Here is a 57,671-nt window from a genome sequence, read left to right as displayed (position 1 = left end):
ATCCGTGTTTCTTTATTTTGAGGCCTGCGTCTTAATATGTTGGAAGGTTTTGACGTCAAACAGTCCGCTGTCCGTCAATTTCAAGTTCGGAATGACGGGTAGGCAAAGGAACGACATCGTCAAATACGGATTGAATGAACGATCCGCTTCTAGTACATCCAGTGCATCGTTTAACTTTTCTAACGTAGCTCCGACTTCCTCGAACGGACGACTCGTCATCAAACCGGCGATCTCAAGTGGCAGTTCTGCCAAGACGTCCTCACCTTTGACCGCGATGACGCCTCCCCCCGCTTTAACGAGACGCTCTGCTGCAAGCTTCATCTCCGCATCTGAAGTACCGACGATGACGAGGTTATGTGAATCATGGGCGACCGTCGCGGCAATCGCTCCACGTTTCATACCAAAGCCTTGGACAATGCCAACTGCTGAGAAGTCTGTTCCGTTATGGCGTTCGATGACAGCAATCTTTAATAAATCTTGCGCTGTATCCTGCACAAACATTCCATCGACGACGGGCACATCCAACACGAGATGGTTCGTAACAATGCTTTTCGGAATAACTCCGATAACATTTGCTTTCGGGTGCGCGAGTGGCAGTTCAAACACTGTGTCCGTGATTTCTTTCGTTTTTAATTCACCGCGCAAATTAGGTGGGACCGTTACTTTTGGAGACGTAATGATTGTTTTACCATCCCGAGCGACCGATTCGCCTTTTACGAACACTTCACGAATCACTACACGATCAGGATCCGTCAAAAGAACGTAATCCGCCCGGCGTCCTGGGACGATTGCCCCGCGATCTTGTAATGCATAGGCATTTGCTGCATGGAGTGATGCCATCGCATATGCCGTTTCCCGTTTAATCCCATGCTCGATCGCATAGCGCACGTTGTAGTCGATCGTTCCCTCACGTAATGTATCATCCAAATGTTTATCGTCTGTACAGAATAAGAAGCGACTCGCATTGCTTTCCGTTACGGCATCAAGTACTTCTTTTAAATTCCGGGCTGCCGATCCTTCACGGACTTCGACATACAGCCCTCTGCGTGCACGTATGAGCGCTTCTTCTTTCGTAACCGCTTCATGATCCGTCCGGATGCCGGCAACCCCGTAGATGTTGACTTCACGTGCACCAAGACCTGCTGCATGACCATCAACGAGCTTCCCTGCTGCTTCAATCTGCTCGATTTTCTGTAGCATGTCCGCATCGGCACGTTCGACCGCCGGGTAATCCATCACTTCCCCCAAGCCATGGACACCTGGATGATTGACGAACGGTGCTAAGTCGGCTGCCTTTAACGACGCCCCTGCGTGTTCGAACGACGTCGCCGGAACACAGCTCGGTAACATCATCCGTACATCAAGACGAAGCTGTTCCGCGTCATCTAACATGAACTGTAGACCGTCCGCTCCCTTGACGTTAGCAATTTCGTGTGGATCGGCGATTACCGTCGTCACTCCGAGCGGTAAGATGGCCTGTTCATATTCACTCGGTGTCACCATCGAAGATTCGATATGGACGTGTCCATCGATGAAACTCGGTGCGATATATTGATCCGTTCCGTCAATGTTCTCTTCACCTTCATAGCCGTCCCCAACGGCTGCGATGTAGCCTGAATCGATTGCGACATCCGCTTGATAGGTCTCACGTGTCATCACATCAATGACCTGAATGCCTTGATAGACAATTGCCGCTTTCTGTTTTTTCGCCGCAATTGCGATAAGTCGTGCCCGAACTGTAGTATCCATCCTATATCCTCCTATAATGACCGGTATTTTTACCATCTTACAATTAGATTGTAAGCAGTTGCAATTTATTTTTCGGGAGTTCAAGATAAAAGAGGTAATTCTTAATCGAAAGTGAGGACAAGCAATCATGAAGTATCGCGTCGGAAACTTAATTCCAAAGGTCGATCCAAGCGTATATATCGCAGACGGTGCAAAAGTCATCGGTGAAGTCGAGATTGGGAAAGATTCAAGTGTCTGGTTCAACACCGTCATCCGCGGGGATGAAGGGCTCATCTCAATCGGAGAGCGGGTTAACATTCAAGATGGTTCGATGATTCATCAATATGAGGAATACTCAACGATTATCGAAGATGATGTCACGATTGGACATATGGCCATGATTCACGGAGGCATCATTCGAAAAGGCGCATTAATCGGCATGTCAGCAACAATTTTAGACGAAGCAGAAATCGGAACAGGTTCGTTCGTCGCTGCCGGTAGCCTCGTTCCACCTAAAATGGTCGTCCCTCCGAATTCGCTCGTCATGGGCGTCCCTGCAAAAGTCATTCGCGAAATCAATGATCACGACCGGTTCATCATGGAGCGGACTGTCAAAAAATATATCAAGCGCGGACAACAGTACGCTGCTGATTGTGTACCTTTACCTGAAGATATGACAGCCTTGTGAAAACACTTACAATATTCACCTGTTTTTAACATTTCCCCTCTCGTTCGTTTACATGTTGCGCGTACACTAAAGGTGTAGCACATGAATCGAGATTGAGGGGGATATGAGATGATTCCATTATTCGCAGAGCGATTGATGTCTGATTTATTTTTGTCGACGAGCAATCCAAGTTATGGTCTTCCTACATTACCTGAACACGAAGCAGATTGGTTGACGATTGAAGTCCAACAGCGTATTGTTAATGATGCCGAGCAAAAATCTTTGAGTTCAGGAACAACTCAACCAAGAGAGGAAGAACGTGTATGATTCAGCAAAACACCGTTCGCGCTTGGCTCGCTAGTCGAATCAAAAAATAATGATCTTATTTTCCAAAACGATATAGCGCGTCAGCGCGCATATAAAGAGCCGAAGCGGATTCCCGCCTCGGCTCTCTTTTTATTATTTTTTAATCATACCTTCTTCAATCAAGAACTCACGTGCGACATCTTCTGGTCGTTCTTTTTCGACGTCAGCCTTAAAGTTCAATTCTTGCATCTTCTCATCCGTGATTTTATCTTTTAACATATTGAGAACTTCTTTTAATTCTGGATGTTCATCCAACGTTTCTTGACGAACGATTGGGACCGCGTAATACGGTGGGAAGAATTCTTTATCATCCTCAAGGACCGTCAAATCAAATTTCTTCAACAATCCATCTGTCGAAAAACTATCGATGACGTTCGTTTTTCCATTCGTCAATGCCGTATAACGAAGCCCACCATCAACAGGCTGGACATCTTTGAATTTCATGTCCGGATATTTCTCTTTCAAGCCAAGGTATCCGTCTTCACGATTCGCGAACTCAATTGTTGAACCAAGAATCAGACGATTACTGACAGCAGCCATATCAGAGACTGTTTTCAAATCATATTTTTCGATGTCTTCTTTTGTCATCGCTAATGCGTACGTGTTATTGAAACCAATCGGATCGAGGACATCGACCTGACTTTTCGCTGGAATCATTTTTTTAACTTTTTCATACACGACTTCTGGATCCGTTTCTACTTCTTGTTTGAGTACATCGATCAGAAGCGTCCCCGTATAGTCTACATACGCGTCAATTTCTCCAGTCTCAAGCGCACCATAGGCAACTTTTGTACCACCGAGGTTTAATTGACGTTCGACTTCTAAATCGGTCTTATCTTCGATCAAATCAGCCAACATGTTCCCTAAAATCAATTGTTCCGTAAAGTTCTTTGAACCGATGACGATTTTATCCGGCTTCAAGAACGAATACGCAACCGTTCCACCAATTAATAAAACGACGATACTCGCGATGGCAATTTTTTTAGCACCAGACATCGCTTGACGACGTTTACGTTTCCGGTTTTTAATACGACCGTCAGCAAGCGGAATGCCGCTTGGTGCAACCGAATACTCAATCCGGCTGACGATGAAGTCGATCGCAAGTGCTAAAATACCTGCTGGAATCGCACCGGCTAAAATTTGATTGTTATCAACGGTTTGAATACCGGAGAAGACAAGATAACCAAGTCCACCGGCACCGATGAAGGCAGAAATCGTCATCAATCCAACCGCTGTCACGGCAGAAATCCGAATCCCGGCCATCATGATTGGTAAGGCAAGTGGGATCTGGACTTTTCCTAGAATCTGACGTTCTGTCAGACCGATTCCTTTAGCCGCTTCAAGCATGTCACCTGGAATGCTTGAGAGACCTGTGTATGTGTTCTTGACGATAGGTAACAAAGAATAAAGTACAACCATGATGATGGCTGGTGTCGAGCCGATCCCGATGAACGGAATCAAGAAACCAAGTAACGCGAGACTCGGAACCGCCTGAACGACACTCGTCAAGGCGAGGACTGGTTTAGCGAACCGTTGATAACGTGTAATTAAAATACCGAGCGGAATCCCTAAGATAACTGCGATGACGACCGCAAATACGGTCAGCTGTAAGTGTTCAAGTAATAAGTTCCAGATTTGATCGGTGTTATTTTTTACATAGTCAAAAAATCCACTCATTGCACTTCCTCCTCCTGAATGAACTGCTCACTCAAGACGGAAAGCAAGCTACTTCGTGTAATCAAGCCGCGTAATTGACCGGCTTTGTTCGTTACAGGTAAATAACCTGTTTCTTCATGGTTCATTACTTCTAATACATCAAGCAGTGAATCCTGTTCATCGACGGCAACAAGTTCACCTTCCATGAGTTCTTCAATTCGTTGACTCTTATCTGAAACCGTTTGGATGTTTTTCAATTTAACGATTCCCTGTAATGTACGATCACGATCTGTAATCAGCAGGCTATCCACTTTTCGTCCACGCATGATTTCTATCCCTTGCAGCAACGTCCGCTTACCACTGATTGAGACGGGATCTTCAATCATGATATCTTCTGCTTTAATGAACGCCGGACTACTCCAAATTTTATTTTTTCCAATGAATGATTCAACATATTCATCTTTTGGATGTCGTAAAATTTCTTCGGGTGTATCAAATTGAACAATTTCCCCATCACGCATGATACATATCCGATCGGCTAGCTTGATCGCTTCATCCATATCATGGGTGACGAATACGATAGTTTTCTTTACTTCTTCTTGGAGATTAAATAATTCTTCTTGGAGGTCGTTGCGGGTAACGGGGTCGAGCGCACTAAACGGTTCGTCCATTAAAATAACATCTGGATCATTCATCAATGCACGGGCAAAACCGACACGTTGTTGTTGCCCACCACTGAGTTCGCTTGGGTAGCGGTCAATGAATTGTTTCGGGTCGAGGCCGACCATTTGGAGAAGTTCTTCTGTCCGTTGATCCATTTGATCGTGATCTTTTCCTTCTAGACCGGCAATCAATTGAATATTTTCACGAACGGTCATGTGTGGGAATAGACCGGTTTGTTGAATGACGTAGCCCATATGGCGTCTCAGTTCAATCGTATCCGTCTTCATGATGTCCTTCCCATTCACTAAAATCGTTCCTGAAGAGGGCTCAATCAAACGGTTGATCATCTTGAGCGATGTTGTTTTTCCACAGCCACTCGGACCGATGAACACAACGAGTTCACCCGCTTTGATTTCTAGCGTTAAGCCTTTTAAGACAACATTGTCCTTAAATTGCTTCCCGACATTTTTAAATTCGATCATCCATATTTCACTCCTTTTACTATTTCCATATATTATGTTTTCCCTATTTTTTTTGAATTCAAACAATATTTTTCGTTTTTTTGTTTAAATCTCGAAATAAACGGGAATTGTTCTGTTTTTTTGTTAAAAAAGGGTAATGATAAGTAAAGCGTTTGCGGAAGTGTCAGCGGACTGAAAAGGAGGAAATCATGATGGGTAAAAAATGGCTTCGGTTACTTGTTGTTTTGTTACTGATGTTCATTCCATTGTCCAGTTATCAGCTACCAGTCGAAGCAGCTAGCTCAACATTCGTCACGAAAGGTTCGACAACGAACAAAGTGGTGGCATTGACGTTCGATGACGGGGCGGATGGTACAAACATCGGTAAAATTCTCAGTATCTTAAAAAGTAACAATGTCAAAGCAACCTTCTTCCTGACCGGTGCCGGTGCCGCGAATCACCCACAGTCGATCAAAAATATCGCGAGTGCAACACCGACGCATCAAATTGGAAATCACTCCTACAGTCACCCCGATTTTACGACTTTGTCTGCAAGTCAGATGACAAGTGAATTGACACGGACGGAAAGTCTGCTTAACTCATTAACGGGACAGACAACAAAACCAATTTTCCGGGCTCCATTTGGTGCAAGCAACAGTGCTGTTTTAGCAGCCGTCGGTAATGCGGGTTACACGAAAACGATTCAATGGAACATCGATACGACGGACTGGAAAGGAATCAGTTCTACCGCAATCTTGAACCGCGTCATTCCGAACATCGTTCCGGGATCGATTGTCTTAATGCATACGGGTGCCGGTGCATCCGGAACCCCAACCGCCCTTCCTTCAATGATTACGCAACTGAAAGCTAAAGGGTATACGTTCGTTACGGTTTCTGAATTACTGCAACTCCCGACTTCAGGTAGTAAAACGTATACCGTCAAGTCTGGCGATACGCTCTATAAAATCGCAAACCTCTATAACATTTCTGTCAGCGCTTTAGCTAAAGCAAATAACATCACCAACTTTAACCTGATTTCTGTCGGACAAGTCTTGACGATTCCCGGTACGTCGACGACACCTCCCCCAACCTCAACGACTTCTTATACCGTCAAAAGCGGGGATACACTCTATTCTATCGCTCGGAAGTACGACGTTTCCGTCAGTGCACTCGCTTCAGCAAACAACATCACTAACCTCAATTTGATCTCCGTTGGTCAAGTGTTAAAAATTCCCGGTACGTCAACAACACCTCCCCCAACAACGACTTCTTATACCGTCAAAAGTGGAGATACGCTTTATGCGATTGCCCGTAAGTACAATGTGACAGTCAGCTCGCTCGCAGCAGCGAATAAGATTACGAATGTCAGCTTGATTTCAATCGGACAAGTATTGGTCATCCCATCCAAATAATTTGACTTGATGTTCCCTCAAAACGTTTCGAAACACCATCTTTCGGCAGATAAACCTGTTTCCTGAAATTTAAAACAGCAAGCCTTCCTCGTTTCGGTCGACGGGGAAGGCTTGCTGTTTATTAAGATCGTACGTTTTCTAGACCGAGATCACACGTAACGAGATCCGCATATGTTTGGCGTCGGACGACTTCCCGCGCTTCCCCTTGATTGACGAAGACGACTGCCGGACGTAAAAATTGATTGTAGTTGCTCGCCATCGAGAAATTATAGGCGCCCGTCCCGAAGACCGCCAGCGTATCCCCGCTAGCCGGATCCGCCAATTGCGCTTTTTCTGCGACTAAATCGCCGGATTCGCAAGCAGCACCAACGACCGTCACTTCGCGCAGCGTTCCTGTCACCCGATTGGCGATGACTGTTTCGTAGACTGCACCGTACAGCGCAGGACGGATATTGTCTGCCATGCCGCCATCAACAGACAGATACGTCCGAACCCCTTGGACTTCTTTAATCGCCCCGACCGTATAGAGTGTCGTCCCGGCATTCGCGACAACCCACCGCCCTGGTTCAATCCCAATCCGTGGACGTTCGATTCCAAGTCGTGTCGACTCTTCCTCGATGATTGCCATGACGTGCTCCATCGTTTGCTCAAAGTTAAGCGGGACATCGTCTTTCGTATATGCAATCCCGAATCCACCGCCGACGTTGACTTCGCTCGCCGTGAATTCCGTTTCTTGACGAATCGTTTCGACAAACCCCATCATCGTCCGCGCCGTCCGCTCGAACAACGAAAGATCTTGGATTTGTGATCCAACGTGACAATGAATACCGAGCAGGACAAGATGTTCCGACGCTAAGATTGCCCGAACGGCTTCAAGATACGAGGCATCATGGGTCGAGAACCCAAATTTCGTATCAACGCCGCCCGTCTGAATTTTAGTATGTGCCCCACCGATGACCTGGGGGACGATTCGAATCAATACGTTCACTGTCTGACAAGCATCTGCAGCGATTTGTTCGAGCTGTGCAATCTCACCGTAATGATCGATGACGATTTTCCCGACGCCCTCTTCAACCGCATACCGCAAGTCCTGCGTCGATTTGTTCGAGCCGTGGAAATAGATCCGTTCTGCCGGTACGCCCGCTTGACGCGCGATGTAAAGCTCGCCCCCCGTCACGACATCGATTCCGAGTCCGTGACGTACGACTTGCTGATAGACGGCACCAATCGTCAACGCTTTTGAAGCAAAGGAAGCATACGTATTCGGGTATTTCGTTAAGAAACCATCTCGTACGGTCGCTAAACGGTCTGTCAGTTCACGCTCTGCCATCACGTAAAGGGGTGTTCCATATTGTGCTGCTAAATCTGTTGCTGCGACACCATCGATTTGAAGCGTGTTGTCTTGTTCCGTCAAATACGAGCTTCCGTACATAAATAGTTCCTCCTTATAGATAACGGTGTGCCAATCGCCATGAGCGTGCACACATCTGTTCCGAATTATTTGCCGTTCCCGTTCGTGTGATGTCGTCGATTTCAATTCCGTCCCCGTACAAGACGACTTCATCCCCGACTTCGACTGTCGAATCAACGGCAACGAACGTATGGCTCATGAATAATTTACTGATGATTGAATACGGTTTCCCGTGAATCAATACAGGTAAAGCGGACCGCCCCCGGACGACACCATCACCATAGCCGACCGGTAAGACGGCGACACGAAGCGGTTGATCCGTCGTGTAAGACGTACCGTATCCGACGTGTTCGTCCGCCCCAACTTCACGGATTTCAACGACTTCTGTCGTCATCCGTAATGTAGGGACTAACCAGTCCATCTTTTCAATCGGTGAATAACCGAACAAAAAGATACCGGGACGAACATAGTTACAAAAGGCGAGGCGTTCGTCATGTTTGACGATCGTCGCACTATTTTCAGCATGCATGTACGTAAATTCATGTTGTGTCCGGACGACGTTCGCAATCGCTAAGAAACGCTCGACTTGTCCATCATGGTCCGCTCCCGGCTCGTCTGCGAGCGGAAAATGTGTATATAGCCCTGTCAAACAGAGCTGTTGCTCCTGCACTACTTCAAGGACTGCTTGCGCTTCTTCAAGTGAACTGACACCAAAACGGTTCATCCCGACATTGACCTTTAAATGGAGTTCGATGTTCGAAAGGTCTGCTTGATACCGCTTCAACCAATCTACCGACGGGATTCCAAGCGCGATGCCATAGTCTCGAGCAGCCTCGAACTGAGTCGCTGGATTCATCGCTAAGACATAACTGTCTGGAAAATTCGTTTTAATTTCAATTGCCTCATAAACTTCAGCGACAGCGAAATGATGCACGCCCGCTTCCATCAATGTCCCAACCATTTCAAGCATACCTAAGTTATAGGCATTATTCTTCACCACGGCGAAAATCTGTTTTTGCGATCGAGCGAAGACCGATGCGACATTTTGTCGCACCGCTTCCCGATCGATTGTTACGCGTGTACGTGTATTCATTCAGCTACCGCTGGTGTGACGTGTGTCAACCAGTCTGCATATTGCGGGAGTTGTCCTGAGACCGTTTGTCGGTAAAGCTCGAGCAATTCATCCGCGACAGCCCGTGTTCCGCCGTTGATTGTAATATGGTCGATTTCCCCAACACTCGTGATTTCTGCCGCTGTCCCTGTTAAGAAAATCTCGTCTGCGACATAAAGCTCGTCACGCCCGATGTGGCGTTCGACGACCGGGTACCCTTGATCTTGCGCGAGGCGCATGATGACTTGACGCGTGATGCCGTCAAGGACAGAACAGTCGAGTGACGGCGTGTAGATTGTCCCGTTTTTCAACATGAACAAGTTCGCGACGCTCGCCTCACTGACATTACCGTTCATATCAAGAGCGATTGCTTCGTCAAATCCATCACGAAGGGCTTCGCCTTTTAAGAGTTGTGAGTTCATATAGTTCGCAGCGGCTTTTGCCTGCATCGGCATCATCGTTGACGATACCCGACGATAAGAAGCGACTTTCGCACGAATGCCGACACCTTTATCGAAGTATTCACCAAGCTCCCAGCACGAGATGCCGACGTGAACCGTCGTATCTTTTGCCATCAAGGCCTGCCACGGTGTACCGAGGAAAACGAATGGACGGATGTAACAAGACTCAAAGCCATTTTTCGCAACGAGATCAATCGTTGCCTGGACAAGTTCTTCCACTGTATATGGAATCGTGACGTGATAGAACGCGCAACTCCGGAAGAGACGTTCGATGTGTTCCGTCAATTGAAAAATTGCCGGACCGTCAGGCGTCGCGTAAGCACGAATCCCTTCGAAAAAACCACTTCCGTAATGAATCGCGTGTGACATGACGCTCGTATTCGCTTCTTTTGGATCATGAAAAATCCCGTCTAACCAAATCGCTTCACCATACTGTGTATCCACTGCCATGTGTTTTCCTCCTCTTCGACGTCAATCAGAGTGAACGTAAATCATCCACTAATTGCGTCTTCTCTGCTGTTTTTTCGTCTTTCTGTTTGATGACGCGTGCTGGTGTTCCAGCAACGACGCTACCTGCAGGGACGTCTTCTGTGACGACACTGCCTGCTGCAACGACTGCATCTTTTCCGACACGAACGCCTTCCAAGATGACAGCGTTCGCTCCGATCAAGACACCATCTTCGATGATGACCGGTGTTTTTGAAGGTGGCTCAAGGACACCTGCGACCACGGCACCTGCGCCGACATGAACGTTTTTCCCAATCGTGCCACGTGCTCCGACGACGGCGTTCATATCAATCATTGTACCATCTCCGATCGATGCACCGATATTGATGATTGCACCCATCATGATGACGGCGTTATCGCCGATGACGACATGATCCCGAATCCACGAACCCGGTTCGATTCGCGCATTCAAGTGACGTGTGTCAAGCATCGGTACAGCACTGTTCCGACGATCGTATTCGACGTGGACGTCCGTGATTCGGTCTGAATACTTTTCTAAGAAAGTCGCAGCAAGTCCTGCATCTGCAAAGAAAATTTTTGATTCATCCGATCCGAAAGCTGTCGCCCCTTCAATCGTCAAGCCCGCTAAATCGCCATTGACGTAAAGTTTGACCGGTGTCTGTTTTTTAGCATCTTTAATGAATTTCGCAATTTCGTAAGCATCAGTTAGTAACATGTGAATCCTCCTGTGAGTAGAGCGTCTCTAACGTGTAGAGTCCCGCCGATTTTTGAATGAGTGCTTCGGCTGCTTTAATCGCACCTGAAGCAAATACTTTTTTTGATAATGCCGTGTGCTTGATTTCAATCAATTCATCGACCCCGGCGAACAACACTTCATGTTCACCGAAAATTGTTCCACCACGCATCGAGTGCATGCCGATCTCAGACGCTTGGCGTTTTTCCCGTGTCGATTCACGTTCATAGACCGGCTGGACGTCACGGAGTTCTTGAATCGTCCGCAATAAGAGTTCTGCCGTCCCGCTTGGTGCATCGACCTTTTGATTGTGGTGCTTTTCTAACAGTTCGATATCGAACGAACTGGCGAGTGGTACGAGCACCTGTAACAATTGCTGCATCATCGCGATCCCGAACGACATGTTGTACGACTGAAAAATTGGAATTTCAGTCGAAGCGTCTTTTATCGTTTGTAACTCCGCTTCCGAAAATCCGGTCGTCGCGATGACGAGCGGTGTTTTCGTTTTGAGGCCATACGCCAGTAAATCCGGCAACAAGCTCGGGTGAGAGAAATCGATGATGGCATCGACTTCTTCTGTTAGCTCGGACACCGTTTGATACGAAGGAATTTTCTCCGCTGACTTCGTCTGATCGATAACGGCGACAACTTCAGCGGGTGCCAATTCCTCGACATAATGCCCTGTCGCACCATATCCATGAATGGCAAGCTTCATCGAACCACTCCTTTATAAGCACGCATCGTCTCGAGTAAGTGTGCATGCCCGGCTTCGGATTGGCGAACGAGCGGCAAGCGTGGTGCACCGACTGCAAACCCGATTTCTTCGAGTGCTGCTTTAACAGGAATCGGGTTGACGTCACTAAAGATGGCTGCGATGACCGGCATTAAATCACTTTGAATGCGTCGTGCCGTCACTAAATCGTTTGCGAGCATGGCTTCAGCAAGCGCTTGTGTTTCTGCCGGGTACGGGTTCGACAGGACCGAGATGACACCTTGTGCTCCCCATGCCATGTACGGAAGGATTTGATCGTCGTTGCCACAGAAGACTGCAAAACCTTCGGGGAGTGCCGTCATCAATTCACCCATGAAACTGACATCCCCGCTCGCTTCTTTGAATGCTTGAATGTTCGGATGCTCCGCGAGTGTTACAGCTGTCTCAACTGCAATCGCGACACCCGTCCGTGAAGGTACGTTGTATAACATGAGGGGTAATTCGACAGCATCCGCGACTGCGGTAAAGTGAGCAATCAAACCGGCTTGTGACGTTTTATTGTAATACGGTGTCACGAGCATCGCTGCATCTGCTCCGAGCTGCTGAGCCGTTTTCGTTTTTTCAATCGTCTGTGCCGTATTGTTCGTTCCCGTACCGGCAATGACCGGAACACGACCTGCCGTGACACGGACTGCTGTCTCAAGTAACGTTTCGAACTCTTCGCTCGAAAGCGTCGATCCTTCACCTGTCGTCCCGGCGACGACGAGCGCTTGGATATTGGCTGCAAGTTGCTGTTCAATCAACTGTTCAAAAACGACTAAGTCGAGTTCACCTGCTGAATTGAACGGTGTCGCGAGTGCTGTTCCTGCTCCTTTGAACATGTTAAATTCCTCCTTAGTATGATTAAGAATGGATGCCGTTTTCTAAAGCATGACGCGCGACCTGGACTGCATTTGACGCCGCGCCTTTTCGAATGTTATCCGCGACACACCACAGATGGAATGTGTTCGCGAGCGTTTGATCTTGACGAATCCGCCCGACGTACACTTCGTCCGTCCCGCTTGCATCAAGCGGCATCGGGTACTGATTTCGCGAAACATCATCAACCAGTACGACGCCTGGCGCGTCAGCAAGTGCTGTGCGAATCGCTTCGACCGTCGTCTCGTTTGAAAACGTCACGTTGATTGCAACTGAATGCGAATTTGTGACGGGAACACGGACACACGTCGCACTGACCGGTAAGTTCGGTTGGCTAAAAATCTTCCGTGTCTCGTCAATCATTTTTTGCTCTTCTTTCGTGTACCCGTCTTCTAAGAAGACATCGATATGCGGCAAGATATTATCATGAATCGGGTGCGGATAGTTGACCGGTTCTTCACCGCGGCTGCCTCGTGCTAAATCCTCGATTCCTTTTTGACCGGAACCGGAGACTGCTTGATACGTCGTATACGTGATTCGTTCAAAACCTAAGTGTTTGAGTGGTGCCAGGGCAACGACGGATTGAATCGTCGAGCAGTTCGGATTAGCGATCAGTCGGTCGGTGCTGCTGACCGCTTCCGGATTGACTTCTGGTACGACGAGCGGAATCGTCTCTTGCATCCGGAAAGCACTTGAATTATCGACGACAAGTGTTCCGTGTTCTGCCAGCAAGGGGGCATACTGTTCACTGATTGCTCCACCGGCTGCGAATAATGCGACGTCGATCCCGTGATGGATGATGTCTTCCGATAAAGCTGTAATCGTTACGTCCGTTCCATTAAACGAAACGACTTTTCCTGCTGATCGTTCTGAAGCATACGCCGACAGTTGACCGACTGGAAAATCGAGTTCCTTCAAGACTTGTAACATCTTTTGTCCGACGGCGCCTGTCGCACCGATGACTGCTACGTGGTACATGTTCATTCCTCCTTACAGGCTAAACGCGTTCGCGATCGCCGCGACCGTTCGTTCGATATCTGCTTGTGCGATTGTATACGAGATACTGATTTCTGATGTCGTGACTTGATAAAACGTGATGTTCTCGGCACGGAACGTCGCAAATAATTTTGATGCGACGCCCGTTGCGTCACGCATTCCGATTCCGACGACCGATAACTTGGCATGCTCGTTATGACGATCGACTTTAACGGTCGGAAAACGATCGATGATATCTTTCAGTGCCTCTTCGAGAAACTCTTCTTCATCGAGTGGACAAGAGAACGAGAGGAACACGTCACTATCAAAGGTCGTTTGACTGATCATGTCGATATTGACATGGCGATTCGATAACAATTCAAAAATGTCGGCGACTGCTGAATTGGTTTGTGGAACGTGTTTGATTGAAACCGTCAAAACATTTTTCGTTACACTGACGCTCGTGACTGCTTTTTGTTCCATCGTTTCTGTTGCCTCCATGATCCAAGTCCCTCTTTCCGATTCAAGTGTTTTCCCAACAAAGATATGCACGCCGTATTTTTTCCCGAGTTCGACGCTGCGCATCTCCATGACCTTCGACCCCAGTGCACTCATTTCCATCATTTCATCATATGAAATTTGTGGAATCGGCTGTGCCGCTTGATGAATCCGCGGATCCGCCGTATAGACACCGTCGACATCCGTATAGATTTCACAGCGCTTATCAAGGACGGCCGCTAAGGCGACAGCCGTTGTGTCTGATCCACCACGACCGAGTGTCGTAACATCCCCGAGCTCGTTGACACCTTGGAATCCGGCGACGATGACGACATCATAGGTTTCGAGTTTCTTTCGTAACAAGTCCCCGTCAATTTGTTTAATCTTACTTTTCGTATGAACCCCCATCGTGCTGATTCCTGCCTGCGCACCTGTTTGTGATAAAGCTTTTACTCCGACGGAATTTAAGGCGATGCTGAGTAACGAAATCGTTTGTTCTTCGCCGATCGCGAGCAATCGATCGAGTTCACGTCGTTCAGGACGATCCGTGATTGCTTGCGCTTGTGCGATGAGCGAGTCTGTCATCTTCCCCATCGCAGAGACGACGACCACTAATTTTTCACCTTGTTCTGTCCGATTTTTTAAATAATTCGCAATTGACTGAATCTGTTCGACAGTCGCGACCGAGCTACCACCAAATTTAAGTACAGTTGTCACAATCCTATCTCCTTTGTCCCGAAACAGAAAAAAACGACGGGCCGGTAGGAGCGTTCCTACGGCCCGTCGTTATCACGATCGGACAAACGAAGACAAAGTCTTTCGTTCTTTTACGTAAGATAGCGCTCCGAAACATCGGTTTCGGCAGTACAACGGATCTTAACCGTTGTACCAGCAAATGAGAAGAAGCATCTTTCTCATTCACTTCGGCGGATTTCCCCTTTCACATCACTCAGCATGCTCGCTTCAATAAATGATGTTACTGATGTCATCCGCGCCTCTATCTGTCGGTTGTTAGTTACAGTTATAGCAAACATTTTTTGTTAAATCCAGTCATTTGCTAAAATTTTTTCATTTTTCCGTTAATCCGCGAGTTTTTTCTTCGCTTGATCGAGTTGTACAGAAACAGCAGCAAAACCTGTCCCGCCGTAACTTCCTCTTCTTGCCACTGCTTGCACCGGGTCGAGGAGCGGATAAACATCTTCCGCGATGACGGAGTGGAACGTTTGATACGTTTCAAGCGTTAAATCTTTTAAGAAGCAATTCGTCTGAACACAATGGAGGACCGCTTTTCCGACGATTTCATGCGCTTCCCGGAAAGGAACACCTTTTGTGACGAGATAATCTGCTAGTTCCGTCGCATTCGAGAAGTCTTGCATTGTCGCCTTCTTGAGCGCTTCTGTCTTAAACGTTGCTGATTCGAGCATTCCCGTAAAGATTTGAACGGATTGTAAAACGGTATCTGCCGTATCGAAGACACCTTCTTTATCTTCTTGCATGTCTTTATTGTAAGCGAGCGGTAATGCTTTCATCGTCGTCAGGAACCCCATCAGGTTTCCATAGACACGCCCTGTTTTTCCGCGAATCAATTCAGCGAAGTCCGGGTTTTTCTTTTGTGGCATCATGCTCGAACCCGTTGAAAATGCATCTGACAATTCGATGAATGAAAATTCTTGCGACGCCCAGATGATGATTTCTTCACAAAAGCGTGAGAGGTGCATCATGACCGTCGAAGCAATCCCGAGGTATTCAATGACGAAGTCACGGTCCGATACAGCATCGAGGCTGTTCGGATAGACGTGCTCAAATCCGAGCAGTTCCGCTGACTTGAAACGGTCAATCGGGAATGTCGTCCCGGCGAGTGCCCCAGCACCGAGCGGCGAAATCCGAATCCGTTTCAAATTATCTGTCAGACGATCTACGTCACGGTCGAACATCCAAAAATACGCGAGTAGATGGTGTGCAAGTGAAATCGGTTGTGCCCGCTGTAAGTGGGTATACCCCGGCATGACGGTTTCGATGTGTACATCCGCCTGTTCCGTAATCACCGTCTGCAAGTTGCGTAGGCTTTCGATTAAATCAACCACATGTTGTTCCATCCATAAATGTAAATCCGTCGCAACCTGGTCATTCCGACTTCTCGCTGTATGCAATTTGCCTGCGACCGGTCCGATTTGTTCCGTCAGCAACCGTTCGAGATTCATGTGGATGTCTTCGTCAGCAAGCGAATAGACATGTGTTCCAATCGAAGCTTGTAACGTCTTGAGACCCGCTTCGATTTTTTTCCATTCCGTCTCTTCTAGGATACCTTGTTGATACAACATATTGGCATGGGCGAGACTTCCTTCTAAATCAACTGCCGCAAGCTTTTGGTCGAATGAAATCGATGCCCCAAACGCTTCAGCCTGAGCGGAAGCCCCTTCTGTAAACCGTCCGCCCCAAAGTTTCGTCATTTTGTCACGCCTTCCTGCCGATGAACACTTGCGTGTGTCGCAATCGCAAGACCGTGCAATTTAATGAATCCTTTCGCTGCTTCATGATCGAACGCATCTTCTTTCGTATACGTCGCAAGCTTCTCGTCATAAAGTGACACCGGTGACTGACGTCCTGTGACCGTCGCATTCCCTTTGTAGAGTTTGACCCGTACTTCGCCCGTGACGTCTTGTTGCGTCGCTTTTAAGAATGCTTTTAGACCTTTCGTTAACGGCGCATGGAACAAACCGTTGTAGATTGTTTCTGCATATTGTTGACTTAAAATCGGTTTGAAGTGAGCGACGTCTTTCGTCAATGTGATGGTCTCGAGTGCGGCATGGGCTTTTAGCAAGACCGTTGCTCCCGGGCATTCATACACTTCCCGCGATTTGATCCCGACGAGACGGTTCTCGACGTGGTCAATCCGTCCGACACCATGTGCCCCAGCGATGATGTTGAGTTCTGTAATCAACTTCGCCAGTGGATAGACTGTTCCGTTGATTGAAGTCGGAACACCCGCTTCAAAACCGATAATGACTTCTTCTGCTTGATCCGGTGCTTCTTCCGGTGCGACCGTCAGTGCATAAGCATCTTGCGGCGGTTCTGTCCAAGGGTTTTCAAGGACACCACATTCGTTACTCCGTCCCCAAAGGTTCATATCGATTGAATATGGGCTGTCGAGATTGATTGGAATCGGGACATTGTTGTCTTTTGCATAAGCGATTTCCTCTTCACGTGACCATTTCCATTCCCGTACAGGGGCGATGACTTCCAGTGAAGGATCGAGTGCTGCGACCGAAACTTCAAACCGGACTTGGTCATTTCCTTTTCCCGTACAACCATGTGCAACGGCCGTTGCGCCATGTTGATGCGCAACTTCGACGAGCTTTTCAGCAATCAGCGGGCGAGACAGTGCCGAAATCAGTGGATACGCGCCTTCGTAGTGGGCACCGTATTGAAGTGCTGGTAAGACGAATTCATTTGCGAATTCTTCTTTGACATCAAGAACAATCGATTCGACGGCTCCGACGAGCAACGCTTTTTCCTTGATGACAGTCAAATCTTTTCCTTCGCCGACGTCCATACATAAAGCGACGACATCATATTCCTTACTCAACCATTTGATTGCCACCGATGTATCAAGTCCCCCAGAATACGCTAAAATTAATTTTTGTTTCGTCATTATTAATTCCTCCCTGATTTCGAATTCATCTGTCTGTATAAAAATTCATTATGAATTATATATATACATAGACTTTCAAAAAAAGAAACCCTTTTTGCAGGATTTCTTTAAAATTTCTCAATTAAATTTTCTTTTCCATCGTTCGGTGTGGGATGCCGGCATCATCAAATTCGTCGGACATGATGTTGTATCCTAAGCCTTGATAAAAAGGAATCGCTTGAACTTGAGCACCAAGCGTCAAGATGCTCCGACCCTCTCGTCTCGCCACACGTTCCATTGCTCGCATCAGCTCACCGCCGTAGCCTTTCCCACGTGTCGCAGCTAGCGTCGCAACACGTTCGACCTTCATCCGTTGATCGTCGTAGGGACGTGTCCGCCCTGTCGCGACAGGGCGATTTTGTTCGTCAAGGACAAGCAAGTGAATCGCTGTTTCGTCATGGGTATCATATTCAAGATTACGAGGAACCCCTTGTTCTTCGACGAAGACCCGTTCGCGAATCATTCGGACTGCTTGGTGCTGCTCTGCTGTTTTTACTTGAATCACTGTCATGTTACTTGTTCCTCCTTCAATCGTTCTATGTAAGCAACTGCATCCTCATGCGTGTTGAACATCGCCTGTGCGACGTGTTCGCTACCACCACCACGTCCATTGAACGTCTTCAAATGGACTTTGGCAAATTTCCCGAGGTGGACCGGACTTGATCCTTGCATCAATAATTTTTTAGCTGATTCGTTCCAAATGAGTCCGAGACGTCCTGCTTCCGCAATCGCTTTGACTAGTTTTTCAGAGAATGGCAATGCCTCTTCAGCATGGTTTACGAAAATCCAATCCTCCGTCGACGCCAGTAGTTTATTGAGTTCCGTGCGGACATGTGCGGCTTGAACTGTTTCAATCATCCGATTCAAGCGAACGACATCTTGTTTTAATTCTTCGACGGCTTGCGGCAGCTGCTCTTTTTTAGCCGATAACAATTGAGCGGCTTCACGCAAGGCACGTCTTTCCTTCGTTAACAACTCAAATGCGCGCCCTTTCGCGACGTACATCAGTCGAATATTCCCCCGAATCCGCTCCTGCCCTGTCAAGACAATCAATTCTAAATCAGCTGTCGATTCGAGGTGTGTTCCTCCACAGGCGCTATAGTCCAGTTCACCGATTTGGACGACACGAATCTTTCCTGTCACTTGGGGTGTTTTACGTAAAGGCAGTGCGAGTGCCGCTGCCTCGTCGTACTCGTTCGCCGTAATCGGTAACGCCGATGTAATGACGTGACGCAATCTTTTTTCAAGACGCGCTTGCAAGGCATCATTCCATTCACCTGCTTCAATATCTAGTGTCGATTCTTCAGAGCCCGTCCGAAAACTTAATGTCTTGATATTGAACTCGTCCTGCAAAATCGCTGAGATTACGTGTTGCGCCGTATGTTGTGCCGCATGATCCGTCCGAACGGCGTCATCGATGACGCCCGTGACAGTACCTTCGATTTTTTGATCAACTTGATGCCACACGATACCGGCTTTAAGTTGAACGTCACGAACCTTCAAATCGTTTAATGTCCCTCGATCCGCCGGCTGTCCGCCACTCTCCGGATAAAAATAACTTTCTTCTAAAGCAACCCAGTATCCGTGTTCTTCTTTAACATTCGTCACGCGTGTCACGAACTTTCGGACCGCAGGATAAATTTGCTCCAGTCGCATGTCTACCCCACCTTTCTCAATCTATTCATTTGCTATTATGCCATATTTCGCCTAGTATCGTTTGTCGACTTGTCCATTTCCTAGTACACTAGATGAAAGACTATCGACCGCGAAGGGACGAAATGCCGTGATTCAGCACATCAATAAAAATTCACCACTCCCCATCTACTATCAAATTGAAGCTGCATTAAAACAACAAATCGAAGGCGGGGTGTTGCAACCCGGCGATTTAATTCCTTCTGAACGCGAATTTGCTGAAGCCCATCAAATTAGCCGGATGACCGTCCGCCAAGCCATCACGAATCTTGTCAACGCCGGCTATTTGATTCGTCAAAAAGGACGCGGCACATTCGTTGCGAATAAAAAAATCGTCATGCAATTATCTGGACTGACAAGCTTTTCGGAAGAAATGGAACATTTAGGGCTCGAACCTGCAAGCGAATTGTTGTCGTATCAGATGATTGCTGCCGAAATGACGATTGCCAATAAACTCGGAATTCGTGAAGGCGCGACCGTGTATGAATTGAAACGACTCCGGATCGCTGATGAACAAGCGCTTGCGCTCGAGACCGTCTATATTCCGGAACAGTTGTTACCTGGATTGAATCAGGATGTTGCGACGGCGTCACTCTATGCTTTTGCTGAAGCAAGCGGACTCAACCTCGGTCGTGCAAGCCAGACGTTCGAATCACGCCTCGCGACAAAAGAAGAAGCGCAACATCTCGGACTGACGACAGCTGCGCCCGTCTTGTCGGTTGAACAATTGACTTTCCTCGCGACGGATCAACCGTTCGAGTATGTCATTTCTGCTTATCGGGGCGATCGCTATACGTTTACTGTTGAAATGGAACGCCGCCGCTAATGTTTAATATCACAAAAAGACCCTGCCGCAAAAGCCGGCAGGGTCTTTCAGCGTGTAGACAAAGTGATATCTGAAAATAAAAGTGTCTTTTTTCGTTGCTTTCCTGGGGCGAGGCGCAAGCCGTTACTCCTTGGTCCTCACGGCCAACGAGCAGGGTCTTGCCTGCCTCTGCAGTGCGTTAAAAACGCACTTTTTCCCGTAGGAGTCAACGAAACATGACGCTTTTTAGGTAATAGCGTGACGAAAAGCCGGGCATGAAGACGGTTTAGAGCGCCACGATTCGTCTCGAATCGCTTAGAACCGCGAAAAGCAATCGGTCGCGACCCTGCAGCTTTGCTGTAGCGGCGCGGAAGATTGCCGCTTTGAAGACGAGGCGAGACAGGGAAGCGCGAACTGTTGCTTCTCGATATCACATTTTTACGTTTCATAAGAGTTTGCCTACAGTCTAAAAGACCCTGCCGCAAAAGCCGGCAGGGTCTTTTAAATCGTGCTCGAGAATCAAACTTACACTTATTGAATCGTCGAATCGGTTTCTGTCGTTTGGTCCGTTTCCGTCGGTAACTCTGTTTCATCTTTAATCGGCGCAACTTCTTGCCCTTGCATGGCTTGCGCTAAATTATTTTTGACGAGTTCTAACTGATTCGGATCCAGATGATACTCCCATTTCCCACTGATTCCGATATAGCCTTCTCCAGCAAGCTGGTACTCCGTCGTATTTTGTAAAGCTGTCGTGAAGTCCGCGAGACGCGTGTAGTCATTTGGACCGAGATTTGTCTCAACATTGTCTCCGACCGCGTTCAAAATATCACGGTATGCACCGAGTGAGCGGAAGCTTGCGGCTTCTTTTGCAACGGCTTGGATGACTTGCATTTGCTTTTGTCCACGACCGATGTCACCGAGTGGATCATCATGTCGGTTACGAACATAAGCGAGTGCTTGTTCTCCCGTCAGGTGCTGCATCCCTTTTTCCACGGTAATCGTATCTGCTTTACGTGCAGAATCTTGTTCTTTAAATGCATAACGGACGTCAAGATCGACACCGTTTAATGCATCGATCAATTGAACGAATCCTTGGAAATTTACTTTGACGACATGATCAATTTGAATCCCAAGAAGATTCTCCGTTGTCTCACGCGCTAACTTAATCCCGTTGTATGAGTTCGATTGATCCATCGAACCAAAATAATGCGCGTGGGTAATCTTATCTTGTTCGACCCCTGTTTTTCCATAAGGTACATCATAGTTCGAGTAGTCGATGTTGACGAGTGAATCACGCGGAATACTCGTTAAAACGAGTTGCTCCGACTCTTTATTCAAGATACCGACAATCATGACGTCAGAACGTGCCGGTTCATTCCGATCTTTACTTGCTTTTGTTTCATCGGTTCCTAAAATCAAGAAGGATTCGGACGGGACATCATCATATTTCGAACTCACTTTTGAGCCGGGGATTGTAATCTGTGTTTTTGCTAAAGTTTCTTGTGTTTTTATAAAAACCGCTCCAGCATAACCAGAACCAATCACTGTTAGAAGTAATAAAAGTGCTGCTATCACTTTTATGAACATCTTACCAGCGCTCGGTTGCCTCTTTCTTGCTGATCTCGTTTGCATGTTCAAGCCCTCATTTTCACGTAAATTTTCTGTAAAGTGCGCTAATCTCCATTATCCCTACATTTACTGAAATGTCAATTTACGATTCGATTAAACTATGACGCTTGCAACACCATGCACTAAAGACATCGTATCTCCTAGCGAAAAAAGAGGTCCGGGAAACCGCATAGCGGAATCACGTACCTCCTGTAGTCAATCATTTTATAAAATTCGTATAGGCTGCGCGTCCAGTACGTTTCGCTTCTTCAGACAATAAGGCGGCAGCTTCCTCGTCCAGGACAATCATCACGTCAGCATGACGTTGGAGAATCGTCGCCGGACAATCGGTCGTCGCCGGACTTTCCATCATATCGCGCACGGCTTCTGCTTTTCTGGCACTAGAGGCTACGAGCAAGATTTTTTTCGCTTCCATGATTGTACCGAGCCCCATCGTGATTGCATGTGACGGAACATCTTCTAACTTTTCGAAGAACCGCTGATTCGCTTCACGCGTCGATTCTGTCAACTTCGTTACGTGGGTCGTCGCGTCAAACGAGGTCCCGGGTTCGTTGAAGGCAATATGTCCGTTCGAACCGATTCCAAGCAATTGAAGATCGACACCAAGCTTACGAACCAGGTGTTCGTAACGTTCACTTTCTGCATGGGCATCTTCCGTGTCTCCGAATGGAAGATATGATGTCTTGAAGGCAACTGCATTAAACAGATGTTCCTTCATGAACGTGTGATAACTTTGCGGATGCGTCGGGCTAAGTCCGACATATTCATCAAGATTGACCGTCGTTACGTGCGAACAGTCTAATGTATCTTGACACCACTCTTCATAAACGCCGACAGGCGAACTCCCTGTCGCCAGCCCAATCGTCAACCCTTCCTCTTGCCGTTGAATTTCATTTTTGAGAAGTTGATACGTGACTTGTGCCAATTCTTCAGCCTTTTCGACAATCATCCATTTCATAAAAATAGACCCCCTTCATTTTTTAAATGTATGGACTGCTCCACGATGAATCGTCCGCTCGACAAATAATGATTCATCTAACACAACGAAATCAGCATCTTTACCAATCTCGAGCACCCCTTTTTTCGTCAGACCAAATTCTTCTGCCTGATTGATTGAAGTCATCCGTACCGCTTCTTCAAGGGAACACCCTGTAAAGGCAATAATATTCCGGAGCGCTTGATCCATCGTCAGGACACTTCCGGCTAAATTTCCGCTCGCTAGTCGCGCTGCTCCATCTTTTACGTCGACCGCTTGGCCACCGAGCTCATACTGACCTTCTGGTAAGCCTTTTGCCCGCATCGCGTCCGTGATGACGGTCAACCGGCTTGCTCCTTTCATCCGGTACGCAAAATCAACCATTTCTTTTGCACTATGAATCCCGTCCGGAATGATTTCCGCACGAACCGCTGGATTGAGTAGACAGTATCCGACTGTTCCCGGCTCGCGATGATGCAGTGCCCGCATCTGATTGTACAAGTGTGTCCCGTGGACGACGTTCCCTTGCTCATTCTGCTCGTATGTTGCGTCGGTATGGCCGGCTGACGGAACTGCCCCCGTCAGACGGACCGCTTCTTCAAATGCCCGCGCTCCCGGTCGTTCGGGTGCATAGGTGACGAGTTTAATCTGACCACCTGCTGCCTGCTGCCACTTTAAAAATTGTTCGACGTCCGGCTCAACGATATAGTCGAGTGGTTGGGCACCCGCATAATCCGGATTAATAAACGGTCCCTCGAGATGAATGCCTTCAATCGTCGTTGTCTCGGTTTCCATCACTTGCCGCGCCGCCTCGAGTGCGCGCGTAATTTGACTCCAGTCTTGAGTGATCGTCGTCGCAAAAAAGGACGTGACACCTTCCGCTAACATCGCTTGACTAAGACGCATTAAGCCTTTTTTATCGGCGTCCATCGTATCGACGTCATATCCCCCATGAATATGAACATCGATCATTCCTGGAATCAATTGCTTCCCTTCTAAATCAAGTACCCCTTCTTCCGCCACTGGTACATACTTCGTCATATCGCCTAGCTCGCTGATCGTCTCTTCAAACCGAATGAATCCCTTCTCTATCACGGTCTGACCCGTATAGATGTTCGCATTGATGATGACAGTCATATCTTCGCTTCCTTTCTTGCTTTGCCTCAAGAGTCGTTTCTCTCTGTTTAGTATAACGCCTCTATTTCTAGTTGTATAGACCTTTATACATTTGTTTAATAAAAAAAGAAGATTCCATACATTCCTTGGAATCTTCCCTGATTGATAAACGCGTAATCCTCACCGTCATGGCAGTAACACGCGGTCTTTCTTTTTAGAAATGAGACGTGTCACTTTTAAAATCGCAATCGTCAACGATTGACGTTTGCGATACGCCAAGTAACGTCCTTCCCACTTTGGATCATATTTTTCTTTGTAGCGTCTTAGGCCTGTAAAGCTATACATGTAACGAATGTTATTGAAGACGTCAGCCGCGACACGTTCTTGCCAAAATGACGTTTCGTCTTCTCCAACGGCAGACAGTGGTGCCATTCCCATATTGAACGTATGATAGCCTGCTTCTTTTGCATACTCAAACAAACGGATGAACATCGCATCCATAATCCCATTCGGTCCATCAGGACGGAAGCGCATCAAATCGATTGATAAGACACCGTCTTGATAAGCAGGCATGAACGTCATGAAGCCAAGCAAGTCGCCTGCCGCGTCACGCATGATTCCTACGGGTGCTTGATTTAAATAGTCTGACTGAAAGTATCCGAGTGAAAATCCTTTTTCTACTTTGTTCCCTAACCAGTCATCTGATACGTCACGTAACGATGTAAGTAAGGCATTTGAAAATGGCGGTTTTTCAACTTCAAACGTCATGCCTTCTCGTTCAAAACGATTTTTAATGGAACGTAGTCCAGCTCGCTTCTTACCAGAAACCGTAAACGTCGTAATATCAACAATTGCTTCTTCACCTAACTTAAAAAAGTTAAAACCAAAATCATGATACAGGGACATGTTTTGCGCCTGAATCTGATAGATGTTCGGAATGTAGCCCAAATCCTCGACGCGGCGTAGAAACGTACCAATCAATTGCGAATGTTCATCCGGGTTCCCACTCGGGTCACCCAACACAATAATCCGATTTCCCGTCTGACTGAATTGAAGAAATGCCCGACCCGATTCTGAGAAGAAAAATCGTTTATCCCCTAAAAAAGCCAAATGACTCAAGTAGTTTCCGCCTTCTTCCGTCAACGTCTGACGGACTTTCGTTTCATCAAAAGCCTCTCCGAGGACCGGATGGTTAAACGTGTTGAACAGGCGAATGAACACTAACAAGTAAACAAGTGCAAAAATCGTTGCACTTGCTGCAAACATCGAAATTTCATGAGACGGATACACTTCCGTTCCGTCTGCAGACCCTAACGTATAAAACGTATACCCGAAGAAAACAAATCCACCGAGGTAAAGTATCCCGGCCAACGATGCACGCATTAACCGCATCGTCGTAATCAGCGTCCGCTCGCGGTGGAAAGATTTTGCCGAAACCGTCAGCAAAATGAGCACAACGAGAACCGCAGAAAGCGAGATTAAGTTGAATCCTCGTAAGGCCATCCCAATCAGTGCGAAGAATGATGCCCCGTATACCATATAGAGCGAACGTTTCGTCCGTCGATATAACGAGGGTGCCAGTAAGACGAATAATAACCCGCCCATCAAGAAGAAACTGTTCCCAAGTAGTAATAATTCATGCGGTAAACGGGCTTCTAGAAAATCGTATTGTGACGAGACCGGCGGTAAAATCGCAAGTCCCCAAATCGCAATACCTGCGAGCAACGTGATCAAGGCTAACGCAAAATGACGGACCTTACTTAAAAAGCGCAGTTGCAAGCGCCAAATGACTCCACCGACTTCGACGGATGGTCCGACGATCGGCTTATCTTCAATCATTTTGACAACAGGTCCACTAAATTCGCGTGCTGAGAACACCAGTCCAATCACAAAGGGCACTATGTAATAGACGAGACGGTAAATCAACAGTCCCGTCAAGACGCTTCCTTCCGCTACACCAGCGCGTTGCATACCAATCAAAAAAACCAAGTCAAACGAACCAAAACCCCCGGGAACCATCGAAATCAATCCGGCCGTCGCCGCGATGATGAATACACCGATGACTTTCGCAAAACTGACGTCCGTTCCGAGTGCCTGTAAAATTAAATAGACGACGACACCGGCACTGAACCATTCTACGAGTGAGACGAGTGAATACAGTACGATCGACGATGGTCGAATGCTACTCGCCCCGCGTCTGAACGTAAACAGGAGATATAAAGGGAAGAAAAGTGCGACACCAATGATAACGGGCCAAAGCCATTTTTTAAAATCGAGCACTTCGAACGCCGGGAAAATATTTAATAAAGACAATGCAGATAAAATCGATAGTCCACTAATCAACGTCGGCGCCATCCAGCCGATAGCCTTCAGGAGACGACTTCCTTCAACGAAAGGCCGATAAAGCGCCGTCCGAACCCCCATACCGGCAAGACCACCAAATCCGATGATTCCGTTAAACGAATTCGCAATCCACGAAGCCCGGAAGACGAGTCCGAGCGGCGCTTTGACCTCCAAAGAACGTAACAGGATGACGTCATAAAAGAACATCGTCGCGACGGCAAGGAGACCGGCACCGACTAAAAGAATGAACTTCCATGATGGGATTTGCTGAATGGCTTGAATCGATTCATTTAAAGATAAATTTTTCAATTCACTTTGTCCTTGATACAAGATAAAGAGAATTAAAGCAATCGGTAAAATAATTTTCGCAATCGTAACGATTCGTTGTTTATTGAGCTTCATCCAACAACCTCCTTTGACTTCTTGACGAGATAGACCAATCGTAAGAGCAATAACGTTGCTCCGACCGCAAGACCAATAATGAGTCCCCACCAGTAACCGTCCGGTCCAAGTGTCGTAAACCGTTCGAAATAAAAACCGAGCGGTAAGCCAATCACCCAGTACGCCGAAATCGTCAAGATGAATGTGGCATTGACATCTTTAAAACCACGTAACGCGCCTTGAGTCGGTGCTGCGACCGCATCGGATAACTGAAAGAAAATCGCGAGAATCATGAAATGTGCAGCTAGATTGATTACTTCCGGATCATTGCTATAGAGTGCCGCGACCCGTTCATTTTGTAAGTACAAGAGTCCGCCGGAGAAGAGCGAGACAGCAATACATAATAACAGCCCAATCCAAATGTACTGGACGGCATCCTTGACGCGTTTCGCCCCAACTTCGTACCCGACAGTGATCGTCAAAGCTGACGCAGCTGACAGGGGGAGCATGTAGACGAAGGATGCAAAGTTGATTGCAGCTTGATACGCACCGATTACGACATCCCCATACGCACCGAGTAACAACGTCACGGCTGAGAAAATACTGACCTCGGAAAAAATTGCTAGTCCAATCGGCGCCCCTAAAAAGACCAGTTCCTTAATCCGAGTAAAATCCGGTTTGTAGAATCGCCGTAAAATACCGAGGCGCTGGAACAGTTCCCCTTTTAGAACGATCCCGGTAATGGCGATACACAATAACCAATATGTGATTGCCGTCGCGACCCCTGCCCCGACACCCCCCAACTCCGGAAAACCAAACTTTCCGAAGATAAAGAGATAATTGAAAGCAACATTAATGGGTAAAGAGAATAATAATAATACCATCGTGATGTTCGACTTCCCGAGAGAATCGACTAATGTGCGAAGGACAAAAAAGATAAACATCGGAATGATACCAAATCCGAGCATGATGAGATAGACACGTGCGACACGTCTTGCTTCACCCGATAATTCCATCTGATTCAAAATCGGATTGACGAACAGTAAACCGAGTACTAACGTGACAACGATGATGAGTACTGAAACGTAAAGTGCCTGAACGACGATTCGTTTGACTTCACGCTCCTTCCTTGCACCCATTGCTTGCGAGACGAGCGGCGCGACGGCTAATAAAATACCCGTCAGGCCTGTGTAGACAGGCGCCCAAAGACTTGCTCCGACACCGACACCAGCTAAATCGGCTGAGCCGTATCGTCCAGCCATGACCGTGTCAAAAAAGCTAATCAAATAAAAAGCGACTTGCGTCACTAAGATTGGAAAGAAAATTTTCATGAATTGTTGAATCTTTCCAGACAACGTAAACGTTTCTAACATGACTTCACCACATTCCAGAGCTAAGAAACGGCTCTATTTTAATCATTATTTCTATCTACTAGCTTGTTCTACGTAAAAACCGTGAGGAGGGATTCATATGAATCATCGCGATACTGAAAACTTAACGTTCGAACTACTTGAAACGTGGGCGACATTCAACCACTATGCGAAAGAAGCCCAACAGTTTAAAAATCCGGAAGATGTCCACCAAGCAAGAATCCGTCTTCGGAAATTGATTACGTTCGCTACACTTGTCGGTGAGACAGATGAACCGGTTTATCTGATTTGGAGACGACTGATGCGCGCATTTGGCGAGGTCCGTGATTTAGACGTCCAACTCGAACAACAATCTGTCACGTCACCCGTCGAGCAACTATTCGCCGAACACCTCGCGCTCCAACTACAAGGAAAACGAGCAACGCTACTTGAAACGATGCATCTTCTCATTTCAAGCGAACTCGATAAATCCGTCCGTCGTTTCTTAGCAGGACCGCTGACAAAACGATTAAAACGGATGGATGAAAACGATTTGATTCACGCGGCAAAAAAACGATTTGATAAAAAAGCACAAAAATACGAAAAAGTGCACCATACAGAAGGACAAAAAAGAATCCAAAAGATGCACGAATTGCGTCTTGCGACAAAGTACTACCGCTATACATTAGAATACTTGCGTCCTTATACCACTCTTCCGAAGTCGACCGTCGATCGTCTAAAACGCGTTCAGACCCAGCTTGGCCAAATCAATGATACGTACAACCGGCTCGAACGGTGGCGCGCATTTACACCACCGGATGAATACCAATTGAAACGCGCAAAAGAAGTTACACGACTCGAACAAGCCTTAGTGACGGCACTGGACGACTTTTCACTCGATTAAGGGTGACGCTGGACGAGCAGCTCAAGCATTTTTGTACCCGCGATTGAGTTTCCTTTTAAATCGAGGGCTGGTCCAAAAATACCGATTCCGAGATCTGCCATATCGAAATCACTACGTCCACAGGCAACGATGGCACCCGAGACACCACTTTTCCCGGGAAGTCCGACTTGAACAGAAAACTCACCAGAAGCATCATACATGCCGCACGTCGTCATGATCGCACGAATGATTCGCGCATTACGACGAGAGATGACTTGATGGCCGGATGGTGTTTTTCCTGACTGGCTTAAAATTTTACCCATCATCGCGAGTCCTTTACAGTTCGTCAAGATTGCGCATTGTTTTGTATAGACATCGATGATTTCTTCGACATTTCCTTCAATGACTCCGTGATAGCGCATGAAGTACAGCAATGCCCGGTTCAAATCCGTCGTTTCGAATTCGGATTTTGCGACTTCCGCGTCGTACTTGACCATCTCGACTTCGATGTCGAGCAGACTCGCGATGAACTCGCGCAGTTTGAGCAGTTTATCTGCCGCATCTTCCCCAGGTAACATACTCGTCACAGCAAGCGCTCCTGCATTAATCATCGGGTTGAGCGGTTTTGTCGGAATCGTCTCCTCAAGCTTCGCAATCGAGTTGAAGGCGTCCCCCGTCGGCTCCATTCCAACTTTTGAAAAGACATAATCCTCACCAAACGTTTCGAGGACGAAGGCGAGTGTGATGATTTTAGAAACACTTTGTAACGTAAATAAAGTGTCTGCTTCACCAGCAGACACAAATGTCCCGTCGGCATTGCAAACCGCAATTCCAAGTTGCGTCGGTTCTGACTTCGCAAGCTCCGGGATATAACTCGCAACCTGTCCGAGTACTGTATAGGGACGACATTCATCAATTAATTCTTCTAGTTGTTGTTGTGTCACGTTCATGTACTTCCCTCTTCCTGTTTTTTTATAGCTTATCATGCTTTGTCAGAACGAGATATGGCAAGGCGTAGTTTTGACCGTGAAAGCAAGAAGCTCGGGAAAAGTTACTGTAAAAACAACAAAAAAATCTGAACATCATCGAGATTCATGCTTTGAATGTCGACGACGCTCAGATTTTTTAACACATTGACGCTACATTAACGAATGACGAGTTCTGAACCGTCTGCGTCGATTGCGACATGCGATCCATCCTGGATCGCTCCGCTAATCAACGCCCGTGCCAGTTTTGTCTCGATCGTCCGCTGGATATAACGATTGATTGGACGGGCACCGTACTGAGGTTCGAAGGCTTCATCGAAGATCAACGTTTTGGCGGCTTCTGTCACATCAATCGTAATTTCCCGACCTGATAAACGATCTGCCATCTTCGCGACCGCTTTATCGATGATCCGCTCGATTTCTGCGCGGTGCAATGGATGGAATAAAATCGTGTCATCAATCCGGTTCAAGAATTCGGGCCGGAAATGATTTTTCAGTTCTTGACGGACAGCTTCTTCTTCGGCTGCATCGATGTAACCATCTTTGGCGGCTTCCAACAAAATGTTCGCTCCAATATTTGAGGTCATGATGACAATCGTGTTTTTGAAGTCAACGACACGTCCTTGCGCGTCCGTCAAACGACCATCGTCGAGCAGTTGAAGTAAAATATTAAAGACATCGCCATGCGCTTTCTCGATTTCGTCAAATAAGAGAACCGAGTACGGACTGCGACGGACCGCTTCTGTCAATTGTCCGCCCTCTTCGTATCCGACGTAACCCGGAGGCGCACCAACGAGACGGGACACATTGTGTTTCTCCATATACTCCGACATGTCAATCCGAATGATGTGATCTTCACTGTCGAACATCGCTGCCGCAAGTGCTTTCGCAAGCTCGGTTTTCCCGACACCGGTCGGACCGAGGAAGAGGAACGAACCGATTGGCCGGTTCGGGTCCTTGATTCCGGCCCGAGCCCGGATGACGGCGTCTGATACAAGGCGGACGGCTTCGTCCTGACCGAAGACCCGTGTATGCAGCGTATCTTCGAGATGGAGCAACTTCTCCCGTTCGCCTTGCGCGAGACGAGTGACCGGAATCCCCGTCCATTTCGAAACGATATCTGAAATTTCTTCATCTGTCACGGCTTCGCGGACAAGTTCATGGGAGACGTGTTCTGCCGATTCTTCTGCTGCATGTAACCGATTTTCGAGTTCCGGAATCTGTCCGTATTTGATTTCAGAAGCCGTATTTAAATCATACCGGCCTTCTGCTTCTTGTAAGGCAAGTTTTGCTTTTTCGAGATCTGCCCGCAGCTGCTGGACACCTTGCGAACTTTCTTTTTCATGTTCCCACCGTGTCCGAAGCGCACTCTCATCTTCACGCGCTGAACTTAATTCTTGTTGAAGCGTCTCAAGGCGTTTACGCGAGGCCTCGTCCGTTTCTTTTTTAAGAGCTGCCTCTTCGATTTCAAGTTGCATGACGCGGCGAACGAGTGAATCAAGTTCCGCCGGCATCGATTCCATATCCGTCCGAATCATCGCGCACGCTTCATCGACTAAGTCGATTGCTTTGTCCGGCATGAAACGATCCGTAATATAGCGATCGGAGAGAATGGCCGCTGCGACTAGGGCATTATCATGGATTCTGACACCATGGTGAATTTCGAACCGTTCTTTTAATCCGCGCAAAATCGAAATCGTATCTTCGACGTCCGGTTCTGCGACGAGGACTTGTTGGAACCGGCGTTCGAGTGCAGGGTCTTTTTCAATATATTTCCGATATTCATCGAGTGTCGTCGCCCCGATACAGTGCAACTCACCACGGGCAAGCATCGGCTTGAGCATGTTACCGGCGTCCATCGCCCCTTCTGTTTTTCCGGCTCCGACAATCGTATGCAGCTCATCGATGAAGAGAAGAATTTGCCCTTCCGCTTCCTTGACCTCATTTAAGACGGCTTGCAAACGTTCCTCGAATTCACCCCTGTATTTTGCGCCGGCGACGAGCGTACTCATATCTAAGCTGAACAACTGTTTATTTTTCAAGCTCTCCGGTACATCACCACGCACGATACGTTGGGCGAGTCCTTCCACGATTGCCGTCTTCCCGACACCGGGTTCCCCGATCAGAACGGGATTGTTTTTTGTTTTTCGGCTGAGTATCCGGATGACGCGGCGAATTTCATCGTCCCGACCGATGACCGGGTCTGTTTTCCCTGACCGGAAATCAGCGACAAGATCCCGTCCATATTTTTTTAAGACATCAAATGTCGCTTCAGGATTTTTAGTCGTCACTTTCCGATTACCACGCATCGCTATGATGGCTTCGCGTAATGTCTCTTCCGTCACACCTTGCCCCCGTAAATATTGTGTTGCAGGACTCGTTTGTTTCGAGAGTGCGAGTAAGAGATGTTCGACCGAAACATACTCATCTTGCATCAAACGGGCTTCTGTTTCCGCTTCCGTCAACACGTTCAATAAAGAACTACTGATCCGTGGTGTCGAGACTTGCGCGAGCGCCGGTAATTTTTCAATCGCTTGATTGATGGCTTGTTCCATCTGATCCATCCGCTGATCGAGTTTTTCAAAGACGATCCGAGCGATTCCTTCTTCCTGTGCGATTAAAGCGAGTAATAAATGCCACTCTGTGATTTCACTATGCCGACGTTGTTTCGCAATCGCTTGCGCTGATACGATTGCCTCATGAGCACGATCCGTTAATTTCTCAAAGTCCATGTCGCATTACTCCTTTACTGATAATTGATTTTCCCATTCTTCATAAAACGTTGCATCCATCTCAGGCAACTTCACTTCTAATTGAACAAGTAAAGCACCCCGATGCCCGTCTTGATTACTTAAGCCACGATTTGGAATGCGTAGTCTTGCACCTGGTTTCGTCCCCGGCTTGACCTTTAACTTGACACGTTTTCCTTCAAGCGTATCGGCAATCACTTCGCCACCTAAGACAAACGCCGTCGGATACACACGCACCGTCGAAATGACATCCTGTTCGTGTCGACGGAACCGGTCGTCATCTTTGAGATGAATCGTCACGTAGACGTCACCCGCCACTCCACTTCGGTTACGCAATGAACTTTTTCCGCGTAAACGAACTTTCTTCCCTTCGTAGACGTCTTTCGGAAGACTCATCTGAATCGTTCCTGAAGCTAGACGAATCGTTACTTTTTCATTTGTACTGAGGTGACTGAGTGGTACCGTCAGTTCAAGTTCTTCATCCGTCGATTCTTCTTCTTGGTTAAAAAACGAACCGAACATGTCTTCAAAACCAAAGGATTGACCGCCACCGGTCGGTCGAGACTGTCGTCCATTGTATTGACGGAAGATGTCCTCGTAGTCTGCTGATTGCCCCGGACCCGCGCCAGCCATGCGTTCAAAGTCACTTCCATAACGATCATACTGCGTCCGTTTTTCTTCATCCCCGAGGACATCAAAAGCCTCCTGAATATCTTTAAAACGGCGATCTGCACTCGCCTCTTTATTGACGTCCGGGTGAAACTGTTTCGCAAGTTTCCGATACGCTCGTTTGATGTCTTGATTCGTTGCCGACTTTTCGACACCAAGCGTCCGGTAATAATCTTTTGCCATCTCACTTCACTCCTTCACTTATTAACTCTGTATCTTAATTATAAAATCGAATCGTTAATTGGTCAAATATAGTCAAACTTTTTCATCACGGCTTCTCTTCATCTTTTCACTTTACGGTTTTTCTTCAAACAAGTTTCATGAACCGACTCATGCTATACTGATACCCATAGTTATTCACAAGAAGGAGCGATAAACAAATGGATGGAAAAAAACGTGCAGACGTCAAGCCTGGACTACGTGTCAGCATCGTCTTAAAACAGGATCAGCGTACGGGGAAACGGACGGAAGGAATCGTCAAAGACTTATTGACGAAATCACCGAACCACCCGCACGGCATTAAAGTACGCCTTGAAGATGGTCAAGTCGGTCGTGTTCAGGAAATTCTTTAAGTAGATAAAAAGGCGTTCCCGTCGTGGAACGCCTTTTTCGATTACCGTGTCGCTAAATAACGTAATGTCGCTTCGACTAATATCTTCGCTGCGTCGACCATCGCCGGCTCTTCAAAGTCAAAGCGTGGATGATGGTGTGGATAATGTGATGCATCACCTGCACCGGTAAAGAAGAACGTCCCCGGAACTTCCTTTAAATAATAGGCAAAGTCTTCCCCGCCCATTGTCGGATCAATTTCAAATACACTTGTATCCCCGATCACGTCGCGGGCGACAGCTTCTAAAAAATGTGTCTCAACCAAGTCATTGATGACAGCCGGATACCCTGTTTCATAGTGGAACGTATACGTCGCACCCGCTGCATCACAAATCCCTTTAATCGTCCGCTCCATCTCCGAGACGATTTTTTGAGCAACCGTCTCATCAAACGTCCGGACGGTCCCCGTCAATTGTGCCCGGTCAGCAATGACGTTGAACGTATTCCCGGCATGAAGCGTCCCGATCGTCAAGACTGCTTGCTGCAATGGATCGAGACGACGGCTGACGATACTTTGAAGTTCTTTGACAATCGTTGCCCCGAGTAGTACCGCATCAATCGTTTCGTGCGGTTTTGCCCCGTGTCCGCCTCGGCCGAACAATGTTAACTCGAATTTATCCGCCGCTGCCATGACGGGACCAACCCGTGTTCCGATCGTCCCCAGCTGGGTCGTCGACCAGAGGTGTGTTCCGAAAATAACATCGACTCCTTCAAGACAGCCGTCAGCAATCATCTCACGTGCTCCACCCGGTACCACTTCTTCCGCATGCTGGTGAATCAAGACGACATTTCCCGTCAGCTGTTCTTTTTGACTGACGAGAACTTCCGCGACGGCGAGTAATGTCGCGGTATGACCATCATGACCACACGCGTGCATGACTCCTGGAACAGTCGAACGATAATCAACCGTTTTTTCATCTTGAATCGGTAACGCATCAAAATCTGCCCGTAATGCGACCGTTTTCCCCGGTTTTCCTCCTCGAATCGTTCCGACGACACCACGTCCTCCGACATTTCGTCGGACTTCGATTCCAAGTTCTTCGAGACGACTTGCGATATAATTCGGTGTCTCAACCTCATGAAAAGAAAGTTCAGGATGTTGATGTAAATATCGTCGGCGTTCAACCATTTCCGGAAATAGCTGTTCGATCCGGCTCGCTATCGACTGATCCACTAAGTAGCCCCCTTATTTTTTTCCGTGCAACATCTTTACACTTTCACGTGTGTACTGAAGTCGTTCAATCGTATCCGTATAGTGAATTGCTGCATAAGACAAGAAGAGCACATCAATCGCAAACAATTGTGCCAAGCGCGAACTGAGTGCCGCACTTCGAAGCGGTGCTTCCGGTGCACGCGATGTCCACAATGCGATATCTGCCAGCTGACTGATTCGGTTATCACCAAATCGGGTTAGACTAATCATTTTTAAACCGCGAATTTTTGCCAGTCGCATCAGTTCGACGACTTCTTCTGTTTCCCCGCTGTAAGAAATCGCGAAGAAGACATCATCCGGACTCGCATTTGCAAGGAGTGTCGCTAAAAGATGCTGATCCGATTCTTGAATCGCTAACTTCCCGACGCGCGTCCACTTTTGAGCTGCATCAAGTGCGACGACGTTCGAAGCACCGATTCCATAAAAATAGATAGCACGTGCTTGATCGAGGGCTTTTGTCGCTTCTGCGATTCGGACATCGTTCAATTGTTTGGCTGTATCTTGTAGGGCTTGCATACTGTTACTCAGCGTTTTTTCGATTAAATCTGCTGGACGTTCGTTTTCTTCGATATCGTGATATCCTGTCAAATCCGTTCGTGCCGTATCAGCAGAAATCCGCATCCGCAGTTCCGGATACCCCTTTAGTCCAAGCGCACGACAAAATCGGACGACGGCTGCAGCGCTCGTATTCGATTCTTCTGCCAAATGATGAATCGTCATCCCGGCGATTTCGTTTGCGTGGGATAAAACAAAATCAGCTACTTTTCGTGACGAGGACGGCAACTCCTCGCGTACTGCTTCAATTTGTGAAAAGATACCACCCTTCATTCAATCCGCTCCTTTGACTTGACGTTCTTTTAGAATCCGTTTTCATGTTATACATTTAGTGTACATTTTATGAAACTTAATTTCAAATAATTATTGTATTCCAAAATTTAATCATAATAAAAAGGACCCATGTGCATGGATCCTTCAGCTTACAGGAAAAACTTTATCAACGAATTTTAACGATTGGTTTTTTCGTATCGGGTTCGAGGAATAACATCGCTTCCGTATCTCCGTTTAAGTTCGTGACGGTAATCGTCGTCGGAACATTCCGGTTATACTCCCACCGGTTTTCAAGCAGATACGTCACGTATTGGATGAAGGCGACAAGTTCTGCTTTTCCGTAAAATTGAACCGGGATTTTAATTTCAAGCTTCTTCAATTCACCCTCTTGATAGAATCCTTCACCCATCATCCCCGTGTAGTTCGGGAAGTAGTCTTCGAGCCGGTCCTTGAACAAGTCGAATTTCGCCGCGTCATCACGAACGTCATTCGTTGCTGCTGAAGAAGGATAGTAGTAATACTTCTCATCATAATTTTTCCAGTCATTCGCACTAATTTGGTTCCCGCGACCGATGAAGGCCGATGAAAGGTAGTGACCTGAAACCGGTGAACCCTCTTTCTCTTGTAAATAGAGGGCGACGTGGATCGGTGTCGTCTTCATCCCGTCCGTCTTCCGCATCTTTTGGACGAGTTCGTTTGCCATTTTCTTGCCTTGCTCGATGACTTTTTTCTCATCTAATTTCACAGTATATGTCGGCCCATAGTTTTCATCTTGGAAAACGTACTCACTATTTAAGACTAACGCAATCGATGTCCCACCCAGTTCGAGTTTTTTATCTTCTTCGAGCATGTAGTCTTGTTCTAAGATGTGCGATAAAATCAAAGGAGACTTCTGATTTTTCTCTTTATATGATTTTCCAGTCGTGTACGCCGGGTTTAGTCCTTCTGGATCACTCCCACTCGTATCTGCTTTCCCTGTTCGAAGCAACCACGTTGCGATTTGGTCCGCTTCCAGCAGTTGACCTTCTTGGTAATAGTATTTTTCCGGGTCAAAAAACTGTGTTGAATGGCGCATCAGCCCGGTCTCAATCTCATCCAGTTCAAGCCGTGAGCTGACCCGCTTTTGTGTCATCCCGCGGGCGACGCTTGGCCGAAACGGAAGTACCGTTCGATAGTACGAATCGGTCGTATCGATTGCCGGACTGACAACTGCTTGGACTTCTTTACCTTGTTCGCTCTCAGTAATGACTTCTTTCGTATCGCTGTCTTGTGATAGATCCATCGAACAAGCACCTAAAAATAGTGTGCTCGTCAATGTCAATGCTATCATTTTTCTATATCTCATCATCATTGCACCCCATGTTTTAAAATCGTTCTCTTTATCATAACAGAATCGTTTTCAATCGGGGAAGCACTAGTTTTCCCCTACTTTTCAAAAAGCACTGCGTGACTTTTAATCGCGCGAAAGGACAATCTTATATGAAACAACGACAAGTCATCGGGCTCCTTCTCTTATCAGCAGGTATTTTATTCATGCTTTGGCCCATTTGGAGTACCTATCAAAAACAAGCAACAACGACTGATTTAAAGCAACAATGGAAAAAAAGCTTACAAACGGTTGATGCAAAAGAAACGACGAAACCACTGGCGACAAAAGGTGACGGACTCTTAACAATCCCTTCACTTGATTTCGAACAAGTCATCTTAGAAGGAGCTTCGACCGATGTTCTTGATCGCAGTATCGGGCACATCAAAGAAACCGGTGCCCCGGGAAAAGGAAACTATGCTTTAGCAGGACACCGAAGTTTTACGAAAGGACTTCATTTCAACAAGTTACCGCAACTGAAAACAGGAGCCGATGTCATCGTCACCACAAAAGACCATCGTTATACGTACCGCATGGAAAGTTCAAAACTCGTCAAGCCGACGGATCTCTCCGTTCTCGATCAAAACGTCAAACAACCGATGATTACACTCATCACTTGTGATCCACCGGAAACCGCGACAAACCGCTTAATCAAACAAGGTGTGTTGATTAAAACAGAAACACTTGATTGAGTCTAGCACTTCATCTGCTTTCAAGCACAAACAAAAATCCGAGTGATTCTTTTCAAAAGAAGAATCGCTCGGATTTTTTTAAGGCGTAGACCCTACTCTGAATCGCTTATTTTAAATCACGCCTCGTGTTGTGCCAATTCTTCCAGCAATCGTGCCTCATCCCAAATCTCAATTCCGAGTGATTCAGCCTTCGTCAACTTCGACCCCGCCTTTTCACCTGCGACTAAGATATCGGTTTTCTTACTAACACTCCCGGTCACGTCTGCACCGAGTACCTCAAGACGCTTTCCAGCTTCCGAACGTTTTAGCGATTCCAGTGTCCCGGTCAAAACAATCGTTTTCCCGGAGAACGGTGCATTCGATTGATCGATCCGTTGACCAAGAAACTGTTGGTTCAGCCCAAGCGCTGCTAAATCCTGAATCAACGCCTGTGCTTCCGGATGCTCGAAATACTGCGTAATCGAGTCAGCAATTTTACTGCCGACTCCGTCGATCGCCACAATTTCATCGTAACTTGCTTGCGCGATTCCGGTTAACGTATCAAAACGTTCTGCGAGCAGATACGCTGCTTTTTGACCGACGAGCCGGATGCCAAGACCAAAGACGAGGCGTTCGAGTGAATTTTGTTTCGACGCCTCGATTGCCGCCAGTAACTTATCGACTGACGTTTCTCCCATCCGTTCATAGGTCAAGAGTTCGTCACGATCGAGACGATACAAGTCAGCAAGCGTCCGAATTGCTTGATGTTCATACAGTTGACGGACAACTTTTTCACCAAGCCCATCGATGTTCATCGCTTGGCGCGAGACGAAGTGGATGATGCCTTCCGTCAACTGGGCTGGACATTCCGGACTGACGCAGCGCACGTCGACTTCACCTTCGAGGCGGACGAGCTCCGACTGACAGGCAGGACATTGTTTCGGGAATTCAATCGGTTGTTCCGCCCCCGTTCGTTCTGAAACGACGACACTGACGACAGCCGGAATGACGTCCCCCGCTTTTTTAATGATGACTTGATCGTGCAGGCGGATATCTTTTTCCATGATGAAGTCCGCGTTGTGTAACGTCGCATAACTGACGGTCGAACCGGCAACGACGACGGGTGCGAACCTTGCGCGTGGTGTCACTTTCCCGGTCCGTCCGACACTAAAGTCAACTTCTTCGACGGTCGTCATCACTTCTTCAGCAGCAAATTTATAGGCGGTCGCAAACCGTGGACTCTTCGCCGTAAAACCTAATTCTTCTTGATCGTCATAACGGTCGACCTTGAGCACGATGCCATCGATTTCATACGGCAATGTCGCACGCTCTGCCGTCCAGTACGTGATGAACGCTAAAATATCTTCTACCGTCTGACATGTTTTCATTTCTTTGTTCGTCGGTAAACCGAGCTGTGCCAGTTGTTCCATCGCTTCACTATGAGAGCGCGCCGTCAGTGTATTGACACCGACACCGTAAACGAATAGCGATAAATTGCGTGACGCCGTTATCGACGAGTCGAGTTGCCGTAAGCTGCCGGCTGCGGCATTGCGCGGGTTGGCGAATAATGCTTCTTCGCGTGCCGTCCGTTCCTCGTTTAAGCGCTCGAACGATTGTTTCGGCATGTAGGCTTCGCCGCGAACTTCAACCGTCTCCTGCTCACGCAGACGTAACGGTAACGCCTTAATCGTCCGTAAGTTTTGGGTAATATTTTCACCGACTGTTCCGTCACCCCGTGTCGCCCCACGAACGAGTAGTCCGTCTTCATACTTTAAAGAAATCGCGAGTCCGTCGAACTTCAGCTCCGCGACATATGTCGTTGCACGACCGAGCGACCGTTCAATCCGCTCGACCCATTCCCGGATTTCCGTTTCATCGAAGACGTTGCCAAGTGAGAGCATCGGTAAGTCATGCGTCACCTTTTCGAATGCTTCGAGTGGCGCTGCTCCGACACGTTGGGTCGGAGAATCCGCCGTAATCAGTTCCGGATGGGCCGTTTCCAGTTCAGTCAGTTCCCGTAGCAATTGATCGTACGTGCTATCCGGTACGGTCGGCTGATCTTTTACGTAATATTCATAGCTGTACTGATTTAGTTTTTGGCGCAATGCTTCGATGCGTGCTTGGTCTTCCATTTTGACGCCTCCACTCATACCTTTTTAATTGGTGCGAATTTTGCAAGCAACCGTTTAATCCCGACTGCCGGGAACGCGATATCAATCTCAAGACTATCGCCAGACCCACGTGTTTGGACGACCGTTCCTTGCCCCCACTTACCATGCTCTGCCTTGTCCCCGACATTCCAGCCAAGTGACTCGGCGCCGGATGTTTTCATTGCTGTCGGTTTCGTGACCGAACGACCGATAACAGCTTTCCCTTGCGGAACCGGACGATCTTCCCATGGGAGTGGTTTGGGTTTTTTACCGGTCCGTTCGATAACTTCTTCCGGTAACTCGGCTAAGAAACGCGATTCTTGGTTCGCATTTGTCCGTCCGTATAACGAGCGCATCCGCGCATGCGAGAGATAAAGTCGTTTTTCTGCTCGCGTGATGCCGACGTAGGCCAGGCGGCGTTCTTCTTCCATCTCGTCTTCATCTTGCAGCGAACGGCTGTGCGGGAACAAACCTTCTTCCATTCCAATCAGGAAGACGACCGGGAACTCAAGCCCTTTCGCCGAGTGCAACGTCATCAACGTGACTTGCTCACCTGGATCCGTTTCATCAAGCGAATCAACATCGGCGACGAGTGTCAAGTCGGTCAAGAAGGCAATGATCGTCCGGTCTTCCGGATCTTCTCCTTCTGTCTCCTTCTCGAAGTTTTGCGCGACAGTGATAAACTCGTTGATGTTCTCAAGACGACTTTGTGCTTCAAGTGTCTTGTCTTCTTTTAAGACTTGACGATAGCCTGATTTTTCAAGAACTTCCTCGACGAGCTCCGAGATGCTGATAAATTCCTGCATCTGACGTAACCCCATGATCATCGTCCGGAAATCCGTCAATTTAGCTGCCGTCTTTGGTGCGATATTCGACAATTCGATATCACGGATGGCATCCATCAAGGACACACCCTGAAGATCAGCGAAGTCACGTAATTTATCAATCGTTGTCGCCCCGATTCCACGTTTCGGTTCATTAACGATTCGGGCAAAGGATAAATCCTCGTTCGGGTTCGAAATCAGGCGGAGATAGGCAAGAACGTCTTTGATTTCTTTTCGATCGTAGAACTTTGTTCCGCCAATCATTTTGTACGGTACGTTTGACTTCAGTAACGTTTCCTCGATTGCACGCGATTGAGCGTTCGTCCGGTACAAAATTGCGATGTCGTTAAGCTTCATCCCGTAACGTAGCGAATTGCGAATTTCTTGGACGATGTAAAAGGCCTCTTCCCGCTCGTTTTCCGCCGTATGGATAATCAATTTTTCCCCTTCGAGATTTTCCGTCCAAAGCTTTTTATCTTTTCGTGTACTGTTGTTTTTGATGACATGGTTTGCCGCATCAAGAATTCGTTTGGACGAACGATAGTTTTGTTCGAGCAAGATGACGCGGGCTGTCGGATAATCCTCTTCGAACGACAAGATGTTCGCGATATCCGCACCACGCCAGCGATAAATCGACTGATCGGAGTCACCGACGACACAGAGGTTTTGATGTGCGGCTGCTAATAAGTTAACGAGATCGTATTGGGCTTTGTTCGTATCTTGATACTCATCGACATGGATGTAACGGAATTTTTTTTGATAAAAGGCGAGTACGTCCGGTGCTTGTTTGAATAACTCTGTTGTCTTCCCAATCAAGTCATCGAAATCGAGCGCATTATTGCGTCGTAAGACGGATTCGTATCCTTTATAAATTTCAGCGACTGTTTTTTCATATGGATTCGTCACGATTGATGCATAGAACTCAGCACTCCGTAACTCATTTTTTTGACTTGAAATGATCGAGAGCATCGACCGTGGATCCCATTTCTTCGGATCAAGGTTCTGTTCTTTCAAGACCAATTTAAGTGCCGACTGCTGATCGCTTGAATCAAGGATTGTAAAGTTCCGGTCGTAACCAAGCTTATCGATATCACGACGTAACATCCGGACACACATCGAGTGGAAGGTCGAGACCCAGATGTCGTTTGCGACCCCGCCGACTAAACGACCGATTCGGTCACGCATTTCCCGTGCGGCTTTATTCGTAAAGGTAATCGCTAAGATGTTCCATGGTGCGACTTGTTTTTCCGCCATCAAATAGGCGACACGATGCGTCAAAACACGTGTTTTCCCTGAACCGGCTCCTGCCATGATCAGCAAGGGACCGTCCGTATGTTTGACCGCTTTCGCCTGCTCCGGATTCAATCCGCTCACGAGCTGTTCACTTAAATTAAACATGTAATAGCCTCATTTCTTTTTTCCGAACTTTTGTTCTTATATTTTATCGTGTTGCTTCTACTGTCGCAAGTGCTGCTTTTAAATCCTCATAAATGATATTTCCGACGACGATCGTATCGGCGTAACGGAACATTTCCCGCGCCCGTTCGGCGGAATCGATTCCGCCCCCGTAAAACAGCCGCGCCTGCCGGACAACGTCCTTGACGGCTGCGACGACTTCCGGATTGCCATAGACGCCGCTGTACTCAAGATAGACGATCGGCAGACGGAAGACACTGTCCGCGAGTTGGGCATAGGCGACGACTTCTTCTTCCTGTAATACTTTTGCTTTTGTGACGTGCGCGACCTTCGCCTCCGGATTCAAGACGATGTAGCCTTCTCCGACCAGGTCGGCATGGGCCAGCATATGCCCGACTTCCTGTAAGGCTTCGACCTGTTTTTCGACCAGATATTCTAGCGTACCACTATTTAAGACGCTCGGAGTCAAATACGTATCAAACCCCATCGTCGCCGCTTCGAGCTCAGAAATTTCAAGTGCGACCGCGACCGGATATCTTCGCAGACGCATCAGTAAGTCGAGCGTCGCATCCAGCGTAATATCATCGGTTCCGCCGACGATGATTGCATCTGTTCCAGAAGTCGCGATTGCTGCGAGGGTCGCCTCCTCGATTTCTTTTGCTGGATCTAATTTAAAGACATGCCGCCATTCATCATACGGTAGTAACACGTTCGTCCCATCCTTCCTATCTTGTTCATCTCTAATTAGTATAAAACAAAAACCCATCTCGCGCAGGGCGAGATAGGTCAAGTAGTCGCGCGTCGTTTCGTTAAGAGTGCTGCGAGTCCGAGCGCTAAAAATCCGTAAAGGACGGCGAATGCCCATGGCTCAGCGAGAAAAAAACCGAGCACCGGGACGTCGAGTAACGATGATTCAGGCGAGCAGAGTGCCCGTCCATTGACGATCGCCAGAAATGGCAAGGCCGGAACAGCAAAGATGTAACCAAAATTAATCCAAAATGCACGATTCATGCAATCGTCTCCTTAACCGATAATGACGGATTCCTTCGGATAATTGTATTTTCGTTTTGGCTGATTCGCTTTTAAGAGTAAGACAAACGAGATGACACCGATTCGTCCGATGAACATTAAAATCGATAATGTCCATTTTCCGACATTCGATAACTCACTCGTGATCCCGAGCGATAACCCGGTCGTTCCGAATGCGGAACATGCTTCAAAGAACAAGACGAGGAATGGTGCATCCTCGAACATGAGCAAGACAATCAATCCGATGATCGTCACTCCCGTCGAAACGACAATGACGACGAACGATTTCCAAATGTCCGATTGGTCAATTTCACGTCCGAAAATCTTGATTCCATATTCTCCACGGATGAAGGCGACAACACTAAGTAATGCAACAGCAAACGTTGTTGTCCTGATCCCCCCGCCGACGGATGATGGAGAAGCACCGATGAACATTAAAATGGATAAGACGAAGACGGAAGCTTGTGAAAATGTCGTAATATCAACCGTCGTCAATCCACCATTTCGTGTCGTAACCGACTGGAACAGCGCATCGACAATTTTTTCATCAATCGGTAATCCTTTAAAGGACTGGTTCCATTCAAACAACAACAGACTGCCTGTCCCAAACAGGACGAGGATGAAGAACGTCGAGGCTGTCAGTTTCGTAAATAACGAAAAGTGATACGGTTGTCGTGTCGATTGACGTGTTGCCCGGTAGGCAAAGTATCGTCGCACTTCAACAAGTACAGGGAAACCAATCGCACCGAGTGTCAATAAGACGATTTGCATAAAGACGACAAATAAGTCTCCTCGAAACGGAAGAAGCGACTCTCCTGTGATATCGAACCCCGCGTTCGTCGTCGCACTGACTGAACCGAAGACACCTTGCAACATTGCTTCACCGATCGTCGGAAAGTATTTCGTATAATAAAGGCCTAAAATAAGTGCACCGATCAATTCAATGGAAAGAATGATTAAGATGACTTCACGGATATATTTGACGACCCCTTGCATCGTCGTCTGGTTTTGATCACGAACGACGAGTTGCCGTTCTCGAAAACCGATTCGCTTCCCCAAGATGACCCACATCGCGATATGGAGCGACATCAAGCCAATTCCACTTACCTGCACCAAAATCATGATCATAAAATATCCGAACGTCGTAAACGTATCGGAGACGGAAACGGTCGTCAATCCGGTCACACTGACACAGCTAACCGCCATGAACACCAAGTCTGTAAAATCCCAGTCATAGTCTCCACGGGTCGACCACGGTAGTCCTAATAAAATGATTGCGATGATGACAGCAACGAAATAGATGATGACGAGCGACTGGATCGGCGTCAGTTTTCGAATGAAATGCTGAATCTTTTGTTGAAACGCTAAATCCATCCAGGTTCGTCCTCCTCCATCAAAGCAGCGGATAACCGATTAGTTATCCGCTACTGTTTCTTCTTTCAAACCTAAACGTGCTAACGCTAAATCGTAACCACCAGAGCCATAGTTCAAACAACGTTTCACACGTGAAATCGTCGCCGTCGACGCCCCGGTCGCCTTCTCGATTTTATGATACGTGTTTCCTTCACGTAGTTGACGTGCCACTTCGAGACGTTGCGCAAGCGCTTGAATCTCGTTGACCGTCGCTAAATCTTCAAATAAAGTGTAGCAATCTTCTAATGAATCCATCTTCATGATGGCCGTAAATAATTGGTCGAGTTCTTTCCCTCGTAATTTATCGAGTTGCATCTTGTAACTTCCTTTCCCATTCAATCACTCTTTAATAGTTTAAAGCGCGACGTTTTAAATTTCAAGCATCAGCGTAAAATCGCTGGGAAAAGAACTTTTTTCCGAAGGACTTCATAGATGCCTTGCGGCGTGATGCGTACATACGGCAAGTGCGTCGATGCAAGGAATAATAACGTATAAATCGGATCTTCGAATTGGTACCCCCGTGCGAACAACGCTTCACGCAATGCTGTTTCCTGAACGATTAAGTCTTCGAGCGGTAAATCAGAAGTCTGTCCCATCAACGTCAACGGAATCTCGGCAATCACTTCCCCGTCTTCGACGAGAACAATTCCCCCACCGAATGCTTTCATCCGTTCAAACGCCACCTGCATATCTTGTTTCGATTTCCCGATCATTAAGATATCACCACTGATTGAATAGGAACTGACCATCCCCCCGACGTTCGTCGCAAAGTTTTTCAAAACAGTATTAAGGCGCCATTTCCCTTGCCGATCAAGTAACATTAAAAACGACTCATTGCAATCGGCAGGTAAGACAGGCACACTCGTATCATGTTCAACTTGATACAATTTCATGATGACCGAGTTGATCATCTCAAGACCAACCGGCATGCTGAATGAAAAATCTTGATCCGTCAATGAGACGCTGACTTCAGACTTCTGCATTAATTCCATCGCTTGATCGAGTGCTTCAACGGGGTAGCACGGAATATCGTCGCGCCGGACCCACGTCCCGCGTGCTAGGACATCGACGGGTGTCGGTTGATCGATCGCTTCTAAAATATTTAAGTGGGCAATCCGTCCCGGTGCGATACTTCCCAGGAGATGATCAAGATTAAAGTGACGTGCTGCATTGTACGAGGCAATCCGGTACGCTTCTTCTGCCGGAATTCCCGCAGCAAGCATCAAGCGGACCGTCTCGTCCATCAAACCAGACTTATAGAAGGACGGTGTCGAACCATCTGTCGTCACGAGGACCTTTTCATAATTTTGTAATCCGGCTTCGACAAGTCCTGCAAAAATGTCCGGTAAATCAGGACGAATCGATGAGTAACGAATCGTCGTCGTATATCCTAATTCAAGACGCGTCAATGCTTCCTCGACCGTCATCGCCTCATGGTCACTCGTTACGCCATAAAGTGCCATCTTTGTCAGGGTTTTCGCAGATGCTCCCGGGAAATGCCCTTCAATCGGTTTTCCGAGCTTCATCGCGTCCTGCATCCATTGAAGTAACTCATCATCGCCTTGTGAAAGACGGGGCCATCCTGTCAATTCTCCCGCCTGAATAACTTGGGGATGTTTGAGCCAGGCTTGAATCCGCTTGTTGTCAATCGAGATACTATCTGCATCAAGTTCCGTCTGTGCGTCGAGTCGTGCCCACCAATACATCGATGTCGGAAGATCCGCTAACGCTTCAACTTGTGCAAACGCTTGCTCGACGGGCTCTAACAAAAGGAGCATATTATCATTGACGAGTGTCGTCGTTCCACGCTCCGCAGCAAACTTCGCGAGCGTCGCCGGATTATATAATTGGAAGGGATGGGCATGCGGTTCAATATAACCTGGTACGATGAATTTCCCTGTTGCATCGTAGACCTCGTCCGCCTGGTCCGGCATATCCGGTCCGACATAGATAATCCGGTCTCCGCTAACCCAGATATTCGCCGTGCGCCATGCTTTCAACCCATGATTTAAGTACGTCGCATTTTCAAGTACGAGTGTAGGTGCAAGCTGTCCGCTGATGACCGCTTGGTGACCACGTACTTCAGTTTTCGTCCAAGGGGACCTTCCACAATTCTTTTTCACGAAAGCTCGACCTCCTTTTATTTTCTGAAAACGCTTTCTTATACTTCTTATACTAAAATGTTATCAAAAAAGTTTCAAGGTAATTTCATGTATATCCGACCTATTTCGACAAAATAACACAAAACTGTCAAGGAAGACAATCAACTTTCGCATGTTCCTTCGGTTGAACGTCTGCTCTTCTCACATTTTTTCCGGTGTTGGACTGTATCGAACCTGATGCTTATCATGTCAGCCGCTCCTCTCCTCCTCGAATCGTCTTATGTTTTCAGGCATTTCAGACCGTATGCGAATTAGACAAATTCCTGATGCTTATCATGTCAGCCGCTCCTCTCCTTCTCGAATCGTCTTATGCTTTCAGGCATTTCAGGCCGTATGCGAATTAAACAAATTCCTGATGCTCGTCATGTCCGCCGCTCTCTCCTTCTCGAATCGTCTTATGCTTTCCGACATTTCAGGCCGTATGCGAATTAGACAAATTCCTGATGCTTATCATGTCAGCCGCTCCTCTCCTCCTAGAATCGTCTTCTAGCGGCAATCCTTCGCGCCGCTTCGCTACGCTGCAGGGTCGCTCTTGATTGCTTTTCGCTAAGAAGCGATTCAAGTCGGAAGTCGCGCCCTGACAAAAGTTTCGCTTCTCGTGACTCCTGCGGGGAAAAGCGCGATTCGCGCTGTCAGAGGCAGGCGAGACCCTGCTACTTGTTCGTAGAATCAAGGAGCAACGGCTCGCGCCTCGCCCGAGGAAAGCACGAGAAGGAAGAATCTTTTGTCAAAAACATCCTCTCAAAAAACTATGCTGTTTAAAAAGAGATCTCATTCAAAAAACCGCGTCCTGACAAAAGTTTCGCTTCTCGTGACTCCTGCGGGGAATAGCGCGGTTCGCGCTGTCAGAGGCAGGCGAGACCCTGCTACTTGTTCGTAGAATCAAGGAGCAACGGCTCGCGCCTCGCCCGAGGAAAGCACAAGAAGGAAAAACTTTTTGTCAAAACCCTTCTTTCAAAAAAAAGCCAAGCGAAATCGCTTGGCTTTTACATAACAGTTATATTCAAATTCATGTTGTCCGAAACGCCTTTTTCGCAATATCCGTCCGGTAAAAGAAACCGGTTTGATCAAACGAAGCTAACCCTTGATAAATATCAGCGACTGCTGCTTCCATCGTCGCGGCTTGACTGACACAGACGAGGACACGCCCGCCTGCTGAAACGAGTGTATCGTCCTTTTCTGTCGTCCCGGCATGAAAGACTAAGACTTTCGAATCGATTGATGTAAGATCAATCGGTTGTCCTGTCTGCGGTCGTTCCGGATACCCGTCTGCCGCGATGACGACACCGACCGTCGCAGCATCGGACCACAGGACTTCAGGTTCCTCACCTGCTGTGAGCGGGATGATGACATCGAGTAAGGGGGTTTCGAGACGCGGTAAGATGACTTCTGTTTCCGGATCCCCGAACCGCGCATTAAACTCGATGACGGACGGTCCGCGGTTCGTCAACATCAGACCCGCGTATAAGAATCCTGTAAAGGGAATCCCTTCGCTTGCCATCTGCTCGACGAGGGGACGCAAAATCCGTGTCATCGCTTCATCCGTGACGGCTTGTTCATCGAATTGAGGCAACGGGCTGTAAGCTCCCATTCCACCGGTATTCGGTCCGGCATCACCATCGAAGGCGCGCTTGTGATCTTGCGACAAGACCATCGGGATGACGGTCTCTTCATGGACGAATGCCATCAAGGAACACTCTTCTCCGACGAGACATTCTTCGATGACGACACTACTTTGGTCACCGAAGTCACCGGCGAAGATGTCTTCAATTGCGCGAACTGCTTCATCAAGCGTTGTCGCCACCGTGACGCCTTTACCTGCTGCGAGACCATCTGCTTTGATGACGATCGGTGCCCCTTGACGGGAGACATACGCTTTCGCTTCTTCTGCCGATGTAAAGACAGCGAATGCTGCCGTCGGAATCCCTGCCCGTTCCATCAATCCTTTGGCGAACTGTTTACTTCCTTCAAGTGCCGCCGCTTCACGCGAAGGACCAAAAATCTTAAGACCCGCTGCTTCGAAGGCATTGACGACACCGAGGACAAGTGGGCCCTCTGGTCCGACAATCGTCCAATCAATCTGTTCGTCTTTAGCAAATTGGACAAGCTCACTGATGGCATCTTCCCGAATCGGGACACATGTGGCTTCCGTCATCCCGACATTTCCCGGCGCGGCATAAATCGTTTTGACTCGTTCATCTTGTGCTAGCTTCCAGACGAGCGCGTGTTCACGCCCGCCTTTTCCGATTACTAATACCTTCATGCAAGTCGCCTCCACTCAGTGTTTGAAATGACGGACATTCGTAAAGATCATCGTGACGCCGTGTTCGTTACACGCATCAATCGACTCTTGGTCACGAATCGACCCACCCGGTTGGATGATTGCCGTAATCCCGGCTGCTGCCGCGGCTTCGACCGTATCGCGCATCGGGAAGAAGGCGTCAGATGCGAGAGATGCACCAATCGCCTTGTCCCCGGCTTGCGCGATGGCGATGCTCGCCGACCCGACACGGTTCATCTGCCCTGCCCCGACACCGACCGTCACTTCATCTTTCGCTAAGACAATCGCGTTCGACTTGACGTGTTTGACAGCACGCCATGCGAGCTTCAAGTCTTCCCATTCGGCTGCTGTCGGTTTACGGTCCGTGACGACACGTGCTGCTGCATCATCTAACGTCTCATCGTCGCTATCCTGGACAAGCATACCGCCAGCGACGGCTGTATAGCGGATCGCTTGGACACGTTTGACATCCAGTTCAAGCAAACGCAGGTTTTTCTTCGCTGCCAACAGCTCGAACGCTTCTGTCGTAAACGATGGGGCGATGATGATTTCAAGGAAGATGCCACTGAGCTGCTCCGCTGTCGCGAGATCGACTTCACGGTTCAGAGCGACGATGCCGCCAAAGATCGAGACCGGATCTGCTGCATGCGCGCGGCGGAAGGCTTCGTCGATTGTCGGACCGACAGCGACGCCACACGGGTTCATGTGTTTGACGACGACGGCTGCTGCTTCGCGGAACTCATCAAGGATTTCAAGTGCGGCATTGGCATCTTGAATATTGTTGTATGACAATTCTTTTCCGTGCAGTTGGTTCGCTGATGCAAGAGACGCCCCACGATAGATCGGTGTTTTATAAAACGCCGCTTCCTGATGCGGATTTTCTCCATAGCGTAAGTCTTGTACCTTCTCGAGCGTAATCGTTAATTGCTCCGGGAATTTTTCTCCCGTTTGTGTCAAGAAGTAGTCCGCAATCAAGGCGTCGTAGGCTGCCGTATGACGGAAGGCTTTCGCTGCTAATTTTTGGCGTGTTTCAAACGTCGTTCCACCGAGGTTGATTTCTTTGATGATTTCGCTGTAGTCTGCTGGATCAACGACAACCGTCACGGCTGCATGGTTTTTCGCAGCAGAGCGAATCATGCTCGGTCCACCGATATCGATGTTTTCAATTGCGTCTGCGTAAGGAACGTCCTCTTTCATAACCGTTTCCTTAAAGGGATACAAATTGACGACAACGAAATCGATTGGTTTGATGTGTTGCTCTGCCATTTGTTCGCGGTGCGTCTCTAAATCACGACGTCCAAGTAAACCTCCATGGACCATTGGATGTAACGTTTTCACACGACCGTCAAGCATCTCCGGGAATTGTGTGACTTCACTGATACCGATGACCGGAAGTCCTGCTGCCTCAAGTGCTTGATGGGTCCCGCCTGTCGATACAAGTTCAATCCCTGCTTCGTGAAAGGCTTGTCCCAGTTCTACGATTCCTGTTTTATCCGATACACTAATTAACGCTCTCATACGTTTGCCCCCTCTTTAATCCACTCTTCGATGACTTGCGGATACAATCTGTGCTCTACTTGCTGAATCGCTTTCTGTAGCGTTTCCCGCGTCATATCCTCAGTGATACGGACCGCTTCCTGTGCCATGATTGGTCCCGTATCCATCCCTTCATCGACTATATGAATTGTAACACCTGTGATTTTAACTCCGCCACGAAATGCTTGCCCGATCGCATCTTTTCCTGGAAAGGCCGGGAGCAGCGACGGATGGATGTTGACGATTCGTCCGGCATACCGTGCGAGAAGGACATCACCGACGAGACGCATATATCCGGCTAGGATAATCCGTTCCACGTCTCGCCGCTCTAGTTCCGCAACGATTTCGCGTTCAAAAGACGGTTTATCCGGGTAGTCCTTGGCTGTAAAAACAAACACATCACAGCCGTGTCTTCGTGCCCGCTCGATGACGAGCGCCTCTTTTTGATCGCAGACGACGAGTTCAATCGTCGCCTGTAAACGTCCTGCCTCAATCGCTTCAAATAACGCTTCAACATTACTCCCGCTTCCGGAAGCAAAACAGGCAAGCCTCATTGGTCGACTCCTTTGATGCGAATCCCGTCTTGATCTGTCACAGTCCCGATCGTATAGGCCGTTTCATTTTCGCGCGCCAGGCGTGCCGTCACTTCGGCCACGTGTTCCGGCTTGACGATCATCATGTAGCCGATCCCCATGTTGAAAACGTTATACATCTCGTCACGCGGAATGTTTCCGGCTTGTTCAAGCCAATCGAAGACCGGTAACGTCGGCCATTTTTTCGGATCAAACGTCGCCCCGCAACCTTCCGGGAGGACACGTGGTACGTTTTCATAGAAACCGCCACCCGTGATATGGACCATCGCTTGAATCTTCTCTGTTTCGAGCGCTGCTTTGACAGCTTCGACATAAATCCGTGTCGGCATCAACAAGGCATTGCCGATCGTGTTACCGAGCATCATCAATTCATCTTCATACTGAAGACCACTTTCTTCGACGATTTTTCGGACGAGTGAAAATCCGTTCGAGTGAACCCCTGACGACGCGAGCCCTAAAATGACATCACCGGGTGTAACGCCTTCACCAGTAATCAATTTCTGTTTTTCGACGGCACCGACGGCAAAGCCGGCAATATCATACTCCCCGTCTGCATACATCCCTGGCATCTCTGCCGTCTCGCCGCCGATTAACGTACAGCCCGACTGGACACAGCCTTCGGCGACACCGGCGACAATCCGTTCGATTTTCGACGGAATGGCTTTACCGAGTGCGATGTAGTCAAGGAAATAAAGGGGTTCTGCGCCTTGAACGATGATGTCGTTGACACACATCGCGACACAATCAATCCCAATCGTATCGTGTTGGTCGAGGGCGAAGGCAAGTTTTAACTTCGTTCCGACGCCATCTGTCCCGCTGACGAGCACCGGTTCTTTTAGATTCAATTGACTGAGGTCGAACATTGCACCGAAACTTCCGAGTCCCGTCATGACTTCCTTCCGCATCGAACGGGCGACGTGTTTTTTCATCCGGGATACGGATTCGTACCCTGCGGTCAGGCTAACACCTGCTGCTTCGTATTGTTTACTCATGCTTTGTTCCCCCATCTATTCAAAGTTTGGCTTCTAGTTCAAGTGCACCGATCGGTGTTGGATATTCGCCTGTGAAACAAGCCGTACATTGTCCTTTCAGTGGACCATCGAACGGACGGTCAATCGCATTGACCATTCCGTTGACTGTCAGAAACTCCAGTGAGTCAGCACCGATTTCTTGGCAAATCTCACTGGGGGTCAGGCGGGCGGAAATCAGTTCGTCTTTTGACGACGTATCGATGCCGTAATAACACGGATTCGTGATCGGCGGCGCCGTGATGCGGACATGAACTTCCGTTGCCCCGGCTTCGCGTAACAGTCCAACGATGCGGCGGCTTGTCGTCCCACGCACGATGGAATCATCAACCATGATGACCCGTTTGCCGTTGACGACACCCCGTAGTGCCGATAACTTCATCTTGACACCGCGCTCGCGGAGTTCTTGCGACGGCTGAATGAACGTCCGTCCGACGTAACGGTTTTTAATCAATCCCATCTCGTAGGGAATCCCGCTCGCTTCCGCATAACCAATCGCAGCGGAGATACTTGAATCCGGAACACCTGTGACGACATCTGCCTCGACCGGTGCTTCTTCGAACATTTTTTTGCCAAGTGCTTTTCGTGCCGTATGGACATTGACCCCATCAATCATCGAATCGGGACGGGAAAAGTAGATGTATTCCATCGAACACATCGCCCGCTCATGCGGTTCCATATACTGCCGTGATGACATACCGGACGTCGTGATCGTCACGAGCTCTCCCGGCTCGATGTCACGAATGAACTCGGCCCCGACGATATCAAAAGCACACGTTTCCGATGAAAAGACGATGCCGCCATCTGGTGTTTTCCCGAGTGATAACGGGCGCAGACCGTGTGGATCGACGGCGACGTACAACGTATCTTCCGTTAAAAAAAGAAAGGCGAATGCACCGACAAGCCGCGCCAGACTATCGGCAATCCGGTCTTCGAGTGTCGGTAATTTACTCCGTTTGACGAGGTGGGCGACGACTTCCGTATCGCTTGTTGTCTGGAAAATCGCCCCTTCCGCCTCAAGTAAATGTTTTAACGAATCGGCATTGACGAGATTCCCGTTATGGGCAAGTGCCAAGTCACCCGTCCGTGATTTGAAGTGAAGCGGTTGTGTGTTCTCGAGCGTGTTGCCACCAGCTGTCGAGTAACGGACGTGTCCGATCGCATGCTGTCCGGCTAACGAATCGAGTGTCTCTTGTGAAAAAACTTCCGTCACAAGTCCTTGTCCCCGGTGTGGAAGAAGCAGGTTGCCGTCGCTCGCGACGATTCCTGCGCCCTCTTGCCCCCGGTGTTGCAGACTGTGGAGACCATAATAAGCAAGTTGTGCCGCTTCCGGTTGTCCGAAAATCCCGAATACCCCACACTCTTCATTTAATCCTTTGATGTCATATAACACGCGATCGCCCCTTCCCAGTCGGCTTGCAGTGTTGAACGTGTTGCTTCGATGAGTGTGTCCGTTGTCTTGATTTGAATCGAATCCTCTGCTGTGACGTGACCTAGTTTTTCAGCACCTGTCTGTTCGACGAAGGCTGCCTCGTGCTCCGGCTTCACCGATACGACGAACCGGGATTGTGATTCACTGAAGAGATGTAACGCCGGTCCTTCAAACGTCACGTCGAGACCGAGCGTCGTTCCGAATGTCATTTCTGCCAAGGCGACGGCGAGTCCACCTTCCGCGACATCATGGATGGCTGTGACGAGCCCTGCCTGAACGGCTGTTTGTAAGGCACGTAAACGGGTTTGTTCGACGTTCAAATCGATGCGTGGTGCTTTCCCGAATGATTTTTCGAATTGCATGTATTGGAGTTCACTGCCACCGAACTCCGGTAACGTCTCACCGAGCACGTAGACGGCGTCGCCTGCTTGTTTGACGTGTTGTGTCGTGATCCAGTCGGTCTGGTCATGTAACCCGACCATTCCGACGACCGGCGTCGGGTGGACGGCTTTGCCGGCTGATTCATTGTAGAGCGAAACGTTTCCGCCGATGACCGGTGTCTCGAGCACGCGGCAGGCTTCAGCCATCCCGGCCGTCGCTTGTTCGAGTTGCCAGAAGCCTTCCGGTTTATCCGGATTCCCGAAATTGAGGCAATCGGTGATCGCAAGTGGTGTTGCACCACTTGCAACAATATTGCGGGCGGCTTCAGCGACGGCGATCTGACCACCGACGAACGGATCGAGGTAAACGAAGCGGCTGTTACAGTCTGTCGTCATCGCGAGTGCTTTGTTCGTGCCACGGACACGGATGACGGCTGCATCGGAACCCGGTGCAACGACGGTTGACGTTTGAACCATATGATCATACTGATCGTAGACCCAACGTTTTGACGCGATCGTCGGTTGCTTGAGCAGGGCACGCCATGTTTCGACGACATCCTCGACGACCGGCAACGTCTCTTCCATTGCTTGGAACTCTTCATAATAAGCCGGAACGCGCGATGGCTTTTGATAGACCGGTGCTTCTTCCGCAAGGGCATCGACCGGTACTTCAGCGACGATCGTTCCGTGCTGGACAAGGCGAAGGACTTTTTCTTCGATGACTTCGCCGACATGAACGGCATGTAAGCCCCATTTGCTGACGATCGCTTCGATTTCCGCTTCCCGTCCGCGCTCGACGACGAGCAACATCCGTTCCTGCGACTCCGATAACATCATTTCGTAAGCGGTCATGCCGGTTTCACGTTGCGGCACATCATCAAGGTGCATTTCAATCCCCATGCCGGCTTTCGATGCCATTTCGGCTGACGACGAGGTCAGTCCGGCTGCCCCCATGTCCTGCATCCCGACGAGTGCCGGATGGCCGACGATTTCGAGACAGGCTTCAATCAATAACTTCTCCATGAAGGGGTCACCGACTTGGACGGCCGGACGTTTTGCTTCCGTATCCTCACCGAGATCCTCTGAAGCGAAGGTCGCACCGTGGATGCCGTCACGCCCTGTTGCCGCACCGACGTACATGACCGAGTTCCCGGCACCTTTCGCAAGACCTTTTTGAATATCTTCGTGGTTGATCAGTCCGATACACATCGCATTGACGAGTGGGTTTCCTTCATACGAACGGTCGAAACCGACTTCTCCGCCAATCGTCGGAATCCCGACGCAGTTGCCGTATCCGGCAATCCCGGCGACGACTTGTTCAAACAACTGATTGACGCGTGGTGTCCCGAGATGCCCGAAACGAAGCGAGTTCATCAACGCGACAGGACGGGCTCCCATTGAAAAGATATCGCGGATGATCCCACCGACACCCGTTGCTGCCCCTTGGTAGGGTTCGACGGCTGACGGATGATTATGACTTTCGATCTTAAAGACGACCGCTTGATTATCACCGATATCGACGACACCTGCGCCTTCACCTGGTCCTTGCAAGACACGGGGACCTGTCGTCGGAAACTGGCGTAAGACCGGTTTTGATGTTTTGTACGAACAGTGTTCTGACCACATGACGGAGAAGAGTCCTGTTTCCGTGTAGTTCGGTTGACGACCGAGTAAGTCGACGACCATCTGGTACTCCGCGTCGCTAAGTCCCATCGTCGCATAAATCCGTTGCTCCTGAATTTGCTCAATCGTTGGTTCAGACTGTTGTTTTAACATGGTGGGCCCCCTGTTTGACGAGTGAAGTGAATAACTTAAGTCCATCTGTTCCGCCTGTCAGCATCTCGACAGCACGCTCCGGGTGTGGCATCATCCCGAGCACATTTCCTGCTTTATTCGTAATTCCCGCGATATCGCCGCGTGATCCGTTCGGATTGTCGACGTATGTGAAGGCAATCTGTTGATTCGTCTGCAACATCGCGTACGTGGCGTCGTCACAGTAGTAGTTTCCTTCCCCGTGAGCGATTGGAATCGAAATCGTTTCGCCCGGTGCATAATCTGACGTGAAACGTGTCTGGTGATTTTCGACCTTCAGTTCGACCGTCCGGCACATGAACTTCAGTCCGGTATTGCGGTGCAAGACACCCGGGAGAAGACCCGCTTCGACAAGGATTTGGAAGCCGTTACAGACACCAAGAACGGTTTTCCCTTCTGCTGCAAATCGTTTTACTTCCTCCATGATTGGTGAAAACTGGGCGATTGCGCCGCAGCGGAGATAGTCCCCGTATGAGAAACCGCCCGGAAGCAGGACACCATCGTATCCTTCAAGTGACGTTTCGGTATGGAAGACATAGTCCGCTTCCTCACCGAGCGCATCCTTAACGGCGTGGTACATATCTAAATCACAGTTCGATCCTGGAAAGACGATGACCGCGAACTTCATGCCGTCGTCACCTCTTCTACTTCAAAACGATAGTCTTCCATCACTGTGTTGACGAGGAGCTTTTGGCACATGTCATGAATCATCGTGTCCGTCGTTTCATCCGAGACGAGCAGTTCGATTCGTTTTCCGATCCGGACTTCTTCGACACCCGTAAAACCGAGTTGCGCAAGACCACCTTTGACAGCGACTCCTTGTGGATCTAAAATGCTTTCCCGTAATGCGATCGATACGATGACTTTTTTCATTGTGTGTTTCCCCCTAGGCGATTGAATAGTGTTTGGTACGTGTCGATGAGTGATCCGATGTTGCGACGGAAGACATCTTTATCGAGGTGCTCTCCCGTTTCTTTATCCCACAGACGGCATGTATCCGGTGAAATTTCGTCAGCCAGTAGAATCTCGCCTGTCGGTGTTTTTCCGTATTCCAGTTTGAAATCGACGAGCGTGATCCCCTTTTCGTCAAAGTACGGACGTAAGACGGCATTGACGCGGTTCGCTTCTTCTTCAAGTAAATCGAGCTCTTCCGTAGTCGCAATCTTCAGTAAATTGATGTGTGCACGGGTGACGAGCGGATCGCCTAAGCTATCATCTTTATAGTAAAACTCAACGATTGGTGTTTCGAGCACCGTTCCTTCTTCGATCCCAAGCCGTTTGCTGAGGCTTCCAGCGACGACATTGCGGACGACGACTTCGAGTGGAATGATGGTGACACGGCGTACGAGCTGTTCGCGCTCGGAAATTCGTTCAATGAAATGGGTCGGAATGTTGGCCGCTTCAAGTACTTCAAAGAA

The 57,671-nt window shown here is 48.2% G+C and carries 49 protein-coding genes and 1 riboswitch (1 of these 50 only partly in view); of the genes, 7 read left to right on the top strand and 42 right to left on the bottom strand.

Annotated elements, in window-relative coordinates:
* Positions 1-12 precede the first annotated feature (12 nt).
* On the bottom strand, positions 13-1,749 hold the full coding sequence (gene ade / locus AC0VYQ_RS02730) for an adenine deaminase (protein WP_475404200.1): 1,737 nt from the start codon (positions 1,747-1,749) through the stop codon (positions 13-15).
* A gap of 127 nt (positions 1,750-1,876) precedes the next feature.
* Between ade and AC0VYQ_RS02725 the strand changes: the two genes are divergently transcribed.
* Positions 1,877-2,416 carry a gamma carbonic anhydrase family protein gene (locus AC0VYQ_RS02725; protein ID WP_475404199.1) on the top strand — a complete coding sequence of 180 codons (540 nt, stop codon included), beginning with the start codon at positions 1,877-1,879 and terminating at the stop codon, positions 2,414-2,416.
* A gap of 108 nt (positions 2,417-2,524) precedes the next feature.
* The gene (locus AC0VYQ_RS02720) at positions 2,525-2,722 is read left to right on the top strand and encodes a hypothetical protein (protein WP_088836313.1); all 198 of its coding nucleotides are present in this window, start codon (positions 2,525-2,527) and stop codon (positions 2,720-2,722) included.
* 132 nt (positions 2,723-2,854) lie between these two features.
* On the opposite strand, the gene AC0VYQ_RS02715 is transcribed toward AC0VYQ_RS02720, so the two are convergent.
* Together AC0VYQ_RS02715 and AC0VYQ_RS02710 are read right to left on the bottom strand one after the other, a co-directional pair.
* Positions 2,855-4,438: an ABC transporter permease/substrate-binding protein gene (locus AC0VYQ_RS02715; protein WP_214893748.1), complete on the bottom strand. Its 1,584-nt coding sequence runs from the start codon at positions 4,436-4,438 to the stop codon at positions 2,855-2,857.
* The gene (locus tag AC0VYQ_RS02710) at positions 4,435-5,562 is read right to left on the bottom strand and encodes an ABC transporter ATP-binding protein (RefSeq protein WP_029332629.1); all 1,128 of its coding nucleotides are present in this window, start codon (positions 5,560-5,562) and stop codon (positions 4,435-4,437) included. Before AC0VYQ_RS02710 ends, AC0VYQ_RS02715 begins: the two co-directional genes overlap by 4 nt.
* A gap of 191 nt (positions 5,563-5,753) precedes the next feature.
* On the opposite strand from AC0VYQ_RS02710, the gene AC0VYQ_RS02705 reads away from it, so the two are divergent.
* On the top strand, positions 5,754-6,953 hold the full coding sequence (locus tag AC0VYQ_RS02705) for a polysaccharide deacetylase family protein (protein ID WP_475404198.1): 1,200 nt from the start codon (positions 5,754-5,756) through the stop codon (positions 6,951-6,953).
* 121 nt (positions 6,954-7,074) lie between these two features.
* Here the strand turns inward: AC0VYQ_RS02705 and lysA are convergent, their stop codons facing one another.
* The 12 genes from lysA to AC0VYQ_RS02645 all read right to left on the bottom strand — a co-directional run bounded on the left by lysA (position 7,075) and on the right by AC0VYQ_RS02645 (position 19,587).
* Positions 7,075-8,385 carry a diaminopimelate decarboxylase gene (gene lysA / locus AC0VYQ_RS02700; RefSeq protein WP_475404197.1) on the bottom strand — a complete coding sequence of 437 codons (1,311 nt, stop codon included), beginning with the start codon at positions 8,383-8,385 and terminating at the stop codon, positions 7,075-7,077.
* A 13-nt stretch (positions 8,386-8,398) separates the two neighbouring features.
* Positions 8,399-9,457 carry an alanine racemase gene (gene alr / locus AC0VYQ_RS02695; protein ID WP_029332626.1) on the bottom strand — a complete coding sequence of 353 codons (1,059 nt, stop codon included), beginning with the start codon at positions 9,455-9,457 and terminating at the stop codon, positions 8,399-8,401.
* On the bottom strand, positions 9,454-10,386 hold the full coding sequence (locus AC0VYQ_RS02690; protein WP_029332625.1) for a branched-chain amino acid transaminase: 933 nt from the start codon (positions 10,384-10,386) through the stop codon (positions 9,454-9,456). Before AC0VYQ_RS02690 ends, alr begins: the two co-directional genes overlap by 4 nt.
* A gap of 25 nt (positions 10,387-10,411) precedes the next feature.
* On the bottom strand, positions 10,412-11,119 hold the full coding sequence (dapD, locus tag AC0VYQ_RS02685) for a 2,3,4,5-tetrahydropyridine-2,6-dicarboxylate N-acetyltransferase (RefSeq protein ID WP_088836307.1): 708 nt from the start codon (positions 11,117-11,119) through the stop codon (positions 10,412-10,414).
* Positions 11,106-11,852 (bottom strand): 4-hydroxy-tetrahydrodipicolinate reductase, encoded by a 747-nt coding sequence (gene dapB, locus AC0VYQ_RS02680; protein ID WP_088836306.1) that lies wholly within the window; start codon positions 11,850-11,852, stop codon positions 11,106-11,108. Before dapB ends, dapD begins: the two co-directional genes overlap by 14 nt.
* Positions 11,849-12,730 carry a 4-hydroxy-tetrahydrodipicolinate synthase gene (gene dapA, locus AC0VYQ_RS02675; protein ID WP_475404196.1) on the bottom strand — a complete coding sequence of 294 codons (882 nt, stop codon included), beginning with the start codon at positions 12,728-12,730 and terminating at the stop codon, positions 11,849-11,851. Before dapA ends, dapB begins: the two co-directional genes overlap by 4 nt.
* 22 nt (positions 12,731-12,752) lie before the next feature.
* Positions 12,753-13,745, bottom strand: coding sequence for an aspartate-semialdehyde dehydrogenase (locus AC0VYQ_RS02670; RefSeq protein WP_475404195.1), 993 nt, complete (start codon positions 13,743-13,745; stop codon positions 12,753-12,755).
* A 12-nt stretch (positions 13,746-13,757) separates the two neighbouring features.
* Entirely contained in the window at positions 13,758-14,957 is a 1,200-nt protein-coding gene (locus tag AC0VYQ_RS02665; RefSeq protein WP_029332620.1) for an aspartate kinase, read from the bottom strand.
* A 112-nt stretch (positions 14,958-15,069) separates the two neighbouring features.
* Positions 15,070-15,248, bottom strand: a riboswitch (Lysine riboswitch).
* 71 nt (positions 15,249-15,319) lie between these two features.
* Entirely contained in the window at positions 15,320-16,690 is a 1,371-nt protein-coding gene (argH, locus tag AC0VYQ_RS02660; RefSeq protein WP_214845860.1) for an argininosuccinate lyase, read from the bottom strand.
* A complete protein-coding gene (locus tag AC0VYQ_RS02655) occupies positions 16,687-17,892 on the bottom strand; it encodes an argininosuccinate synthase (RefSeq protein ID WP_475404194.1) in 1,206 nt (401 codons plus the stop codon). Before AC0VYQ_RS02655 ends, argH begins: the two co-directional genes overlap by 4 nt.
* Before the next feature lie 121 nt (positions 17,893-18,013).
* The gene (locus AC0VYQ_RS02650) at positions 18,014-18,442 is read right to left on the bottom strand and encodes a GNAT family N-acetyltransferase (RefSeq protein WP_029332617.1); all 429 of its coding nucleotides are present in this window, start codon (positions 18,440-18,442) and stop codon (positions 18,014-18,016) included.
* Complete coding sequence (locus AC0VYQ_RS02645; protein WP_475404193.1) at positions 18,439-19,587, bottom strand: alanine--tRNA ligase-related protein; 1,149 nt, start codon at positions 19,585-19,587, stop codon at positions 18,439-18,441. The genes AC0VYQ_RS02650 and AC0VYQ_RS02645 overlap by 4 nt, the downstream gene beginning before the upstream one ends.
* A 127-nt stretch (positions 19,588-19,714) precedes the next feature.
* On the opposite strand from AC0VYQ_RS02645, the gene phnF reads away from it, so the two are divergent.
* Positions 19,715-20,449, top strand: coding sequence for a phosphonate metabolism transcriptional regulator PhnF (phnF, locus tag AC0VYQ_RS02640; protein WP_088836299.1), 735 nt, complete (start codon positions 19,715-19,717; stop codon positions 20,447-20,449).
* Positions 20,450-20,959: 510 nt separating this feature from the next.
* Here the strand turns inward: phnF and AC0VYQ_RS02635 are convergent.
* The 5 genes from AC0VYQ_RS02635 to AC0VYQ_RS02615 form a co-directional block, all read right to left on the bottom strand.
* On the bottom strand, positions 20,960-22,060 hold the full coding sequence (locus AC0VYQ_RS02635; protein WP_475404192.1) for an LCP family protein: 1,101 nt from the start codon (positions 22,058-22,060) through the stop codon (positions 20,960-20,962).
* A 196-nt stretch (positions 22,061-22,256) separates the two neighbouring features.
* Positions 22,257-23,015, bottom strand: coding sequence for a glucosamine-6-phosphate deaminase (gene nagB, locus AC0VYQ_RS02630; RefSeq protein WP_475404191.1), 759 nt, complete (start codon positions 23,013-23,015; stop codon positions 22,257-22,259).
* A 15-nt stretch (positions 23,016-23,030) separates the two neighbouring features.
* Complete coding sequence (gene nagA, locus AC0VYQ_RS02625; protein ID WP_088836295.1) at positions 23,031-24,170, bottom strand: N-acetylglucosamine-6-phosphate deacetylase; 1,140 nt, start codon at positions 24,168-24,170, stop codon at positions 23,031-23,033.
* A 165-nt stretch (positions 24,171-24,335) separates the two neighbouring features.
* Complete coding sequence (gene mprF / locus AC0VYQ_RS02620; RefSeq protein ID WP_475404190.1) at positions 24,336-26,894, bottom strand: bifunctional lysylphosphatidylglycerol flippase/synthetase MprF; 2,559 nt, start codon at positions 26,892-26,894, stop codon at positions 24,336-24,338.
* The gene (locus AC0VYQ_RS02615) at positions 26,891-28,246 is read right to left on the bottom strand and encodes an MATE family efflux transporter (RefSeq protein ID WP_088836293.1); all 1,356 of its coding nucleotides are present in this window, start codon (positions 28,244-28,246) and stop codon (positions 26,891-26,893) included. Before AC0VYQ_RS02615 ends, mprF begins: the two co-directional genes overlap by 4 nt.
* Positions 28,247-28,343: 97 nt before the next feature.
* Here AC0VYQ_RS02615 and AC0VYQ_RS02610 point away from each other — a divergent pair, with 97 nt between their 5' ends.
* The gene (locus tag AC0VYQ_RS02610) at positions 28,344-29,126 is read left to right on the top strand and encodes a CHAD domain-containing protein (protein ID WP_475404189.1); all 783 of its coding nucleotides are present in this window, start codon (positions 28,344-28,346) and stop codon (positions 29,124-29,126) included.
* Here AC0VYQ_RS02610 and glsA read toward each other — a convergent pair.
* From glsA to AC0VYQ_RS02595, 3 genes are all read right to left on the bottom strand, one after another.
* On the bottom strand, positions 29,123-30,055 hold the full coding sequence (glsA, locus tag AC0VYQ_RS02605) for a glutaminase A (protein WP_029332607.1): 933 nt from the start codon (positions 30,053-30,055) through the stop codon (positions 29,123-29,125). The genes AC0VYQ_RS02610 and glsA overlap by 4 nt on opposite strands.
* 194 nt (positions 30,056-30,249) lie before the next feature.
* Positions 30,250-32,823, bottom strand: a complete 2,574-nt coding sequence (gene clpB / locus AC0VYQ_RS02600; RefSeq protein WP_475404188.1) for an ATP-dependent chaperone ClpB — start codon at positions 32,821-32,823, stop codon at positions 30,250-30,252.
* Between the two features lie 6 nt (positions 32,824-32,829).
* A complete protein-coding gene (locus AC0VYQ_RS02595; protein ID WP_475404187.1) occupies positions 32,830-33,693 on the bottom strand; it encodes a DnaJ C-terminal domain-containing protein in 864 nt (287 codons plus the stop codon).
* Between the two features lie 197 nt (positions 33,694-33,890).
* Here AC0VYQ_RS02595 and AC0VYQ_RS02590 point away from each other — a divergent pair, with 197 nt between their 5' ends.
* Entirely contained in the window at positions 33,891-34,082 is a 192-nt protein-coding gene (locus AC0VYQ_RS02590; protein WP_029332605.1) for a YwbE family protein, read from the top strand.
* A 41-nt stretch (positions 34,083-34,123) separates the two neighbouring features.
* Here AC0VYQ_RS02590 and AC0VYQ_RS02585 read toward each other — a convergent pair whose 3' ends face one another.
* The 3 genes from AC0VYQ_RS02585 to AC0VYQ_RS02575 form a co-directional block, all read right to left on the bottom strand.
* A complete protein-coding gene (locus AC0VYQ_RS02585; RefSeq protein WP_475404733.1) occupies positions 34,124-35,248 on the bottom strand; it encodes a M20 family metallopeptidase in 1,125 nt (374 codons plus the stop codon).
* A gap of 57 nt (positions 35,249-35,305) precedes the next feature.
* Positions 35,306-36,160 (bottom strand): MurR/RpiR family transcriptional regulator, encoded by an 855-nt coding sequence (locus tag AC0VYQ_RS02580; protein ID WP_088836288.1) that lies wholly within the window; start codon positions 36,158-36,160, stop codon positions 35,306-35,308.
* Positions 36,161-36,326: 166 nt separating this feature from the next.
* On the bottom strand, positions 36,327-37,490 hold the full coding sequence (locus tag AC0VYQ_RS02575; protein ID WP_251132020.1) for a CamS family sex pheromone protein: 1,164 nt from the start codon (positions 37,488-37,490) through the stop codon (positions 36,327-36,329).
* 149 nt (positions 37,491-37,639) lie between these two features.
* Here AC0VYQ_RS02575 and AC0VYQ_RS02570 point away from each other — a divergent pair, with 149 nt between their 5' ends.
* Positions 37,640-38,218, top strand: coding sequence for a class D sortase (locus AC0VYQ_RS02570; RefSeq protein ID WP_214893717.1), 579 nt, complete (start codon positions 37,640-37,642; stop codon positions 38,216-38,218).
* Between the two features lie 116 nt (positions 38,219-38,334).
* On the opposite strand, the gene ligA is transcribed toward AC0VYQ_RS02570, so the two are convergent.
* From ligA to purC, 16 genes are all read right to left on the bottom strand, one after another.
* The gene (gene ligA / locus AC0VYQ_RS02565) at positions 38,335-40,329 is read right to left on the bottom strand and encodes an NAD-dependent DNA ligase LigA (RefSeq protein ID WP_475404186.1); all 1,995 of its coding nucleotides are present in this window, start codon (positions 40,327-40,329) and stop codon (positions 38,335-38,337) included.
* Positions 40,330-40,343: 14 nt separating this feature from the next.
* Positions 40,344-42,569, bottom strand: a complete 2,226-nt coding sequence (gene pcrA / locus AC0VYQ_RS02560) for a DNA helicase PcrA (protein ID WP_088836285.1) — start codon at positions 42,567-42,569, stop codon at positions 40,344-40,346.
* Between the two features lie 43 nt (positions 42,570-42,612).
* Complete coding sequence (pcrB, locus tag AC0VYQ_RS02555; protein WP_475404185.1) at positions 42,613-43,296, bottom strand: heptaprenylglyceryl phosphate synthase; 684 nt, start codon at positions 43,294-43,296, stop codon at positions 42,613-42,615.
* Between the two features lie 77 nt (positions 43,297-43,373).
* The gene (locus AC0VYQ_RS02550) at positions 43,374-43,598 is read right to left on the bottom strand and encodes a hypothetical protein (RefSeq protein ID WP_088836283.1); all 225 of its coding nucleotides are present in this window, start codon (positions 43,596-43,598) and stop codon (positions 43,374-43,376) included.
* 12 nt (positions 43,599-43,610) lie between these two features.
* Positions 43,611-44,990 carry a TrkH family potassium uptake protein gene (locus AC0VYQ_RS02545; protein WP_088836282.1) on the bottom strand — a complete coding sequence of 460 codons (1,380 nt, stop codon included), beginning with the start codon at positions 44,988-44,990 and terminating at the stop codon, positions 43,611-43,613.
* A 39-nt stretch (positions 44,991-45,029) separates the two neighbouring features.
* Positions 45,030-45,344 carry a YerC/YecD family TrpR-related protein gene (locus tag AC0VYQ_RS02540; protein WP_029332595.1) on the bottom strand — a complete coding sequence of 105 codons (315 nt, stop codon included), beginning with the start codon at positions 45,342-45,344 and terminating at the stop codon, positions 45,030-45,032.
* Between the two features lie 68 nt (positions 45,345-45,412).
* Entirely contained in the window at positions 45,413-47,152 is a 1,740-nt protein-coding gene (locus AC0VYQ_RS02535; RefSeq protein WP_214893716.1) for an adenine deaminase C-terminal domain-containing protein, read from the bottom strand.
* Positions 47,153-48,200: 1,048 nt separating this feature from the next.
* Positions 48,201-49,454 (bottom strand): phosphoribosylamine--glycine ligase, encoded by a 1,254-nt coding sequence (purD, locus tag AC0VYQ_RS02530; protein ID WP_214805388.1) that lies wholly within the window; start codon positions 49,452-49,454, stop codon positions 48,201-48,203.
* 15 nt (positions 49,455-49,469) lie between these two features.
* Positions 49,470-50,990: a bifunctional phosphoribosylaminoimidazolecarboxamide formyltransferase/IMP cyclohydrolase gene (purH, locus tag AC0VYQ_RS02525; protein WP_475404184.1), complete on the bottom strand. Its 1,521-nt coding sequence runs from the start codon at positions 50,988-50,990 to the stop codon at positions 49,470-49,472.
* Complete coding sequence (gene purN, locus AC0VYQ_RS02520; protein ID WP_214893713.1) at positions 50,987-51,562, bottom strand: phosphoribosylglycinamide formyltransferase; 576 nt, start codon at positions 51,560-51,562, stop codon at positions 50,987-50,989. The genes purH and purN overlap by 4 nt, the downstream gene beginning before the upstream one ends.
* Positions 51,559-52,593: a phosphoribosylformylglycinamidine cyclo-ligase gene (gene purM, locus AC0VYQ_RS02515; protein WP_088836275.1), complete on the bottom strand. Its 1,035-nt coding sequence runs from the start codon at positions 52,591-52,593 to the stop codon at positions 51,559-51,561. Before purM ends, purN begins: the two co-directional genes overlap by 4 nt.
* Before the next feature lie 19 nt (positions 52,594-52,612).
* Positions 52,613-54,022, bottom strand: a complete 1,410-nt coding sequence (purF, locus tag AC0VYQ_RS02510) for an amidophosphoribosyltransferase (RefSeq protein WP_088836274.1) — start codon at positions 54,020-54,022, stop codon at positions 52,613-52,615.
* Positions 53,998-56,217, bottom strand: coding sequence for a phosphoribosylformylglycinamidine synthase subunit PurL (gene purL / locus AC0VYQ_RS02505; RefSeq protein ID WP_475404183.1), 2,220 nt, complete (start codon positions 56,215-56,217; stop codon positions 53,998-54,000). Before purL ends, purF begins: the two co-directional genes overlap by 25 nt.
* Positions 56,198-56,881, bottom strand: coding sequence for a phosphoribosylformylglycinamidine synthase subunit PurQ (purQ, locus tag AC0VYQ_RS02500; protein WP_029332587.1), 684 nt, complete (start codon positions 56,879-56,881; stop codon positions 56,198-56,200). The genes purL and purQ overlap by 20 nt, the downstream gene beginning before the upstream one ends.
* Positions 56,878-57,126 (bottom strand): phosphoribosylformylglycinamidine synthase subunit PurS, encoded by a 249-nt coding sequence (gene purS / locus AC0VYQ_RS02495; protein ID WP_159172781.1) that lies wholly within the window; start codon positions 57,124-57,126, stop codon positions 56,878-56,880. The genes purQ and purS overlap by 4 nt, the downstream gene beginning before the upstream one ends.
* Positions 57,123-57,671: the 3' portion of a phosphoribosylaminoimidazolesuccinocarboxamide synthase gene (purC, locus tag AC0VYQ_RS02490; protein WP_475404182.1), read on the bottom strand. 159 nt of this gene lie beyond the right edge of the window; 549 of the gene's 708 nt are visible here — the last part of the coding sequence; its start codon lies off the right edge, out of view; it ends in the stop codon at positions 57,123-57,125. The genes purS and purC overlap by 4 nt, the downstream gene beginning before the upstream one ends.

The sequence above is a fragment of the Exiguobacterium sp. QJM3NY_9 genome, from assembly GCF_056173545.1.
Note: the sequence above shows the minus strand (reverse complement) of the source record. Positions and strands in the feature narration are given on the sequence as shown.

Coding starts and splice junctions, on each gene's coding strand:
- ade (WP_475404200.1), bottom strand. CDS start 1,749: ATGGATACTACAGTTCGGGCACGACTTATCGCAATTGCGGCGAAAAAA.
- AC0VYQ_RS02725 (WP_475404199.1), top strand. CDS start 1,877: ATGAAGTATCGCGTCGGAAACTTAATTCCAAAGGTCGATCCAAGCGTA.
- AC0VYQ_RS02720 (WP_088836313.1), top strand. CDS start 2,525: ATGATTCCATTATTCGCAGAGCGATTGATGTCTGATTTATTTTTGTCG.
- AC0VYQ_RS02715 (WP_214893748.1), bottom strand. CDS start 4,438: ATGAGTGGATTTTTTGACTATGTAAAAAATAACACCGATCAAATCTGG.
- AC0VYQ_RS02710 (WP_029332629.1), bottom strand. CDS start 5,562: ATGATCGAATTTAAAAATGTCGGGAAGCAATTTAAGGACAATGTTGTC.
- AC0VYQ_RS02705 (WP_475404198.1), top strand. CDS start 5,754: ATGGGTAAAAAATGGCTTCGGTTACTTGTTGTTTTGTTACTGATGTTC.
- lysA (WP_475404197.1), bottom strand. CDS start 8,385: ATGTACGGAAGCTCGTATTTGACGGAACAAGACAACACGCTTCAAATC.
- alr (WP_029332626.1), bottom strand. CDS start 9,457: ATGAATACACGTACACGCGTAACAATCGATCGGGAAGCGGTGCGACAA.
- AC0VYQ_RS02690 (WP_029332625.1), bottom strand. CDS start 10,386: ATGGCAGTGGATACACAGTATGGTGAAGCGATTTGGTTAGACGGGATT.
- dapD (WP_088836307.1), bottom strand. CDS start 11,119: ATGTTACTAACTGATGCTTACGAAATTGCGAAATTCATTAAAGATGCT.
- dapB (WP_088836306.1), bottom strand. CDS start 11,852: ATGAAGCTTGCCATTCATGGATATGGTGCGACAGGGCATTATGTCGAG.
- dapA (WP_475404196.1), bottom strand. CDS start 12,730: ATGTTCAAAGGAGCAGGAACAGCACTCGCGACACCGTTCAATTCAGCA.
- AC0VYQ_RS02670 (WP_475404195.1), bottom strand. CDS start 13,745: ATGTACCACGTAGCAGTCATCGGTGCGACAGGCGCCGTCGGACAAAAG.
- argH (WP_214845860.1), bottom strand. CDS start 16,690: ATGACGAAACTTTGGGGCGGACGGTTTACAGAAGGGGCTTCCGCTCAG.
- AC0VYQ_RS02655 (WP_475404194.1), bottom strand. CDS start 17,892: ATGACGAAACAAAAATTAATTTTAGCGTATTCTGGGGGACTTGATACA.
- AC0VYQ_RS02650 (WP_029332617.1), bottom strand. CDS start 18,442: ATGACAGTGATTCAAGTAAAAACAGCAGAGCAGCACCAAGCAGTCCGA.
- AC0VYQ_RS02645 (WP_475404193.1), bottom strand. CDS start 19,587: ATGCGACTGGAGCAAATTTATCCTGCGGTCCGAAAGTTCGTGACACGC.
- AC0VYQ_RS02635 (WP_475404192.1), bottom strand. CDS start 22,060: ATGCAAACGAGATCAGCAAGAAAGAGGCAACCGAGCGCTGGTAAGATG.
- nagB (WP_475404191.1), bottom strand. CDS start 23,015: ATGAAATGGATGATTGTCGAAAAGGCTGAAGAATTGGCACAAGTCACG.
- nagA (WP_088836295.1), bottom strand. CDS start 24,170: ATGACTGTCATCATCAATGCGAACATCTATACGGGTCAGACCGTGATA.
- mprF (WP_475404190.1), bottom strand. CDS start 26,894: ATGAAGCTCAATAAACAACGAATCGTTACGATTGCGAAAATTATTTTA.
- AC0VYQ_RS02615 (WP_088836293.1), bottom strand. CDS start 28,246: ATGTTAGAAACGTTTACGTTGTCTGGAAAGATTCAACAATTCATGAAA.
- AC0VYQ_RS02610 (WP_475404189.1), top strand. CDS start 28,344: ATGAATCATCGCGATACTGAAAACTTAACGTTCGAACTACTTGAAACG.
- glsA (WP_029332607.1), bottom strand. CDS start 30,055: ATGAACGTGACACAACAACAACTAGAAGAATTAATTGATGAATGTCGT.
- clpB (WP_475404188.1), bottom strand. CDS start 32,823: ATGGACTTTGAGAAATTAACGGATCGTGCTCATGAGGCAATCGTATCA.
- AC0VYQ_RS02595 (WP_475404187.1), bottom strand. CDS start 33,693: ATGGCAAAAGATTATTACCGGACGCTTGGTGTCGAAAAGTCGGCAACG.
- AC0VYQ_RS02590 (WP_029332605.1), top strand. CDS start 33,891: ATGGATGGAAAAAAACGTGCAGACGTCAAGCCTGGACTACGTGTCAGC.
- AC0VYQ_RS02585 (WP_475404733.1), bottom strand. CDS start 35,248: ATGGTTGAACGCCGACGATATTTACATCAACATCCTGAACTTTCTTTT.
- AC0VYQ_RS02580 (WP_088836288.1), bottom strand. CDS start 36,160: ATGAAGGGTGGTATCTTTTCACAAATTGAAGCAGTACGCGAGGAGTTG.
- AC0VYQ_RS02575 (WP_251132020.1), bottom strand. CDS start 37,490: ATGATAGCATTGACATTGACGAGCACACTATTTTTAGGTGCTTGTTCG.
- AC0VYQ_RS02570 (WP_214893717.1), top strand. CDS start 37,640: ATGAAACAACGACAAGTCATCGGGCTCCTTCTCTTATCAGCAGGTATT.
- ligA (WP_475404186.1), bottom strand. CDS start 40,329: ATGGAAGACCAAGCACGCATCGAAGCATTGCGCCAAAAACTAAATCAG.
- pcrA (WP_088836285.1), bottom strand. CDS start 42,569: ATGTTTAATTTAAGTGAACAGCTCGTGAGCGGATTGAATCCGGAGCAG.
- AC0VYQ_RS02550 (WP_088836283.1), bottom strand. CDS start 43,598: ATGAATCGTGCATTTTGGATTAATTTTGGTTACATCTTTGCTGTTCCG.
- AC0VYQ_RS02545 (WP_088836282.1), bottom strand. CDS start 44,990: ATGGATTTAGCGTTTCAACAAAAGATTCAGCATTTCATTCGAAAACTG.
- AC0VYQ_RS02540 (WP_029332595.1), bottom strand. CDS start 45,344: ATGCAACTCGATAAATTACGAGGGAAAGAACTCGACCAATTATTTACG.
- purD (WP_214805388.1), bottom strand. CDS start 49,454: ATGAAGGTATTAGTAATCGGAAAAGGCGGGCGTGAACACGCGCTCGTC.
- purH (WP_475404184.1), bottom strand. CDS start 50,990: ATGAGAGCGTTAATTAGTGTATCGGATAAAACAGGAATCGTAGAACTG.
- purN (WP_214893713.1), bottom strand. CDS start 51,562: ATGAGGCTTGCCTGTTTTGCTTCCGGAAGCGGGAGTAATGTTGAAGCG.
- purM (WP_088836275.1), bottom strand. CDS start 52,593: ATGAGTAAACAATACGAAGCAGCAGGTGTTAGCCTGACCGCAGGGTAC.
- purL (WP_475404183.1), bottom strand. CDS start 56,217: ATGTTAAAACAACAGTCTGAACCAACGATTGAGCAAATTCAGGAGCAA.
- purQ (WP_029332587.1), bottom strand. CDS start 56,881: ATGAAGTTCGCGGTCATCGTCTTTCCAGGATCGAACTGTGATTTAGAT.
- purS (WP_159172781.1), bottom strand. CDS start 57,126: ATGAAAAAAGTCATCGTATCGATCGCATTACGGGAAAGCATTTTAGAT.